This window comes from Arsenicitalea aurantiaca (assembly GCF_003994485.1).
Classification (GTDB): Bacteria; Pseudomonadota; Alphaproteobacteria; order Rhizobiales; family Devosiaceae; genus Arsenicitalea; species Arsenicitalea aurantiaca.
This window is the reverse complement of the sequence record NZ_RZNJ01000002.1, coordinates 677,478-731,550: the sequence shown is the minus strand read 5'-3', so window position 1 is coordinate 731,550 and position 54,073 is coordinate 677,478. Positions and strand designations below refer to the sequence as shown.

At 64.7% G+C, this 54,073-nt stretch carries 61 protein-coding genes and 4 tRNA genes (2 of these 65 only partly in view); 51 read left to right on the top strand and 14 right to left on the bottom strand.

The window, feature by feature from the left end; translation table 11 throughout:
- The 3 genes from EMQ25_RS07990 to EMQ25_RS07980 form a co-directional block, all read left to right on the top strand.
- Window positions 1–513, top strand: the 3' portion of a protein-coding gene (locus EMQ25_RS07990) for an alpha/beta fold hydrolase (protein ID WP_127188010.1). 243 nt of this gene lie to the left of the window's left edge; only the last 513 of its 756 coding nucleotides appear in the window; its start codon lies off the left edge, out of view; the stop codon is at window positions 511–513.
- Window positions 514–601: 88 nt separating this feature from the next.
- Window positions 602–1,429, top strand: coding sequence for a serine O-acetyltransferase (gene cysE / locus EMQ25_RS07985; RefSeq protein WP_192895642.1), 828 nt, complete (start codon window positions 602–604; stop codon window positions 1,427–1,429).
- A gap of 100 nt (window positions 1,430–1,529) precedes the next feature.
- Window positions 1,530–1,748 carry a DUF3126 family protein gene (locus EMQ25_RS07980; RefSeq protein WP_127188008.1) on the top strand — a complete coding sequence of 73 codons (219 nt, stop codon included), beginning with the start codon at window positions 1,530–1,532 and terminating at the stop codon, window positions 1,746–1,748.
- A 9-nt stretch (window positions 1,749–1,757) separates the two neighbouring features.
- Here EMQ25_RS07980 and EMQ25_RS07975 read toward each other — a convergent pair whose 3' ends face one another.
- On the bottom strand, window positions 1,758–2,426 hold the full coding sequence (locus tag EMQ25_RS07975) for a hypothetical protein (RefSeq protein WP_127188007.1): 669 nt from the start codon (window positions 2,424–2,426) through the stop codon (window positions 1,758–1,760).
- 95 nt (window positions 2,427–2,521) lie between these two features.
- On the opposite strand from EMQ25_RS07975, the gene EMQ25_RS07970 reads away from it, so the two are divergent.
- Window positions 2,522–2,845: a DUF6949 family protein gene (locus EMQ25_RS07970; RefSeq protein WP_127188006.1), complete on the top strand. Its 324-nt coding sequence runs from the start codon at window positions 2,522–2,524 to the stop codon at window positions 2,843–2,845.
- A gap of 27 nt (window positions 2,846–2,872) precedes the next feature.
- Here the strand turns inward: EMQ25_RS07970 and EMQ25_RS07965 are convergent, their stop codons facing one another.
- The 3 genes from EMQ25_RS07965 to EMQ25_RS07955 all read right to left on the bottom strand — a co-directional run bounded on the left by EMQ25_RS07965 (window position 2,873) and on the right by EMQ25_RS07955 (window position 5,038).
- On the bottom strand, window positions 2,873–3,493 hold the full coding sequence (locus tag EMQ25_RS07965; RefSeq protein WP_127188005.1) for a transglutaminase-like cysteine peptidase: 621 nt from the start codon (window positions 3,491–3,493) through the stop codon (window positions 2,873–2,875).
- Window positions 3,494–3,630: 137 nt separating this feature from the next.
- Window positions 3,631–4,263 (bottom strand): PilZ domain-containing protein, encoded by a 633-nt coding sequence (locus EMQ25_RS07960; protein ID WP_127188004.1) that lies wholly within the window; start codon window positions 4,261–4,263, stop codon window positions 3,631–3,633.
- A gap of 118 nt (window positions 4,264–4,381) precedes the next feature.
- A complete protein-coding gene (locus EMQ25_RS07955; protein ID WP_127188003.1) occupies window positions 4,382–5,038 on the bottom strand; it encodes a PAS domain-containing protein in 657 nt (218 codons plus the stop codon).
- 187 nt (window positions 5,039–5,225) lie between these two features.
- On the opposite strand from EMQ25_RS07955, the gene EMQ25_RS07950 reads away from it, so the two are divergent.
- Window positions 5,226–5,969: a rhomboid family intramembrane serine protease gene (locus EMQ25_RS07950; protein WP_127188002.1), complete on the top strand. Its 744-nt coding sequence runs from the start codon at window positions 5,226–5,228 to the stop codon at window positions 5,967–5,969.
- Between the two features lie 3 nt (window positions 5,970–5,972).
- Here EMQ25_RS07950 and hisI read toward each other — a convergent pair whose 3' ends face one another.
- Both hisI and folE read right to left on the bottom strand, forming a co-directional pair.
- Entirely contained in the window at window positions 5,973–6,428 is a 456-nt protein-coding gene (gene hisI, locus EMQ25_RS07945) for a phosphoribosyl-AMP cyclohydrolase (RefSeq protein WP_127188001.1), read from the bottom strand.
- A gap of 49 nt (window positions 6,429–6,477) precedes the next feature.
- Window positions 6,478–7,101, bottom strand: a complete 624-nt coding sequence (gene folE / locus EMQ25_RS07940; protein ID WP_127188000.1) for a GTP cyclohydrolase I FolE — start codon at window positions 7,099–7,101, stop codon at window positions 6,478–6,480.
- 148 nt (window positions 7,102–7,249) lie between these two features.
- On the opposite strand from folE, the gene EMQ25_RS18365 reads away from it, so the two are divergent.
- The 6 genes from EMQ25_RS18365 (at window position 7,250) to EMQ25_RS07915 (ending at window position 12,220) form a co-directional block, all read left to right on the top strand.
- Entirely contained in the window at window positions 7,250–7,696 is a 447-nt protein-coding gene (locus EMQ25_RS18365) for an iron-sulfur cluster assembly scaffold protein (protein WP_244606517.1), read from the top strand.
- A 2-nt stretch (window positions 7,697–7,698) separates the two neighbouring features.
- Window positions 7,699–7,998: a membrane protein insertion efficiency factor YidD gene (gene yidD, locus EMQ25_RS18360; RefSeq protein ID WP_425290229.1), complete on the top strand. Its 300-nt coding sequence runs from the start codon at window positions 7,699–7,701 to the stop codon at window positions 7,996–7,998.
- Between the two features lie 115 nt (window positions 7,999–8,113).
- Entirely contained in the window at window positions 8,114–10,084 is a 1,971-nt protein-coding gene (gene thrS / locus EMQ25_RS07930; RefSeq protein WP_127187998.1) for a threonine--tRNA ligase, read from the top strand.
- Between the two features lie 115 nt (window positions 10,085–10,199).
- The gene (locus EMQ25_RS18355) at window positions 10,200–10,571 is read left to right on the top strand and encodes a hypothetical protein (RefSeq protein WP_342210640.1); all 372 of its coding nucleotides are present in this window, start codon (window positions 10,200–10,202) and stop codon (window positions 10,569–10,571) included.
- Between the two features lie 21 nt (window positions 10,572–10,592).
- Complete coding sequence (arfB, locus tag EMQ25_RS07920; RefSeq protein WP_127187997.1) at window positions 10,593–11,024, top strand: alternative ribosome rescue aminoacyl-tRNA hydrolase ArfB; 432 nt, start codon at window positions 10,593–10,595, stop codon at window positions 11,022–11,024.
- 161 nt (window positions 11,025–11,185) lie between these two features.
- Window positions 11,186–12,220, top strand: a complete 1,035-nt coding sequence (locus tag EMQ25_RS07915) for a sensor histidine kinase (RefSeq protein ID WP_127187996.1) — start codon at window positions 11,186–11,188, stop codon at window positions 12,218–12,220.
- A 3-nt stretch (window positions 12,221–12,223) separates the two neighbouring features.
- Here EMQ25_RS07915 and EMQ25_RS07910 read toward each other — a convergent pair whose 3' ends face one another.
- Window positions 12,224–13,228 carry a hypothetical protein gene (locus EMQ25_RS07910; RefSeq protein WP_127187995.1) on the bottom strand — a complete coding sequence of 335 codons (1,005 nt, stop codon included), beginning with the start codon at window positions 13,226–13,228 and terminating at the stop codon, window positions 12,224–12,226.
- A 120-nt stretch (window positions 13,229–13,348) separates the two neighbouring features.
- On the opposite strand from EMQ25_RS07910, the gene EMQ25_RS07905 reads away from it, so the two are divergent.
- From EMQ25_RS07905 to EMQ25_RS07895, 3 genes are all read left to right on the top strand, one after another.
- Window positions 13,349–13,930: a nitroreductase family protein gene (locus EMQ25_RS07905; RefSeq protein WP_127187994.1), complete on the top strand. Its 582-nt coding sequence runs from the start codon at window positions 13,349–13,351 to the stop codon at window positions 13,928–13,930.
- Window positions 13,931–13,990: 60 nt separating this feature from the next.
- On the top strand, window positions 13,991–14,803 hold the full coding sequence (locus EMQ25_RS07900) for a transglycosylase SLT domain-containing protein (protein WP_127187993.1): 813 nt from the start codon (window positions 13,991–13,993) through the stop codon (window positions 14,801–14,803).
- 76 nt (window positions 14,804–14,879) lie between these two features.
- Window positions 14,880–16,082: a DUF2336 domain-containing protein gene (locus EMQ25_RS07895; RefSeq protein WP_158626002.1), complete on the top strand. Its 1,203-nt coding sequence runs from the start codon at window positions 14,880–14,882 to the stop codon at window positions 16,080–16,082.
- 6 nt (window positions 16,083–16,088) lie between these two features.
- Here the strand turns inward: EMQ25_RS07895 and EMQ25_RS07890 are convergent, their stop codons facing one another.
- Entirely contained in the window at window positions 16,089–16,865 is a 777-nt protein-coding gene (locus EMQ25_RS07890) for an NAD kinase (RefSeq protein ID WP_127187991.1), read from the bottom strand.
- 214 nt (window positions 16,866–17,079) lie between these two features.
- Here EMQ25_RS07890 and EMQ25_RS07885 point away from each other — a divergent pair, with 214 nt between their 5' ends.
- From EMQ25_RS07885 to EMQ25_RS07870, 4 genes are all read left to right on the top strand, one after another.
- Window positions 17,080–18,114 carry a sensor domain-containing diguanylate cyclase gene (locus EMQ25_RS07885; protein WP_127187990.1) on the top strand — a complete coding sequence of 345 codons (1,035 nt, stop codon included), beginning with the start codon at window positions 17,080–17,082 and terminating at the stop codon, window positions 18,112–18,114.
- Window positions 18,115–18,188: 74 nt separating this feature from the next.
- Window positions 18,189–18,264: transfer RNA gene (locus tag EMQ25_RS07880), tRNA-Thr, on the top strand.
- A 481-nt stretch (window positions 18,265–18,745) separates the two neighbouring features.
- Window positions 18,746–19,996, top strand: coding sequence for a DUF5996 family protein (locus EMQ25_RS07875; protein WP_127187989.1), 1,251 nt, complete (start codon window positions 18,746–18,748; stop codon window positions 19,994–19,996).
- Between the two features lie 144 nt (window positions 19,997–20,140).
- On the top strand, window positions 20,141–20,380 hold the full coding sequence (locus tag EMQ25_RS07870; RefSeq protein WP_127187988.1) for a helix-turn-helix domain-containing protein: 240 nt from the start codon (window positions 20,141–20,143) through the stop codon (window positions 20,378–20,380).
- Between the two features lie 25 nt (window positions 20,381–20,405).
- Here the strand turns inward: EMQ25_RS07870 and EMQ25_RS07865 are convergent, their stop codons facing one another.
- On the bottom strand, window positions 20,406–21,137 hold the full coding sequence (locus EMQ25_RS07865; protein ID WP_158626001.1) for a metallophosphoesterase: 732 nt from the start codon (window positions 21,135–21,137) through the stop codon (window positions 20,406–20,408).
- Window positions 21,138–21,243: 106 nt separating this feature from the next.
- Between EMQ25_RS07865 and EMQ25_RS07860 the strand changes: the two genes are divergently transcribed.
- The 4 genes from EMQ25_RS07860 to EMQ25_RS07845 all read left to right on the top strand — a co-directional run bounded on the left by EMQ25_RS07860 (window position 21,244) and on the right by EMQ25_RS07845 (window position 25,049).
- A complete protein-coding gene (locus EMQ25_RS07860) occupies window positions 21,244–21,708 on the top strand; it encodes a YaiI/YqxD family protein (RefSeq protein WP_127187986.1) in 465 nt (154 codons plus the stop codon).
- A gap of 106 nt (window positions 21,709–21,814) precedes the next feature.
- Window positions 21,815–22,867: a hypothetical protein gene (locus tag EMQ25_RS07855; RefSeq protein ID WP_127187985.1), complete on the top strand. Its 1,053-nt coding sequence runs from the start codon at window positions 21,815–21,817 to the stop codon at window positions 22,865–22,867.
- A 127-nt stretch (window positions 22,868–22,994) separates the two neighbouring features.
- Window positions 22,995–24,122: an S-(hydroxymethyl)glutathione dehydrogenase/class III alcohol dehydrogenase gene (locus EMQ25_RS07850; RefSeq protein ID WP_127187984.1), complete on the top strand. Its 1,128-nt coding sequence runs from the start codon at window positions 22,995–22,997 to the stop codon at window positions 24,120–24,122.
- A gap of 117 nt (window positions 24,123–24,239) precedes the next feature.
- A complete protein-coding gene (locus EMQ25_RS07845) occupies window positions 24,240–25,049 on the top strand; it encodes a polysaccharide deacetylase family protein (protein ID WP_127187983.1) in 810 nt (269 codons plus the stop codon).
- A gap of 1 nt (window position 25,050) precedes the next feature.
- Here the strand turns inward: EMQ25_RS07845 and rlmB are convergent, their stop codons facing one another.
- On the bottom strand, window positions 25,051–25,806 hold the full coding sequence (gene rlmB / locus EMQ25_RS07840) for a 23S rRNA (guanosine(2251)-2'-O)-methyltransferase RlmB (RefSeq protein ID WP_127187982.1): 756 nt from the start codon (window positions 25,804–25,806) through the stop codon (window positions 25,051–25,053).
- 176 nt (window positions 25,807–25,982) lie between these two features.
- On the opposite strand from rlmB, the gene EMQ25_RS07835 reads away from it, so the two are divergent.
- A tRNA-Tyr gene (locus EMQ25_RS07835) sits at window positions 25,983–26,067 on the top strand.
- A gap of 125 nt (window positions 26,068–26,192) precedes the next feature.
- Here the strand turns inward: EMQ25_RS07835 and EMQ25_RS07830 are convergent.
- Window positions 26,193–26,969: a hypothetical protein gene (locus tag EMQ25_RS07830; RefSeq protein ID WP_127187981.1), complete on the bottom strand. Its 777-nt coding sequence runs from the start codon at window positions 26,967–26,969 to the stop codon at window positions 26,193–26,195.
- A 519-nt stretch (window positions 26,970–27,488) separates the two neighbouring features.
- Between EMQ25_RS07830 and EMQ25_RS07825 the strand changes: the two genes are divergently transcribed.
- The 3 genes from EMQ25_RS07825 to EMQ25_RS07815 are packed head-to-tail and all read left to right on the top strand — an operon-like array spanning window position 27,489 to window position 28,241.
- Window positions 27,489–27,695: a cold-shock protein gene (locus tag EMQ25_RS07825; RefSeq protein ID WP_127187980.1), complete on the top strand. Its 207-nt coding sequence runs from the start codon at window positions 27,489–27,491 to the stop codon at window positions 27,693–27,695.
- 50 nt (window positions 27,696–27,745) lie between these two features.
- A complete protein-coding gene (locus tag EMQ25_RS07820) occupies window positions 27,746–27,970 on the top strand; it encodes a hypothetical protein (protein WP_127187979.1) in 225 nt (74 codons plus the stop codon).
- A 19-nt stretch (window positions 27,971–27,989) separates the two neighbouring features.
- Window positions 27,990–28,241 carry a hypothetical protein gene (locus EMQ25_RS07815; RefSeq protein ID WP_127187978.1) on the top strand — a complete coding sequence of 84 codons (252 nt, stop codon included), beginning with the start codon at window positions 27,990–27,992 and terminating at the stop codon, window positions 28,239–28,241.
- A gap of 10 nt (window positions 28,242–28,251) precedes the next feature.
- On the opposite strand, the gene EMQ25_RS07810 is transcribed toward EMQ25_RS07815, so the two are convergent.
- Window positions 28,252–28,506, bottom strand: coding sequence for a hypothetical protein (locus EMQ25_RS07810; protein WP_127187977.1), 255 nt, complete (start codon window positions 28,504–28,506; stop codon window positions 28,252–28,254).
- A gap of 116 nt (window positions 28,507–28,622) precedes the next feature.
- On the opposite strand from EMQ25_RS07810, the gene EMQ25_RS07805 reads away from it, so the two are divergent.
- From EMQ25_RS07805 to EMQ25_RS07790, 4 genes are all read left to right on the top strand, one after another.
- Complete coding sequence (locus tag EMQ25_RS07805; protein WP_127187976.1) at window positions 28,623–29,129, top strand: hypothetical protein; 507 nt, start codon at window positions 28,623–28,625, stop codon at window positions 29,127–29,129.
- 71 nt (window positions 29,130–29,200) lie between these two features.
- Window positions 29,201–29,274, top strand: a tRNA-Gly gene (locus EMQ25_RS07800).
- 94 nt (window positions 29,275–29,368) lie between these two features.
- Window positions 29,369–30,652, top strand: coding sequence for an amino acid deaminase (locus EMQ25_RS07795; RefSeq protein ID WP_158626000.1), 1,284 nt, complete (start codon window positions 29,369–29,371; stop codon window positions 30,650–30,652).
- Between the two features lie 88 nt (window positions 30,653–30,740).
- A complete protein-coding gene (locus tag EMQ25_RS07790; RefSeq protein WP_127187974.1) occupies window positions 30,741–31,136 on the top strand; it encodes a VOC family protein in 396 nt (131 codons plus the stop codon).
- 12 nt (window positions 31,137–31,148) lie between these two features.
- Here the strand turns inward: EMQ25_RS07790 and EMQ25_RS07785 are convergent, their stop codons facing one another.
- Window positions 31,149–32,651, bottom strand: a complete 1,503-nt coding sequence (locus EMQ25_RS07785; protein ID WP_127187973.1) for a helicase HerA domain-containing protein — start codon at window positions 32,649–32,651, stop codon at window positions 31,149–31,151.
- A 154-nt stretch (window positions 32,652–32,805) separates the two neighbouring features.
- Between EMQ25_RS07785 and EMQ25_RS07780 the strand changes: the two genes are divergently transcribed.
- Together EMQ25_RS07780 and EMQ25_RS07775 are read left to right on the top strand one after the other, a co-directional pair.
- Window positions 32,806–33,198, top strand: a complete 393-nt coding sequence (locus tag EMQ25_RS07780; protein WP_158625999.1) for an MAPEG family protein — start codon at window positions 32,806–32,808, stop codon at window positions 33,196–33,198.
- A gap of 53 nt (window positions 33,199–33,251) precedes the next feature.
- Window positions 33,252–33,327 (top strand) — tRNA-Trp (locus EMQ25_RS07775).
- Between the two features lie 101 nt (window positions 33,328–33,428).
- Here EMQ25_RS07775 and EMQ25_RS07770 read toward each other — a convergent pair.
- Window positions 33,429–33,908, bottom strand: coding sequence for a c-type cytochrome (locus EMQ25_RS07770; protein WP_127187971.1), 480 nt, complete (start codon window positions 33,906–33,908; stop codon window positions 33,429–33,431).
- Window positions 33,909–34,146: 238 nt separating this feature from the next.
- Here EMQ25_RS07770 and secE point away from each other — a divergent pair, with 238 nt between their 5' ends.
- The 19 genes from secE to rplV form a co-directional block, all read left to right on the top strand.
- Window positions 34,147–34,341, top strand: a complete 195-nt coding sequence (gene secE, locus EMQ25_RS07765) for a preprotein translocase subunit SecE (protein WP_127187970.1) — start codon at window positions 34,147–34,149, stop codon at window positions 34,339–34,341.
- A gap of 45 nt (window positions 34,342–34,386) precedes the next feature.
- Window positions 34,387–34,917, top strand: a complete 531-nt coding sequence (gene nusG / locus EMQ25_RS07760; RefSeq protein WP_127187969.1) for a transcription termination/antitermination protein NusG — start codon at window positions 34,387–34,389, stop codon at window positions 34,915–34,917.
- A gap of 168 nt (window positions 34,918–35,085) precedes the next feature.
- Window positions 35,086–35,514 carry a 50S ribosomal protein L11 gene (gene rplK / locus EMQ25_RS07755; RefSeq protein WP_127187968.1) on the top strand — a complete coding sequence of 143 codons (429 nt, stop codon included), beginning with the start codon at window positions 35,086–35,088 and terminating at the stop codon, window positions 35,512–35,514.
- Window positions 35,515–35,520: 6 nt separating this feature from the next.
- Window positions 35,521–36,213: a 50S ribosomal protein L1 gene (gene rplA, locus EMQ25_RS07750; RefSeq protein ID WP_127187967.1), complete on the top strand. Its 693-nt coding sequence runs from the start codon at window positions 35,521–35,523 to the stop codon at window positions 36,211–36,213.
- Between the two features lie 328 nt (window positions 36,214–36,541).
- A complete protein-coding gene (gene rplJ, locus EMQ25_RS07745) occupies window positions 36,542–37,066 on the top strand; it encodes a 50S ribosomal protein L10 (protein ID WP_127187966.1) in 525 nt (174 codons plus the stop codon).
- Window positions 37,067–37,134: 68 nt separating this feature from the next.
- Window positions 37,135–37,509, top strand: coding sequence for a 50S ribosomal protein L7/L12 (gene rplL, locus EMQ25_RS07740; protein ID WP_127187965.1), 375 nt, complete (start codon window positions 37,135–37,137; stop codon window positions 37,507–37,509).
- 198 nt (window positions 37,510–37,707) lie between these two features.
- Window positions 37,708–41,850, top strand: a complete 4,143-nt coding sequence (gene rpoB / locus EMQ25_RS07735; RefSeq protein ID WP_127187964.1) for a DNA-directed RNA polymerase subunit beta — start codon at window positions 37,708–37,710, stop codon at window positions 41,848–41,850.
- Between the two features lie 85 nt (window positions 41,851–41,935).
- A complete protein-coding gene (gene rpoC, locus EMQ25_RS07730; RefSeq protein WP_127187963.1) occupies window positions 41,936–46,141 on the top strand; it encodes a DNA-directed RNA polymerase subunit beta' in 4,206 nt (1,401 codons plus the stop codon).
- A 442-nt stretch (window positions 46,142–46,583) separates the two neighbouring features.
- Window positions 46,584–46,955: a 30S ribosomal protein S12 gene (gene rpsL / locus EMQ25_RS07725; protein WP_035080811.1), complete on the top strand. Its 372-nt coding sequence runs from the start codon at window positions 46,584–46,586 to the stop codon at window positions 46,953–46,955.
- A gap of 12 nt (window positions 46,956–46,967) precedes the next feature.
- Entirely contained in the window at window positions 46,968–47,438 is a 471-nt protein-coding gene (gene rpsG, locus EMQ25_RS07720; RefSeq protein ID WP_127187962.1) for a 30S ribosomal protein S7, read from the top strand.
- 12 nt (window positions 47,439–47,450) lie between these two features.
- On the top strand, window positions 47,451–49,541 hold the full coding sequence (fusA, locus tag EMQ25_RS07715; protein ID WP_127187961.1) for an elongation factor G: 2,091 nt from the start codon (window positions 47,451–47,453) through the stop codon (window positions 49,539–49,541).
- 62 nt (window positions 49,542–49,603) lie between these two features.
- The gene (gene tuf / locus EMQ25_RS07710; protein ID WP_127187960.1) at window positions 49,604–50,794 is read left to right on the top strand and encodes an elongation factor Tu; all 1,191 of its coding nucleotides are present in this window, start codon (window positions 49,604–49,606) and stop codon (window positions 50,792–50,794) included.
- A 68-nt stretch (window positions 50,795–50,862) separates the two neighbouring features.
- On the top strand, window positions 50,863–51,171 hold the full coding sequence (gene rpsJ / locus EMQ25_RS07705) for a 30S ribosomal protein S10 (RefSeq protein WP_035038345.1): 309 nt from the start codon (window positions 50,863–50,865) through the stop codon (window positions 51,169–51,171).
- 21 nt (window positions 51,172–51,192) lie between these two features.
- Entirely contained in the window at window positions 51,193–51,885 is a 693-nt protein-coding gene (gene rplC / locus EMQ25_RS07700; RefSeq protein WP_127187959.1) for a 50S ribosomal protein L3, read from the top strand.
- Window positions 51,885–52,505 carry a 50S ribosomal protein L4 gene (gene rplD, locus EMQ25_RS07695; protein ID WP_127187958.1) on the top strand — a complete coding sequence of 207 codons (621 nt, stop codon included), beginning with the start codon at window positions 51,885–51,887 and terminating at the stop codon, window positions 52,503–52,505. The genes rplC and rplD overlap by 1 nt, the downstream gene beginning before the upstream one ends.
- Window positions 52,502–52,795, top strand: a complete 294-nt coding sequence (locus EMQ25_RS07690) for a 50S ribosomal protein L23 (RefSeq protein ID WP_127187957.1) — start codon at window positions 52,502–52,504, stop codon at window positions 52,793–52,795. Before rplD ends, EMQ25_RS07690 begins: the two co-directional genes overlap by 4 nt.
- A 12-nt stretch (window positions 52,796–52,807) precedes the next feature.
- On the top strand, window positions 52,808–53,647 hold the full coding sequence (gene rplB, locus EMQ25_RS07685; RefSeq protein ID WP_127187956.1) for a 50S ribosomal protein L2: 840 nt from the start codon (window positions 52,808–52,810) through the stop codon (window positions 53,645–53,647).
- Between the two features lie 3 nt (window positions 53,648–53,650).
- Window positions 53,651–53,929, top strand: a complete 279-nt coding sequence (gene rpsS / locus EMQ25_RS07680; protein ID WP_127187955.1) for a 30S ribosomal protein S19 — start codon at window positions 53,651–53,653, stop codon at window positions 53,927–53,929.
- 1 nt (window position 53,930) lies between these two features.
- On the top strand, window positions 53,931–54,073 hold the start of the coding sequence (gene rplV / locus EMQ25_RS07675; RefSeq protein ID WP_127187954.1) for a 50S ribosomal protein L22. 238 nt of this gene lie beyond the right edge of the window; the window shows 143 of its 381 coding nt (coding positions 1–143); its start codon is at window positions 53,931–53,933; its stop codon lies beyond the right edge, outside the window.

Below are 54,073 nucleotides of genomic sequence, written 5' to 3'. Positions count from 1 at the left end.
GTGGCGCTGCTCGATCATCTGGGGATCGAGACGCTGCCGGTGATGGGCTATTCGATGGGCGCGCGGATCGCGGCGTTTCTCGCGCACCGGCACGCGGGCCGCGCCTCGGCGATGGTCTGGGGCGGCATGGGGATGAACCTCGTCACGGGGCTCGGTGATTCCGAGACCATCATCGCGGCGCTGCTCGCCCCGACGCTTTCGGAGGTGACGGACCCCATCGGGCGGCAGTTCCGGATCTTTGCAGAGCACACGGGTTCGGACCGGGAGGCACTCGCGGCGTGCATGGCGACATCGCGGGCGCCGCTCGCCGAGAGCGCGGTGCGCGAGATAGAGGTGCCGGTGCTGGTGGCGATCGGGGCCGACGACGTGATGGCGGGCGACCCGCAGAAGCTGGCGGACCTGCTGCCGCGCGGGGAGGCCTTCGTCATTCCGCGGCGCGACCACATGCGCGCGACGGGCGATCCGGCCTTCCGGCAGGCGGCGCTGGATTTCCTTGCACGGAACGACCAGTAATCGCGCAGATGTCGAACCATTTTTGCAGTCAGGCTTTGTTTTGTAGCAACCGATATCCTATATCGATAGGCCACCGTGGAGGCCCATCATGACCAGCAATCTTCGCCGCAGCTTGCCGCTGGAAGCCGTTGATCCGGTATGGGGAGCGATCCTTGCGGGCGCTCGCGACATCGCGGCCAAGGAGCCGGCGCTCGCCAATCTCGTCTATTCGAGCATTCTCAACCACGAGACCTTCGAGAGCGCGCTGGCGCACAGGCTTTCCGAACGGCTCGGGCATGAGGACGTGTCGGCGGACCTGATCCGCCAGGCGATGGCAGAGGCGCTCGGGGTGGATGCCGAGATCGGCGCTCAGGCGCGGGCGGACCTCGCCGCGACGCTCGAGCGCGACCCGGCCTGCCACAGGGCGATCGAGCCCTTTCTCTATTTCAAGGGGTTCCAGGCGATCCAGACCCACAGGTTTGCCCACGCGCTCTGGGGCGCGGGCCGGCGCGACATGGCGCTCTACCTGCAAAGCCGGGCAAGCCAGGTGTTCCAGGTGGACATCAACCCAGCCGCGAAATTCGGCCAGGGCATCATGCTCGACCACGGGACGGGGTTCGTCGTGGGCGAGACGGCGGTCGTCGGGGATCACTGCTCGATCATGCAGGGCGTAACGCTGGGTGGTACCGGCAAGGCCGACCAGGACCGGCATCCCAAGATCGGCAATGGCGTGCTGATCGGTGCGGGCGCGATCGTGCTCGGCAACATCGAGGTGGGTGACTGCGCGCGGGTTGCGGCCGGATCGGTCGTCGTCAAGCCCGTACCACCGCGCGTGACCGTGGCGGGCGTGCCGGCCAAGGTGATCGGCGAGGCCGGCTGCGCGGTGCCGGCCAACGTCATGGACCATGTGGTGATGGTACACGAGCCGGGCGCCTGATTTTCGCCCCATGCAGCGGGGAAAAGCGCCGCCCGCACTTGTCGGCGCCGCCCGGGTGCCTATGGTGGCGCTCCCCGAACACACAAGAAGGATCGGCCTCGTGAATCATCCGGAAATCATCAAGCTCCAGAAATTTCTGCAACAGAAATTCGGCAACAGGGGCATTGATGTCCGCCCGCGGCCCAAGAAGGACGACTCCGTGGAAGTCTATATCGGCGAGGAATTCCTCGGCCTGATCTATGTGGACGACGAGGACGGGGACCGCTCCTACAACTTCCAGATGGCGATCCTCGACATCGATCTGGACGAAGTCCAGTAAGCGGAAGGCTCAGAACGCCCCGATGCGCGAAAGCCACGGGGTGATCTCGGCGTCGAACCGGCGCCATGCCGGCAAGACCGACGCATCGAAACTGTAGAGCGCGGCAATGCCCGGGCTCAGCACCACGGTCCGCAGGCAGCGCGATGGCGCGCCATCGGTGACCGGCTCCATGCATTTGGCGACGAAGGGCTCGGGCGAGAGGGCGTCATACCAGACGGTCTCCCCCGAAAAGCCTTCGCGGGCCCGCAAGGGCTTGCCGACGAGGCCTGGCGGGCCCGAAATCTCCACCGGCTCGAAATTGTGCAGATAGACCCCGTCGAGCAGGCCGGCGCTGGGGCGGGCGCGGCTGCGCGGCATCAGCGTGACGTCGATGGTCGCGATCCTCCCGCCATCGGCGAGCGGCATGGGCACGGAGAGGTCGATCTGATCGGCAAAGCCTTCGACGCGCTGCTCACCGAAGCGGAACCAGGACAGCGGGATCTCGAGATTGCGCCCGCCGAGCGCCCGGGTGAGGGTGGGCTCGGTGGTGGTGAGCGCCGGAAGCGGTTCCATCGGTCGGGCGATGCTGTCGAGCGCATAGGCGGCACCGACCCCAACGAGCGCCATGGTCATGGCGATCAGCCCGAGATTGTATCCGACCCCGGAAGCGGCAGGCCTCGGTTCTGAGCGACTCGTCATGGCCGTTAACCAGCACTGCTTGGACATGGTGACAGCAGATCAAGCCCGCATTATGTTTAATGAACAGTTAATGCGATGGTCAGAGGGGGCACGTTATGTCGACGGAGTTCTTGCTGGCGCTGTTCGTTATTGCGGTGGGACTGTCGGCCGCCGCAGTCGTCACCTATCTCTATCAGGGACTGAGCGGACAGCCGGCGATGCTGCGCTATGATGGTCCGACCTTCGCCCACACGCTGGGGCACCTCTTTTTGAGCTTCATCTGCGGCCCCTACATCATGCTCAAGCTCGGGTGGCGGCCGGAGGCAAACGGGCGGGTCGAGATGGGCTCGGCGGTGCTCGCGGCCCTCGTCGCGTTCGGCTGGAGCTTCGTAACCGGACTTTTCCTGCTCGGGACGTGGTTTGCGATGGTGCGCTTCTAGGAGGGGCCTCCCGCCTCTGCGCCCCGCTCAGCGCGCTGCCACGATGGTGGTGCGCTCGTCGAGCAGGTCGACCCACTGGCCGGCATGCGCCTGGGACTGGCGCTTGAGGAACTGATAGGGGGTCTCGTTCCAGACGCGGATCATGCCGTCCTGATTGTCGAGGACGAGGTCACCGCGATCGGTGCGCACGGTGAGGACCGCGTGCCCGGCGCCGTTGGTTTCGCGAACGACGGTGATCAGAAGGGCGCTGGCGGGCCAGCCGGCCTCGATCAGGGCCCGGCGCTTGGCAAGGGCGAAATCCTCGCAATCGCCATAGATTTCGGGGTAGGCCCACATCTCGGCGACGCCATAGATCTCCTCATCGGTCATGGCGATGATCGTCTCGTTGAAATAGCTGTTGACGGCAAGGAGCTCCATCCAGCGCGTCTCGGTCAGTTCGACCGCGGCGACGGGATTGGCATGGGCCGCGCAATCGCGCGGATGCTGCCTGCAGAAATCGAGGTGACCGACCGGGATGGAGGTGGCGCCCGAAACCTTGATGAAGACCGGATGGCCCGCGACGGCGGAATTCGCGAGGGCAGGGGCCACGAGCCCGCCGAGGGCGATGACTGCGATGGCGAGGGCCTTGGCGAAATCTGCGAACTGCATCGTCGGTCTCCTTGAACGAGACCACGATGCCCGTGCCGGATTGCGGCGATCGGAAAACTAAGAAGCAGTTTTTAGACGTGTTTTAGCCGTTGTCGGAAGGTCCGGTTAACCGTGTCGGTGGACGGCGGTACGGGCGCTCAGTTGACGCGCAGATTCTGCTGCACGACCGTCAGCATCTCCTGGGCGGAGGCGAACTCGACAGCGACCCCATCGGGGAAGTGGCGCACGACCCGCGCGCGCATGCGCCCGAGCGTGACCGGGGTGCCCATTGCGGGGCGCACGGCGATCTCGATGGCCGCGCCCGAAAGCGAGATGTCGATGATCTTGCAATTGTAGCGCCGGCCATCGTCGAGCACGACGGTGGAGTGCCGGATGTCGGGGACGACGCGCTCGTGCCGGCGATCCTCGGGCAGGTTGAGGATATCCTTGTTGGCGAGCCAGGTGAGCTGGGCCGACATGCGGTCCCGCTTGCGGGCGGAGGCGGCGAGGCTGAGATTGAAGCCGCCATCGATGATCTCGGTGATGGTGCCCTCGATCCGGCCGATATGGTCGAGATAGGCGATGACGCGCTCGCCCGCTGCACCCTGCACGGGGGCGATGACGAGGGCGTCGCCGGGCGACATTTCGAGCACCTGGCATGGATATTCGCTGCGATCGGCGAGCATGTAGCGGCCGAGCACGGACACCTTCACGCGCTGGAAGCGCGGCATCTCGGCATAGGCGCGGGGGGAGCGTGCCAGCCCGCGGGGCGAGACATCATCGGTGAGCATGCGAGCAACCAGTCCCCGGCCGTGTCACAGGAGTGAGCCAAACCTAACCAAACTTGGTTAATCGAAAATGGAATTCGTCGCGCAAAGCGCTACCAGGCTGCGTATTTCTACGGCGTGGTCAGGACCGACCGCCGTCGATGACAGCAAGGTGAGAATAACGCCGCGCGGACCGGCCGTAAACGGTGGTCGTGAGGGGGGCGGTTTCCCCGCCGCCGGTGGCGAAGACGACTTCCTGGGGCACGCGGGCCGAGACGTCGCGGGCGGCATCGGCGTGGGAGGCGTCATCGGGCCAGATCAGCCGGAGACCGGTGATGCGCTGCTCCATGACGGGCTGGACGCCGAGCCAGTAGGGCTCCTCGAGCGCGGTCATGGCGCCAAGCAGGCGCGATTCGGTCGACCCATTGTGGCGGATGGGCAGCAGAATGGTCTCGAATGCGAGGCGGGTATGGATGGAGGTGGTGCCCTGGAAGGTGATGAGGGCGACCGCGTGATCTTCGGTGACGGCGCGAATCAGCGTGTCCATCGCGTCCCGGTCGCGCTCGTGCCAGAGGCGGCTGAAGGAGCGACCCTTGAGCTCGCGGCTATAGGCGGTGCAGAGTTGGGAGCCGGCGAGGCGGAAATCATAGCCGCCATCGACATTGGATTCGAGGATGAAGGTGTTGGCGAGCGCCCCGCGGATGCGGGTGGGATCGATATCACGACGATCGGGCGCGCTGCGGGCACCGCGTAGCGCGTTCCAATAGTCGTAGAGCGTCCTGGTGCTCTGTTTCTGCATCGTCTTTTTCTGCCCCGTGAACGCAGTATGGAATCGTCCCCCGCAGGAGGCGTACTGGCGCAAGCCGGACACTGGCAAAACGGCACGCCGAAATCGCCCTTAAACATTGGTTAAGGTTAACCGCGCGGGGGTGGTGTGGATAAGTGGGTGAATAAGGCGTACAACGGCGCCGATCCGCGGAGCTGTCATGTCGCATACCGAACGTCCCCCCGAATCCGAGCAGAATCAAGACGATAGAGCGCGGGAGCCGATCTTCCTGCTGCCCGGGGTGGTGACGGTGCTCGGCGGGCTGATTCTGGCTGTGCATGCCGCTTCCGCCTTTGTTTTCAACGCCGAGACGCGGCTGCTGTTTACCGTCTGGTTCGGGTTCATCCCATTGCGGGCGCTCTCTGTGGATGGATTGCCGGGCGGGGTGCTGCCGCTTTTGTGGACGCCCTTCACCCATGCGCTGCTGCATGCGAGCTGGGAGCATCTGCTGCTCAATCTCGCCTGGTTCGCGATCTTCGCGACGCCGGTGGCGCGGCGCTATGGCAGCGTGCGTACGGTGGTGATCTTTTTTGTTTCGGCGGCCGTGGGTGCGCTCGCCTTCGCGGCGACGACGCTGCCGGAACTGCAGATCCTCGTCGGCGCGTCGGGCGGTGTCGCGGGGCTGACCGGGGCGGCCACGCGGTTCATGTTCCAGCCCGTGCTCTTTATCCGAGATCCCGAAACGGGCGAGCCACGGGTGGCGGGGCGGCGGCTGGCGAGCTTCGGCGAACTGATGGCGAACCCCAAGTCACGCTATTTCACGCTGATCTGGGTGGTGCTGAACGCGGCGGTGCCGCTGCTGCCGGCGGTGACGGGCGCGGACGTCAACATCGCCTGGCAGGCGCATCTGGGCGGGTTCTTTGCGGGGCTGCTGCTTGCGGGGCTGCTCGAACGGCGAGGCTGAAATTCAGCCCTTCGCGTAGATTTCGGCCGGGTCGAAGAGGCGCGGCAGGCCGGTGTCCTCGAGGACGGGCCCGGTTTCGGTCCTGACAACGCGGCGGTAGAAGCAGGTCTTGCGCCCGGTATGGCAGGCGGCGCCGACGCCGGTCTGCTCAACGAGCACGAGCATGGCGTCCTGGTCGCAATCGGTGCGGATCTCGACGAGCTTCTGGATTTCGCCTGAGCTTTCGCCCTTTTTCCAGATCTTGCCGCGCGAGCGGGAATAATAATGGACGGCGCCGGTCTCGAGCGTGAGCGCGAGCGCCTCGGCATTCATGTGGGCGAGCATCAGCACGGTGCCGGTCGCCGCCTCGACGGTGATGGCGGTAACGAGGCCATTGGCATCGAAGCGGGGGGCGAGGGCGGTGCCTTCCTCGAGTGCTGCGTGGTCGAGATCGGCGGGGTTTTCAAAGATCGTGCTCATGGGCGGGTTCTAGTCCCGCCCATGGCCAGGCGCCAGAGGTAATCGAGGATCAGCGCTTGCCCACGAGGGCGTAGAAGCGATCCTGCTCATTGCGGTCCTCAGCGAAGACGCCGGTGAAGCGGTGGGTGAGGGTGGAGACGCCATGGGCGTGTACTCCGCGCATGGACATGCACATGTGCTCGGCCTCGATCATCACGGCGGCGCCACGGGGGTTCAGCGCCTCGTTGATGGCGTCGATGATCTGGGCCGTGAGATTCTCCTGGGTCTGCAGGCGGCGCGCGAAGATCTCGACGACGCGGGCGAGCTTGGAGAGGCCGACGACCCCGTCATGGGGCAGGTAGGCGATGTGCGCCTTGCCAGTGAAGGGCACCATGTGGTGCTCGCAATGGGAGGCAAAGGGGATGTCGCGGACGAGGACGATATCGTCATATCCCCCGACCTCCTTGAAGGTGCGGGCGAGCACTTCGCGCGCATCGAGGTCATAGCCCGAATAAAGCTCACGATAGGCGCGCGCGACGCGGCGGGGCGTGTCGAGAAGGCCTTCCCGATCCGGATCGTCGCCGGCCCAGGCGATGAGGGTGCGGACGGCAGCCTCGGCTTCCTCCTGGGTGGGGCGCACGAGATCGGCATAGCTGATTTCGGTTACGCGATCGGTCTTGACGCTGGCATCCATCTATCGGGGTTCCTTGCTTGGCCGCATGGACACCATACGCACCTGGGGCATCGGCGGATCGGCAGGGCGCACAAGATTGCCACGCCCGCTGACAGGCTGCTTCCGCGCTCCTATATAGGCGGGCAGCGTATCCCCAACAAGCAACAGAATGGCGTCGATCATGGAACTGAGCGATCTCTATTCCGAAAAGATCCTCGAGATCGTGGCGAACGCACCCAAGGGCGAAAGGCTCGATATGCCCGACGCCACCGCGCGCAAGACGAGCCGGGTCTGCGGCTCGGTGGTGGAGGTCGACCTCAAGCTCGAGGACGGGATGATTGCGGACTTCGGGCACAGCGTGAGCGCATGCGCGCTCGGGCAGACGACGACGGCCATCGTCGCGCGCAACATTCTCGGTGCGCCGGGCGCCGAAATGCGCCGGGTGCGGGCCGAGATGGAAGCGATGCTGAAGGCGGACGGCGCGCCGCCCACCGGGGAGCGCTGGACGGACCTGCGCTATCTCGAACCGGTGCGGGACTTCCCCAACCGGCATGCGTCGACGCTCCTCGTCTTCGAGGCGGTGGTGGCGGCGCTCGATACGATCGAAAGCCGGTAGCGGTGGACAGGATCTGGCGGGTGATCGACCTGCCGTTCAAGCTGCTCGCCTATGGGCTGATCACGATCTACCGGTACACGCTTTCGGCGTTTGTCGGGCGGACGTGCCGGCACGCGCCCTCGTGCTCGGAATTCACGCGCGACGCGATCTGGCGGCACGGGTTCTGGCCCGGAGGGTGGATGGGGCTCGCGCGGCTCACGCGCTGCCGCCCCGGGGGCACGCACGGGTTCGACCCGGTGCCCGAGACGCTGCCCGCGACGGGTCGCTGGTACAGGCCCTGGGCCTATGGGCGCTGGCGCTGAGGCGTGTCGCGCCGTCGATCGGGAAGCGGCGATCCGCGCAGGGCATGACAGGGCAAGGTGAGCCGTGTTAGACCGCCCGGCCGACTTTTCTCAATTTCTGGATCTGGAGATCAAAATGATCAAGGTGACGTTCCCCGACGGTGCTGTTCGCGAATTTGCGCGGGGCACCACCGGGACCACCGTGGTCGAGGCGATCTCCAAGAGCCTCGCCAAGAAGACCGTGGCCATGAAGTGGAACGGCGTGCTTGCGGATCTGTCGGACCCGATCGAGGAGGATGGGGCGATCGAGTTCGTCATGCGCGACAGCGCGGACGGGCTCGGGCTCATCCGCCATGATGCCGCGCACGTGCTGGCCGAGGCGGTGCAGGAGCTCTGGCCTTCGACGCAGGTGACGATCGGGCCGGTGATCGAGAACGGATTCTTCTACGATTTCCATCGCGAAGTGCCGTTTTCCGAGGACGATCTGCGCGCCATCGAAAAGAAGATGGGCGAGATCATCGAGCGGGGCGCGGCGTTCACCAAGGAAGTGTGGAGCCGCGAGGAGGCCAAGCGCGTCTTCGAAGCCAAGGGCGAGCACTTCAAGGTGGAGCTGGTCGACGCGATCCCCGAAGACCAGTCGATCAAGATCTACAAGCAGGGGCAGTGGTTCGACCTCTGCCGGGGGCCGCACATGCGCTCGACGCGCGATGTGGGGCAGGCGTTCAAGCTGACCAAGGTGGCCGGCGCCTATTGGCGCGGCGACAGCCGCAACCCGGTCTTGAGCCGCATCTACGGCACGGCCTTTGCGAGCAAGGCGGAGCTCGATGCCTATCTCGTCATGGTCGAGGAGGCCGAAAAGCGCGACCACAGGAAGCTGGGGCGCGAGATGGATCTCTTCCATCTGCAGGAAGAGGCGCAGGGCTCGGTCTTCTGGCACCCCAAGGGCTTTGTCATCTACAACCAGATGGAGCAGTACATCCGCCGGCGCCTGACGGCGGCCGACTATGTGGAAGTCAAGACCCCGCAGCTGATGGCGGCGAAATTCTGGGAGCAGTCCGGGCACTGGGGCAAGTATCGCGAAAACATGTTCGTCGTGCCCGACGAGGTGCCAAACACCGAGGAAGACGGGCCGATCCTTTCGGGGAAAGCGGAGTTCATGGCGCTGAAGCCGATGAACTGTCCGGCGCACATCCAGATCTTCAAGCAGGGCATCAAATCCTATCGCGACCTGCCGATCCGCATGGCCGAGTTCGGGTGCTGCCACCGCAACGAGGCGCATGGCGCGCTGCACGGGCTGATGCGCGTGCGCCAGATGACGCAGGACGACGCACACATCTTCTGCCGGCTCGACCAGGTGCAGGAGGAAACCGAGAAGTTCTGCACGCTGCTCGACCAGGTCTATACCGACATGGGCTTTACGGACGTCAGCATCCGGCTCGCCACGCGCCCAGAGCAGCGCGGCGGCACCGAGGAGATGTGGGATTTCGTCGAGAAGGCGCTGGGGGACGCGCTACGGGCAACCGGCCGCGATTTCGAGATCGCGCCGGGCGATGGGGCGTTCTACGGGCCCAAGCTCGAATTCCATCTCAAGGACGCCATCGGGCGCTCCTGGCAGCTCGGGACGCTGCAGCTCGATGCGCTGCTGCCCGAGCGGCTCGATGCGGCCTATATCGCCGAGGACGGATCGCGGCACCGCCCGATCATGCTGCACAGGGCGATCCTCGGTTCGCTCGAGCGGTTCATCGGCATGATGCTGGAGAGCTATGCCGGACGCATGCCGATCTGGCTGGCGCCGGTGCAGGTCGTGGTGGCGACGATCGTTTCGGAAGCCGATCCGGCGGCCGAGGTGCTGGTCGCGCGGCTCAAGGGCCTCGGCATCCGCGCCGAGCTCGACACCCGCAACGAGAAGATCAACTACAAGGTGCGCGAGCACTCGGTGCAGAAGGTGCCGCTGATCTACGTGATCGGCCGTCGCGAGGCGGAGGAGGGCAGCGTTTCGGTCCGCCGGCTCGGGGCCGAAGGCCAGAAGGTGATGAGCATCGAGGATGCGATCGGCGATCTTGTCGCGGAGGCCACGCCCCCCGATATGAAGCGGGATGCGGCCTGAGGCGCCATTTGCCCGCGCCGCTGCCGCCGCGGCCCCGCGGCGGATATGGAGCAGGGGGTGAGATGGTGAGCTTGAGCCGACTGCACTGGCCATTCGGGCCGGGGCGCCTTTGCCGATGAGCAACAAATACGAGCGCCGGCTGCAGCGCCAGTTCGACAGCATGGTGCGCCGCTGGCCGGCGACCGGCCGGGTGATCGGCTTTCTCCGCCGCCCGGTGGCCCGGCTCGTGCGCATCCCGCTCGGCATCGTGCTGGTGCTCGGGGGCATATTGAGCTTTTTGCCGGTGCTCGGGGTCTGGATGCTGCCGCTTGGGCTTTTGCTGCTGGCGATCGACCTGCCATTCCTGCAGCCGCCGGTGACCTGGAGCATCGTGCGCGGGAGACGGCGCTGGCAGAACTGGAGCCGCACGCGGCGTGCGCGCCGTCTGGCCGAGGCTGCAGCGCGCGAAGCGCGTGCCGATGCCACAAAGGCCGACCCGAGGCCTTAGGCCAGACCGAACGGAGGCTGCGTGGCAGACCGTATCGCCATTACCGGTTCGCTTTCGATCCACCCGGACGAGGTGGAGGAGAGTTTCGTCCGGGCGTCCGGTCCGGGCGGGCAGAACGTCAATAAGGTTTCGAGCGCGGTGCAGCTGCGGTTCCACCTCATGGGGTCGTCCTCGCTGCCGGGGCCGGTGAAGACGCGGGCGGCGCGTCTGGCAGGCGCACGGCTCACCAAGGAGGGGGTGATCCTGATCACAGCCGATCGGTTTCGTACCCAGCAGCTCAATCGCGACGATGCGCTGGGGCGGCTCGTGGGGCTGCTCGCGGAGGCTGCGGTGCCGCCCAAGCCGCGACGACCGACCCGGCCGACGCTCGCCTCCAAGCAGCGCAGGCTCAAGAGCAAGGCCGAGCGCGGCGCCGTCAAGAAGCTGCGGGCGAGCCGGCCGCAGATGGACTGACGGGCCGTAGGCGCGCCTTCTCGCCGCGGGCTGTTCCAAACGTTACAAAAGTCGCACGCCGCTGTGGCCGTTTCGCGAACGGTAATGATATACGGGCTGATGCGCGCCGGGCATTCGTGCCAGATCGTGCCAATCGACAAACAGGAACTCGACTGGACGACATGCGCAACTCGCCCCGCTGGCTTCAGCGACTGCCCTCCGTACAAGCCGAACACGCCCCACGCAGCCTCGCCCGGATCGTCGCGCTCTATGCGGCCGGGTTCGGGCTTTTCGTCATCTCGCTCGTGGTGCGCTTTTGGGCCGATCCCTATCTGCCCGCGGGCTTTCCCTACCTCACCTTCTTTCCGGCGGTAATCGCGACGGCGTTCCTCTTCGGGGTGGGGCCGGGGGCGATGGTGGCGCTGCTCTCGGGGCTTGCGTCCTGGTATTTCTTCATCGCGCCGGCCAACAGTTTCGTGCTCGATCTGGGAGCTTTCCTCGCGCTCAGCCTCTATGTCTTCGTCGTCGTGGTGGATATCGGGCTCGTGCACCTGATGCTGCGGGCCTATCGGGCCGAGACGGCGGCGCGTGGCGAGATGGAGCGGGTGGCCGAGCTCCAGCAGATGATGACCAACGAGCTCGATCATCGGATCAAGAACATCTTCGCAACGATGAACGCGATCATCTCGCTGAGCCAGAAGCATTCGGAGACGCCCGCGGACCTTGCCGACAAGCTGCGCGAGCGGCTGAACGCCATGGGGCGCTCGACCATGCTGCTGCGCGGGCTGACCGATGGCGATGCCGCGACGCTCGGGCTCGTGCTCAATCAGGCGCTAGAGCCCTTCGGGCTCGTCGAGGCGGGGCGGCTCGAGACGCGGGGGGCGCCCTTCGAGATCAGCGGGCAGGCGATGGTGGTGCTGAGCCTGATCTTCCACGAGCTCGGCACCAATTCGGCCAAGTATGGCGCGCTCTCCTCGCCGCGCGGCAGGATTGCGGTGGCATGGGACAGTCTCGTGGGGGATGAAGGCCAGCCCCTGCTGCGCATCCAGTGGGTGGAGCGGGGCGGGCCGAAGCCCGAGCCCAACAGCCACAAGGGTTTCGGCTCGGCGCTGATCCCGCGCGTGCTCGCAACGCTCGGGGGGAGCTGGGACGCGGTGTTTGCCGATGGCGGCGCGGAGTTCGAGATCCGCGTGGCGCCGGAGCGGATCGGGGTCTGAGGATCAGTAGACCTCGGTCAGGACCTCGATCTCGCGGGCAGGACCCGGCGCGACCTCGAACTCGCGGTTGAAGACCGTATCGCCCTGCTTGGCGAGGACGATGTAGTCGCCCTCGGCGAGCACGGTTGCAGGGAAGGCGCTGATCTCGCTGAAAATGGTCTGGCCGCTCTCGTTCTGGACGGTCCATTCGACGTCGGCGATGGCTTCGCCGCCGGTCTCGGTGACGAGGCGAAAAGAGATCTGCGCCGCGCGGTGGTAAAGGGTGGCCTCGGTCATCTGGCCGGGCTCGACGCGGAGGTCGGCGCGCACGACCGCGTTGATGTCTCCGAAGCGTGAGACGATGTGGTAGGTGCCGGCATTGAGCGTGACGATATCGCTCGAGCTCAGATTCTCGGCGACGAGCACGCGATCGATCTCGTTGCCTTGGGTGTAGACGTCGAAGCGCAGCTGGTTGATCGGGATCGGGACGTCGCCTGTGATCGCCGCGTTGAGCCTGAGGGCGCCGGCGTCGAGAATCACCGATTTGGTGCCGCCGCCGGGTTCGACCGAAAGCCGGTCGCTGGCCTGGGCACGGCCATAGGCGACGTGCACGACATATTCGCCGGGGGCGAGGCTGACGCGGGCCGTGGCGTCCTCGGACTTGGCGGCCAGCGCGAGCTGGCCCGAATTGTCCGTACGCGTATCGAAGATCCGCCAGACGAGACCTTCGGGAATGCTCGCGCCGCCTTCGGTGATGAGGGCGGTGAGCGTTACTGGCTGCACCTCGGCGGCAAACGCGTTCACCGCTTCGCTCGCGGTGGTCGCGGCATCGGCGGCAATGGGCGCCGGCGATTCGGCCGTGGCCGGCGCCTCGGGCGAATCAGCGGGCCCGGGAACCTCCGATGGGTCGGGCATGCGGTCGGCGGGCCGCGGCATGGGAACGGGCGCCTCGGACTGGGCGAAGGCAGCAGGCGTCGCAAGCGCCAGCATCAGCGCGGAAGCGACCGCAAAACATGTCCTAGAACTCAATACGTACCCCTCGGCGGTGGCTTTTGCAGGCCATTCATGCGAGCCCGCTTGCATTGCTATCCCCGGAATTGGGAAAAGCTGTGTCACAGGACCACAACCACTGCAAGCGAGCGCCCGCCCATGCCGATGAACACCGAGACCCTGAAGGACTATCTGCTGACGCGTCGCTCCGTCGGGATGGCGTTTCTCAAGGAGCCCGGGCCGGATGCCGACCAACTGCAGACGCTGCTCGAGATCGGTACCCGAGTGCCCGACCATGGAAAGCTCGCGCCCTGGCGGCTGGTGCTCATCGAAGGCGAGGCGCGGGCCGAGGCAGGTGAGGCGCTGGCGAGGATCGTCGCGGCGCGCAATCCCGATGCCGAGGAGGCGGCCCTGGATGTAGAGCGGCGGCAGTTCCTGCCCGCGCCGCTGACCATTGGCGTTCTCTTTTCACCCCGGCCTGCCGCCAAGGCCCCTGAACTCGAGCAATTGCTGTCGGCGGGCGCGGTCTGCCTCAATCTCGTCCATGGCGCCAATGCGCTGGGGTTCGCCGCCTGCTGGGTGACGCGCTGGTATACGTTCGATCCAGAGGCCCAAGGTGCGCTCGGGGCAAGGGGCGGCGAGCGCTTCGTCGGGTTCGTGCATATCGGAACGCCCACGATCAGCCCCGACGAGCGGGAGCGCCCGGCAATCGAGGACGTGGTGAGCCGCTGGCCGGGTTAACGCGGCGTTAACCACGACAGGCGATTGGTTAAGAGACCCTTTCCATGAGGAGCGGAGCCGTTGGGCGTCCAGTCGATCTCCATTCCGCCAGCCCTCGTTCAGGTGCTCAACAATGCCGGGCAGAAGAGCGGCGTCGATTTCGACTATCTGGTGCAGACCGCCATCCGGGAAAGCAGCCTCAACCCCAAGGCGAAAGCGCAGACGTCGACGGCGACCGGGCTCTTCCAGTTTCTCGAAAGCACCTGGCTCGAGGTGATGAAGACCGAAGGCCCGCGGCTCGGCTATCAGCGTTATGCTGATGCGATCGAGGTGAGGGGCGGGCAGTATTCCATTTCCGACAGAGGTTTGCGCGCCGAAGTTCTGAAGCTGCGTGAGGATCCGCAGATTGCCGCCGATCTTGCGGCGGCCTTCACACGCAACAATGGCGCCTATCTCCAGCAGAAGTTCGGGCGCATGCCGAGCCCGGGCGAACTCTATATCGCGCACTTCATGGGGGCGCGCGGCGCCGAGGAGATGTTCGCGGCGGGCCTGCGCAACCCCGACCAGATCGCGGCGGATCTGTTCCCCCGCCAGGCGGCGGCCAACAAGCCGATCTTCTATGCCGACGGCAAGCCGCGTACGATTCGCGAGGTCTATCGTGCGCTGGTGGCGCGGCACGATGCGCCATCGGGGGCAAGCCCGGCCTTCGTTGCCCAGCAGATGGCGAGCCAGCCCGGCGTGCCGACGGGGCAGGGCGAGGCGCTGCCCTCACGCTTCTCGCGAGAGGACATGTCGTTCACGAGCCTCTTCATCACCGAGCCTGCCAAAGCCGAGCCGGTGATCGAGCCATCGGCCGCCGAAGGGGCGCTCTTCAGCCGGATATACGGTCAATGACGGATGAACGGACATGGTGAACCGTTCCTTAAGCCTTCGCGCCTAGCCTTGCTGCCGGTGGATGCCGGAGAGCGTTATGGTTGCGTATCAGGATTTCGTCGCGCTTTGTCAGTCCAGCGACAGCGAGGCCCGCGGGCAGGCGGCGCACATGGCGGCGCGGGCCTATCTCTGCCATGAGGGGCCCGCGGACGAACATGCCGCGCTCTACGCGGCGCTGATCGGATTTCTCGACGATCCCTCGGTCAAGGTACGCGCCGCGCTCGCCTATGGGCTGCTGCATGCGACCAACGCGCCGCGGCCGGTCCTGCTGGCGCTGTTGCAGGACAGCGCGGTAATTGCGCGGGCGGTGGCCCAATACTCGCCCGCACTGGTGGATGCCGATTTGATCGGGCTGATCCGGTCGGGCGATGCCGCCATTCTCCTCGCCATTGCGCTGCGCGAAAGGGTGAGCCCGCGCGTCGCACTCGCGCTGATCGGGCGGGGCGAGCGCGGCGTGACGCTGAAGCTTCTCTCGCGCCGAGAGATCGGCATTGCGGAGGACGCGCTGACGCGGCTGGCAGAGGGGCCGGGGCTCGAGGATGCCGAACTGCGGGGGGCACTTCTGGCGCGAGGCGACCTGCCCGCGGGGGCGCGGCTGCTGCTGGTCGAACATGTCGCGGCGCTGCTTGGCGGGCTGCGGGTGGTTAAGGGCGCAATTGCGCCCCAGCGCCTCGAGCGGCTGATGCGCGACCTGACGGACAGCGCGGCAACCAGCATCGGGGAGGCGACGGCCGGTGAGGGCACCGCCTATGCGGACACGCTGATCGCCCGCCAGCGGATCAGCATCCGCGTGCTGCTGCACGCGGTGGTCAACGGGCATGTGATGTTCTTTGCCGACTGCATTGCCGCGCTCGGCGAAATGCCGAGGAGCAAGGTCTTCGGGCTCCTCGAGCGCGGCAGCCGTACGGCGATTGCCGCCATGCTCGGGCGATGCGGGCTCGAGCCTGAGGTGAGCGCACTGCTCGCCCGGCTTGTGCTGATGGCGCGCGAGGCGGATCTGGCCGACGATGTTGCGGCGCGCCATTTCGTCGTGACGGCGCTCACCGAGGAGATCCTGATCGAGCACTGCAACGCGGTGCCGGCGGCGCTCGAGGAGGCGTTCAGCTATCTGAGCGAACAGAATGTGGGGCTGGCCCTGAAGGCGGCGCGCGGCGTGATGGCGGGCTTTGCCGGTCATCGCGGCGGGGACGCGCTGCCGCTGCCATCGGGCGAGATGCGGCTGGCGCTGAGCGCGGCCTGAGCGCTCTCAGTAGCGGAACTGCTCGAGGAGCACCCGCTCCTCGAGGCTGGTGCCCGGATCGAAGAGCAGGGTGACCCGTTTGTCGCGGTCCTCGCGCACATGCACCTCGCGGATGTTGCGGAACTCGACATTGTCGGCGACGGCGCTGACCGGCCGCTTCTCACCTTCGCGGATGCGGAAGGTGACGGCGGCATGGTTGGAGAGGATCGCGCCGCGCCAGCGGCGGGGCCGGAAGGGTGAGATCGGGGTGAGGGCGAGGAGCGGCGAGTTGATCGGCAGGATCGGCCCGTGCGCGGAGAGATTGTAGGCGGTGGAGCCGGCTGGGGTGGCGACGAGCACGCCATCGCAGACGAGTTCGTCGAGCCGGGGCTCGCCATCGACGAGAATCTCGATCTTGGCGGCCTGATAGGACGACCGGAAAAGCGACACCTCGTTGAGCGCGAGAGCCTCGTGCGTTGCGCCGCGCGCATCGAGCACGCTCATCGCAAGGGGGTAGATATGGGTGGGCTTGGCGGACGCGATGCGCTGGCGAAGCGTATCGGGCTCGTAGCCATTCATCATGAAACCGACCGAGCCGAAATTCATGCCGTAGACGGGTGTGTCGCGCGCCATCGCCGAATGCAGGGTCTGCAGCATCAGCCCATCCCCCCCGAGCGCGACGATGACGTCGGCATGCTCGGACGCCGTGTCACCATAGCGCGCGCGCAGGGCATCGGCGGCGGCGTTGGCCTGGGGGGTGCCGCTCGTGACGAAGCTGAGGCGAAGTCTGTCGGGATCGTGCACGGGCGGGCTCCATCGGGGCGGACCTGATTACCATGCGCTCCGGACCGAGGCCATCCCGCCAAAGTCGGGTGCAGGCGGTGGCTCATTAACGGAATCGCACCGGTTTCGAGACAATCTGGATAAAGTTTTACCGGTCCGCGAAAGCCGGCCCTAGCGCGGCGCAGGGCAGGATCGGGGTCAGATAGCGTCACCGCCGCGGGGAATAGCAACACCAATGGACAAGCTCAGCGACGAAGAAGGTCGGCTCGCCGCACTGGCGCGCTACAATCTGACCGAGACCGGCGAGGAACCGGCCTTCAAGCGGATTACCGAAGTGGTCCGGCTGACGCTGGGCGTGCCGATGGCCGCCGTGACAATCATCGATCGCAACCGGCAGATCTTCAAGGCGGCGGAGGGCCTTGCGGCAACGCCCACACCGCGCAACGAGGCGTTCTGCGACCATACGATCCGGGCGAGCCGGCCGATGGTGGTGGCCGATGCGACGCGCGATCCGCGCTTTGCAGAGAACCCGAACGTAACCGCAGGGGCGCAGATCCGCAGCTATCTCGGCATCCCGCTCCATACCCCGGACGGGTACAATCTGGGCTCGCTCTGCGCGCTCGATTCGCATGTGCGCAGCTTCACCCCGCGCGAGATCGAGATCATGCAGGCGCTCGCACGGCTCGTCGCCGAGCAGATCGAGCTGCGCCAGATTGCCGAGCAGGATTCGATGACCGGCGCGCTCACGCGGCGCGGGTTCATCGCCGAGATGGAGAAGGATTTTGCCCGCGCGCGGCGCTATGACCGGCCGTCGGCGCTGCTCGTGCTCGACATCGACAATTTCAAGGCGATCAATGACGCGCATGGCCATCCGGCCGGGGATGCCGTGGTGATCGCAGTGGCGCGGGCGTGCATGCAGAGCATGCGGGCGAGCGATGCGTTCGGGCGGATCGGCGGCGAGGAATTCGCCATGCTGCTGCCAGAGACGGATGCAGGCGACGCGCTCGCCTGCGCCGAGCGCATCCGGCAGCTGATCGCGGAGCTGACGGTGGATACCAGCGCCGGGCCGCTGAGCGTCACCGCAAGCTTCGGGGTCGCGGCGATGGGGCCGGCCATCACGGGGCCCGAGCAATGGTTCTCCGAAGCCGATATCGCGCTTTATGAAGCCAAGCGCTATGGCCGCAACCGCTGCATCCTCGCCAAGCCGCGCAGGCCCGCCGTGACGGCAGATGGGACCGAGACCTTGCCGGGCGACGGCAAACTTCACTGAGCCGAGCCAACAAGCGCTTGGCAGACGCCCCCGGCGCCGCTAGATAGAGCCTGCCCGGCCAAATCGCCGCGGCCGCCGGTATAGCTCAGTTGGTAGAGCACCTGATTTGTAATCAGGGGGTCGCGGGTTCGAACCCTGCTGCCGGCACCATGACTTGCAGCCCTTTTTTGCGGTTTGCTGCCGGCGCGGGGGTCGATGCCACCCTCACGGAACATGATGTTGTTCATATTTATTGGGCCTATAGCGACGCTTCGTCGACCTGGTCGCGGAGGGTTTCGACTGCGCGATCCGGGAGGGTGTGCTGCAGGAATCCCATCTCGTTGCCAATCGCGTCGGCACGATTCATGGGAAGTTGCTGGCCAGCCTTTTGCCATATCGATGGCCATGGGGCGCCCGTGGTTCCTGCAAAGATCGTGCACCATGATGCGCTGATGCAGGGCGTTCCACTTTTCGCGACACAGTTGGGCCGACCGCAGGACTAGCGCCGCACGAGGCGCCCCGATACGACTCGAACAAGGCCACACCGCGCTGGCCCGGGGCGCTGATTGGATGGTGGCCGGGCGCGGCGTCACGCATTCGGAGCGCACCACCGAACACATCCCATGACCCGCTCTCGGCGAAAGGATCCGCAATGACGAAGTGGCCGCAACTGGACTATCTGGGCTGGCGCGAAACGTGCTCGGCCCTTCACCTCTATCTGCAGATCGTCGGCAAGTACCGGCTGGCCCATACGCCATGGCTGAACCACTCCTGGAATGCGACCTTCTACGTCACGCCACGGGGCCTCTCCACCTCGCCGATACCAGACGGGCCGGGCATCGAAATCCTGTTCGATCTTCTCGAGCACAGGGTGGTCGGGGCGTGCGGTGCAGGTCGCACGCTGTCGTTTCCGCTCGGTCCCACGACCGTTGCCGACTTTCACGCACGGTTCGTGCAACTGGTCTCCGACCTCGGCGGTACCCCGACCTTCAATGGCAGTCCGAACGAGGTGCCGTTCCCGGTGCCATTTGCCGAGGACGATCGCGACAGGCCCTATGACGGCGACGCCGTGCAAAGTTTTCATCAGGCGCTTATTGCAACGGACAGGGTGTTCAACCGCTTCCGCACTGCCTTTCTGGGCAAGTCCAGCCCCGTTCACCTCTTCTGGGGTGCCCTCGACCTCGCGGTAACCCGGTTTTCGGGGCGCCGGGCGCCGCTTCACCCCGGTGGTATCCCGGCCTTGCCGGATGATGTGGCACAGGAGGCCTATGACCGAGAGGTGTCTTCGGCAGGCTTTTGGCCGGGCGGAGGCGGCATCGAGTATCCGGCATTCTACGCCTATGCCTATCCGGCACCCGGGAGCTATCGCGCAGCCTCGGTGAAGCCTGAGGGCGCGTTCTGGCATGAGACCCTTTCGGAATTCGTGCTGCCCTACGAGGCCGTGCAGTCTGCCGCCGATCCCGACGAAGCGCTGATGGCGTTTCTCGTGTCCACCTACGAGGCGGCGGCCGATCTGGGGGGCTGGGACCGTGACCTTCTTGAATGCTCACCCGGAAAGCCGCGGCAGGTTCGCCCGCCCGATGCCGTGCAGGCGGTCGCGGCGCCCATGCACGGTAAGGAAGCCGTGGAGCGCGAAGATGGGCCGACCAAAGGCCGCTACCGGCTCGTTATCGACGGCGCCGAGGCGGAGATGACCTATAGCCGCGCCGGCGAGGGGCTCATCATCATCGACCATACCGAGGTGCCTGCAGCATTGCGCGGCCGGAAGATCGGCGAGCGGCTGGTGCGCCAGGCGATTGAGGATGCCCGGCGCGACGGCGTCATCATCATGCCTTTGTGCCCCTTCGCGAAAGCGCAGATCAGCCGCCATCCGGATTGGCAGGATGTGGTGCGGATGGCGTGAACGGCGAGGATCGCTTCGCTGCGGTGTTCGCGCAATCGGTCGGGTAGAGCGGGGAAGGCGTGGTGCGGGTGCTCGTCGAGGCGTGGGGCGTGAACCAATCGGGCTCGTGCGACTTCCTTGTTCAGCCAAGGATGGAGAAGCACGATGACTTTCCCGCTCAATCCCGCCGATCGCGAGCCCAAGGGCGATCATAATCGCCGGATCGGGCTCGGCCTCAGTCTCGAGCAGATGGCCGCGGAGGCCGGCGTCACGGTCGAGGCGCTGCGGGAGTACGAGATGACGAGCCCGGATCACAAATTCGACCTGCTGGTCGCAGAACGGGTCGGTGCCGCGCTCGATCGCCTGGAGGCGCATCCGCCCGCGAGCCAGCAGGTGCAATCCTAGCTGCGCTGCACCGAGGCGTGCGGGATCAGCTCCGAACCTGAAGCAGCCGCGTCTCGCCCGTTGGCAGGACGCGGAGGGCGGTCAGTGTGCCGGAGGCAAAGCAGCGCGTGTCGATGCCGTAGCGTATCTGGGTAATGACGGGCTCCGGCGTCGGCGTGTGGCCGTGGACGACGCGTAAACCTCCGAGATCGGTCGCGTCGAGGAACGGGCGCCGGATCCAGATGAGATCGTGATCCTCCTGCTGTTCGAGCGCCGTGCCGGGCCGGATGCCCGCATGGACGAAGACGAAGCCGGGCAGCGCGAGGAGGATGGGCAGGCTTTCGAGGAATTCGACATGAGCCGGCGGAATGCCCGAGGCCATGGCCTCCGCGATGGCGTCCGGATCGTCAGCGGCAGGGACGGCGGAAATGCCATAGGAGGCAAGCGTGCGATCGCCACCTTCAGGCACCCAGTCCCCATGCGCGACAGGATCTGCGAGGCAGTCGAGCAACATCTGCTCGTGATTGCCCAGAAGCGAAAGACGGCGAAAGCCGGCGGGCGGCGGGCCGAGGAGGTGATCGATGACGCCCCTGGTGTCTGGGCCGCGATCGACCTGGTCGCCGAGGGTAACGATCCACTTCTCGCCTGGAATGTCGGCCGCGTCGGCGACGATCTCGGCTTCCATGGCCTGAAGCTGGGCACCGCACCCATGGATGTCGCCGATGGCATAGAGGGCTGCAACGGGCCAGTGGTCGAGGATGAGGCGATCGCGGGGCATGTCTGTCCTTCTCTTAAGTCTATCGGGAGGGTGGCGATGGCGCTGCATGTGGTCAAGCGGGCGATTGCGGTGGGCAGACGGGACGGGCAAGGCTAGACTTGCGGGCATGCAGAAGAACCCCTGGATCTATATCGACGCCGATGCCTGCCCGGTGAAGGACGAGGCGGTCCGCGTGGCCTATCGCCATGGCTTAGGCGTTACGCTCGTAGCCAATGGTGGGCTCAGACCTTCCCGAGACCCGATGGTTCGAACGGTCGTCGTGCCGCAAGGCGCCGATGCGGCGGATGACTGGATCGTGGAGGCGGTCGCGGGCAACGACATCGTGGTCACCGCTGACATTCCGCTTGCGCGGCGCGCGCTCGAGAAGGGCGCGCATGTGCTCGGGCCGACGGGGCGACCGTTCACGCCGGAATCGATCGGCATGGCGCTTGCGATGCGCGAGCTCAACCAGCACCTGCGCGAAACCGGCGAGAGCAAGGGCTACAACAAGGCGTTCGGGCCCAAGGACCGCTCGGCCTTTCTCGCGCGTCTCGACGAGACGGTGCAGCGGGCAATGGCGGCGCTGAAATAATCGGCCGGGCCGCGCACAACCCCGTGAGTTCTGTTATAGGAAGGGTGCGGGGCAGGGCCAGGCCCGCCATTGAATCCGTGCGTCTGACGAAAGAGGATTTGCCCATATGAGCTTGAAAGTGCACTTCGGCCTGCCGGTCATGGTTTCGCTCGGCCTTCTGGTCGCAGCCTGCGACAACAGCCCGCCCGCACCGGCCCAGACCAGTGCGCCGGTGGAAGAGCCCGCCGCGCCCGCGCCCGTCGCCGAAACGCCTGAGCCAGAGGCTGCCGTAGCAGAACCCGAGGCGGCGCCTGCAGAACCCGAGGCGGCGCCTGCCGAGACCGCAGTCGCCGATGCCGAGGCGGCGCCTGCTGCCGATGTACCCGCTGAGGCGGTGGCCGATCCCGAGACCGACGTCACCGCAGCAATAGCAGCGGATGAGGACGTGGACATCGAGGCCGAGGCGCAGGCGCTGGCTGAAGCCCGGCTGGCCGAGGACGCAGCCGAGGCCGAGGCGGCCGCGGCCGAAATGCGCCGCGCCGAGGAAGAGCGCCTCAACGCCGAAAACGCCGAGGCCGAGAGGCTGGCAGCTGAAGTCCGCGCCGCGGAGGGAGCACGGCTGGCCGAGGAGAATGCCCGGGCCGACGAGGCGATGGAGCAGCTGAGGGCCGAGGAAGAAGCGCGCCTTGCCGCCGAGGCCGCGCTCTCCGAGCAGGCCACTGCGACGATCGAAGCCGAGGAAGCCCGGCTGGCGGCGGAGGCAGCGGCCGCTGCGACGCCCCAGGAGACTGCGGTGACCGAGGTGGACGTGCCCGAAGCGCCGGCGGCCGAACCCGCCGTGGACGTGGCCGGGGCCGATGCCGGTGAGAAGGGCGCTGCCGACGTCGCCCAGGCGCTTGCCAACCCCGTCGCGCCGCGTGCCGCAACGCAGCAGGCGGTGCCCGAGACCGGTGAGGTGCAGGTCGAACTTGCGCCTGAAACGACGGCGGACGCTGCAGCCAAGGGCGTCGCCGATGCCGAGGCCGCGATTGCCGGCGCGAGCGCGCCCGAGGCTGAGGCAGAGGCAACTGCGGATGCCGAACCGGAAGTCGTCGAGCCCGAGGGCGAAGCGGCCGGGGATGCTGGGGCCAAGGGGCGTGCCGACGCATTGGCCGCGATCCGGGCAAGGCTCGCGCAGTAGACGGCGCCACCGCCAAGAGCGATCACGAGCCCGCCATCCGCACCGGATCGGCGGGCTCTTTCATTGTGGGGCCGGCGGGGCTGTGGCATCGTCCGGTCAATCCGGAATCGATTGAGGAAACAGAGCCATGAAGACGCGCGCCGCAGTCGCCTTTGCCGCCGGCAAGCCGCTGGAGATCGTCGAAGTCGATCTCGAAGGCCCGAGGGCTGGCGAGGTGCTGGTGGAGATCAAGGCCACGGGCATCTGCCACACCGACGAGTTCACGCTTTCGGGCGCCGATCCGGAAGGCATCTTTCCGGCCATTCTCGGGCATGAGGGCGCGGGGATCGTCGTCGACGTGGGTGCCGGCGTCACGAGCGTGAAAAAGGGCGATCACGTGATCCCGCTCTACACGCCCGAATGCCGGGAGTGCCCCAGCTGCCTTAGCCGCAAGACCAATCTCTGCACGGCCATTCGCTCGACCCAGGGGCAGGGGCTGATGCCGGACGGGACATCGCGCTTTTCCTTCGAAGGCAAGCCCATCCACCACTATATGGGCTGCTCGACCTTCTCGAACTACACGGTGCTGCCCGAGATCGCGGTCGCCAAGATCGACCCCGAAGCCCCGTTCGACAAGGTCTGCTACATCGGTTGCGGGGTGACGACGGGCGTGGGGGCGGTGATCAACACCGCCAAGGTCGAGCAGGGGGCGACGGCGATCGTCTTCGGGCTCGGTGGCATCGGGCTCAACGTGATCCAGGGGCTGCGGCTCGCGGGCGCGGACATGATCATCGGCGTCGACCTGAACAATGACAAGAAGGCCTGGGGCGAGCGCTTCGGCATGACGCATTTCGTCAACCCCAAGGAGGTCGGGGGCGATCTCGTGCCCTATCTCGTCAACCTGACCAAGCGCGGCGCGGACCAGATCGGCGGGGCGGACTATACGTTCGACTGCACGGGCAACACGACGGTGATGCGCCAGGCGCTGGAGGCCAGCCATCGCGGATGGGGCAAGTCGATCATCATCGGGGTTGCCGGGGCCGGGCAGGAGATTTCGACCCGACCCTTCCAGCTGGTCACCGGGCGCTCCTGGTTGGGCACGGCGTTCGGCGGCGCGCGCGGACGCACCGATGTGCCGCGGATCGTCGACTGGTACATGTCGGGCAAGATCGAGATCGACCCGATGATCACCCATACGCTGAGGCTCGAGGACATCAACAAGGGGTTCGACCTGATGCATGCAGGGGAATCGATCCGCTCGGTCGTCCTCTACTAGGGACCGGCGCCACATTTATGCTTAACGCCGCTTTGCCAAAGGCGGCGGCGTTGAGCGGTTTGTTAACCACGTCAGGACAATCATCGACCCCGTTACGCAGTTTGACGGGGGTTGAGCGTGGTTCTGGCGCATGGGTTGCTTGTCGGTCTTGTCGTTCTGGCCATGGCCGGCTGCGCCAAGCCGCCCAGAGAGCAGGCTTTCGAGCCCTATCCACGCTTCACACAGACTGTCTCGGAGGCGCAGGCACCGCGCTTTGCGCAGCCCTCGGCCCTTGCCGGACGTACGCTGAAAATCGCTTCGAACGCCGATATCCGGCTTGCGCCGGGCGAAGTCGTGCTGACGTTCGATGATGGCCCGCGCCCGGACCGGACCGAGGCGATCCTCGATACGCTCGACCGGCACGGGGTCAAGGCGAGCTTCCTGATGGTGGGCCATCAGGCGCTGAACCATCCGCAGATCGTGCAGGAGGTGGCGAGACGGGGACACAGCGTCGGGCACCACACGTTCACCCACCGCAATCTGGCGGATGCCAGCCCCGCCGAGGCAGAGCGCGAGATCGCGGCCGGCGAGGCGGCAGTCGCCCATGCGCTTGCAGGCTCGGGGCTGAGTGCTGCGCCCTTCTTCCGCTTCCCCTATCTGGCGCAGACCAGCCTCCTGCGCGCGGGGCTTGGGGAGCAGGGCATGGTGATCCTCGACGTGGACGTCGATTCCAAGGATTACTATCCCGAAAGCCCGGGCGTCGTCACCAAGCGCACGCTCGATCGGCTCGAGGAGCGCGGGCGCGGGATCATCCTCTTCCACGACGTGCACCAGCGCACGGTGGACATGATGGACGGGTTCCTCGCTGAACTGACTGCGCGCGGTTACCGCGTGGTGCATCTGGTGCCGGGGCAGCCGGATCCTGAACTGGTGGTGGCCGGCCGCTAGCTCAGCCGACGCGACCGGCAGTTGCCGCAAAGAGCGCGATGGCGGCGGCATTCGAGACGTTGAGCGACTTGATGGGCCCGGGCATGTCGAGCTTCACCATCTCGTCGCAGAGCTCGCGGGTGCGCTGGCGGAGGCCCTTGCCTTCGGAGCCGAGGACGATGGCGAGCGCCTGGTCGCCGGAGCGCGGGCGAAGCGGGGCAGGGGCCTCGGAATCAAAGCCGAGGACGAGCAGCCCGCGCGACTTGAGGGTTTCGAGCGCGTCGCCGAGATTGCGCACTTCGATCAGAGGCACGAGATCAAGCGCGCCGGACGCCGATTTCGCCATGACACCGGTCTCGCGCGGGGCGTAGCGGGCGGTGGTGATGACGGCATCGGCCCCGAAGGCGCATGCGGTGCGCAGGATGGCGCCGACATTGTGCGGGTCGGTGACCTGGTCGAGGACGACGACGAGGGTGAGAGGCTCGATGTCATCGAGCCCGAAACGGCTTACCGGATCGACCTCGAGCGCAAGGCCCTGATGGACGGCCTCGGCGCCGAGCAGCCGGTCGAGCTCCCGCGGCGTGGTCTCGGTGATCTTGACCTTGCCGGTGCCCCCGCTTTCTCCGAGCCGGATGAGGGCATTCGGCGTTGCCAGCAGGCGGCGCTTGCTGCGGCGCGGATTGTCGAGCGCGGCGCGAACCGTGTGCAGGCCATAGAGAAAGACCGGCCCGTCATCGGGATTGTAGCGCGGCTTGGGCGGGAATTTGTTGGTGCTCATGGCGCTTGGGTACCGCCTTTGCGGGCTGCCAGCAAGCGGCTGTGGATGGGGTGACAAAAGCGTCACAGGCAGAGGTGATTAGGTGTTGACAGGGGGCGGTGGGTTCACCATAAACCGCCCCGACGACGCGTTCACCACTCGGGCGCCCGTCGCATCGCCGAGGCGATGCCCGGCATGGAGGGGTGGGAGAGTGGTTAAATCCGGCAGACTGTAAATCTGCTCGCTTAGCGTACACTGGTTCGAATCCAGTCCCCTCCACCACCGGCCTTAGAGACCTCAACATCATTAGACGAGACATTTCGCGCCGCAGGCGTTGTCTAATGCTTCAACTGCAGCTGTGAATTAGCATGAGCAGCTTCGGGTGAGCTCGGTGACCCCAATCTGGGTTATACCCCATATTGCAATAACAAGCTTCCAATCGCAGAGCCGGTAGCCGGCCGGCGATTCCGCATCTCGGGCATGTTGCTGTTCCACAAATGAACGGCGTGGGTATCTGTATCGATAAACTGTTCGATGGAGGTACCGACGCGAAAGGGCTCCGAGCGCTTCTCAAGCGAAATGGGGTAAAATGCAGAGATCGGACGGGCTCGACTCAGTTTGCCGTACTTCCTTGCGAGCCAGGTAATCGCATGGGGGCCAAAGGCCGCCCAATGCTGCTGTTGAGGTCCAAACTTAATGCCGACGGCCTTCTTCATCCAAAGCTGCCTTCGCCGGTTCCAGTGAAACCATTTCGGGACTGCGCCGGGTCTGAATGCTGCGATCGCTTCGCTAACGATGGGACTTGTGGCAGGGAGCCGCAGGACGGCGTTGTTAATAGATATGTCCGATTCCCAGCCGAACAGGTATTCATCGCGGGGAAGCGGCCGAAGGCAAACCATATCGGCGTCGACCCAAGCACCTTTGCCTTGCTTCTGAAGTTCGAGACGGAAATAGTCGCCGGCGAGGGCCAAGCTGTCGCGGAATTTGTACCGCAAAGTCATGAGGTACTCGCGTGGCACCGTCTCGTTGCCGTCAACTACCCTTACCCCCGATGGAAGATCGGGCACATCGTCGTATAAATGCAGGTGAACTGGATGTCCTGCAGCGATGAAAGAGTGTATCGATAGACGTTCGATGTAGCCCAGCGGGCCTCCGATCCAGAGCATGTTGACTGGCTCAGTCATATGTCCCTCTAACAATCTAGGCGCCACCCCCCAGAGGTGCCCATACGAGCAGGGCGGGTCGACAGGATCAGCCTTGTGCACATCCTAACTGCTTCCGATCGTCCTGCAATGCCCGCTGCTGTACAGGAAGTCTCAGTCAACTCAGTCAACTTATTAGAGCGAGGGTCCACGCTCGGTGGCTGGCATAGATGCGAGCGTTCCTGTGGCCGTGGTCGCCTATTCCGGCCTGTAATGTGCGCCACTGCGATCGCGCGGCGGTCCATTGTGCGGGACTGAAAATTGTCTCCGTCGGCACGCAAATATTACGAAAAGACGAATGCGGGTTGATTTCGGCGGTCGGAAGCCTTACGTTGGGTTTACGCGTTTTCAGCCGTCATCGGCTAACTGATCATCCGGCTTTCCGGTCTGCTTGGCTATCCTTGATTTTGCGAACGTCTATACCGTGTCAGCATGCTGCTGGCGCGGAAACTGTGTTCGTTTGTCCAAAAGGGACGCGAGCCAAATGAAAAGGGTATTGTCATGATCAATGGCACCGTAAAGTTCTTCAATTCGACCAAGGGCTTCGGCTTTATCGCTCCTTCGGATGGCGGCAAGGATGCCTTCGTCCACATTTCCGCTGTCGAGCGTGCCGGCCTGTCGAGCCTCGATGAAGGTCAGAACGTGACCTATGACATCGAAACCGGCCGTGATGGCCGTGCGTCGGCTGTGAACCTGCAGCTGGCCTAAGTTTAAGGGGTCGCCTTCGGGCGGCCCTTTTTCCTGCCGGAGGGCAAGAGATGAGCACGACGCCCCGCATGCGCGCCGACGCGCAGTTCGCGAAGCTGGAAAAGCGCCCCGCACGGGCGCTCAGCGAATATGAAGAAGCCGCCCGGGCGGTGGACGACAACATGACCCGCCTGCGCAATCTTCGCCTCGCCCGGGAAGCCCAGGCGATCGCAGACGAAGAGGCGCGCAAGCTCTCCGGCGCAAAGAAGCTCATGGCGCACCGCCGCGCGCGCTGAGACAAGCGAGGAGCGAACGATGACCGATTTCGACTATTCGGCTACGGCCGAGCTCTATCCCAGCCGCAGCCATTTCCGCTCGCGCCAGGTGCAGTACCGGCGGTTCAACAGCGCCGCCGAGGCGCTGCGTTATGCGATGGAAGAAATGCCGCCCGAACTCTTCCGCGGCGCATTGCTCGAGATCGACGAAGAACGCTATGAGGGCGATGCGATCCGCGCGCTCTATGAGGCTGCCGACTATCCACTCCCGCGGGCCGGTCGGGCGAGCTGAGCCCGAGAGGCTAGAAGCCGCTCAGGCGGCGCTGCATTTCCATCTGCTGAACCGAAGCGTTGATCTGGCTCTGGATACGGGCCAGATCCTGCAGGCGCTGAGTGCCGTCCGACAGTTCGCGCTGGAGGCAAAGGCTGCGCTGGACGTTGTTGGCGACATAGCCTGAGCGCGCCGTTTCCGGCTCGGAAGGGCAGCGAGACTGCCCGTATGCCGGGCCTAGGCCGGCGAGCAGGGCCAGCGCGATGATCGCGGATATCCGCATCATGTTCGGTTCTCCTTCCACGCCCTTGGTGCTCTCGATATGGTGGCCAGGCTGCGTGGACGCAACTCCTGCCCGCCGCCCCCGTTCCCCCCGGTAGTGAAGGACCAGAGGAGGACGGTATGATCGGCAGGATAGTGGCGACGGGTGTTGTGCTCGCAGGGCTCGGCGCAACGCCGGTGCTGGCGCAGTCGGACGGCTGGGAGGCGTACCAGAATGCCGAGCTCGGCTACCGGATTGAGCTTCCCACCGGCGTGCTCGACGGCGTCGAGGTCATCGAAACGGATGCGGGCGTTACGCTGACGGCGATCGGGCCGGTACAGATCGACGTTCTGGGCAGTGCGAATATGCAAGGGTTTACGCCCGACGAGTTCTCGGCAACCATCGAAGCGGCTGACGGGCTGCGCGAAGTGACGTACCGGGCCTCGGGCAATAGCTGGTTCGTGCTCTCGGGGTTCCTGCGCGACGATGCCGGAACGGGCGAAGAGCTGATCTTCTACACCAAATATCTCTTCAACGCGGATCGCAGCGCGGTTTCGGCCTTCGAGGTGAGCTATCCGGCGTCGGAAAAGGCCCGGCTCGATCCGGTGGTCACGCGCATCGAGAAGTCTCTGCGCTCGCCTGCCTAGGCATGAGCACTTTGGGCTTGCCATCGCCCCGGCTTCGCCCCTAAACACGGGCTGCGCCGCAAGCGGCGCATGCGGGTATAGCTCAATGGTAGAGCAGCAGCCTTCCAAGCTGAATACGCGGGTTCGATTCCCGCTACCCGCTCCAGCTTGCTTCCCCAATCCATGATCTTCCGAGGCCGTCTTATTTGGCGTAGTGGGGCGACTCGGGGATAAGTCTTCGGGTCTGGATGGAGGATTGCATGTTCGAGGCGCTGGATGATGTGCTGCTGGACGGGCGGACCAAGGGGTTGCCCGGAACCGAAGGCGCACTTGCGCTCGGCGCGGTGGGGGCGCAGGGCTGGAACCTGCTCGCGGGGGATGTTCCGCTGCCGGCTGCCGTGCTCAAGGCCTCGGCGATCGCCAACAATCAGGCCTGGATGGGGCGCATTATCAGCCATTATGGCGTTTCGCTCGCCCCTCACGGCAAGACGACGATGGCGCCTCAGCTCTTTCGGCACCAGATCGCGTCAGGGTGCTGGGGCATCACGCTATCGACCCTGCATCAGGTGCGGGTGGCCCGACATTACGGGATTTCCCGGATCATCATCGCCAACCAGGTGCTGGATCCCGGGTTTCTCGCCTATCTCGTCGCCGAGCGGCGGCGGGATCCGGACTTCGAGTGCGTGCATCTGATCGATTCGCCGGAAGGCATTGCGGCGATCCTCGCAGCGCGGCCCGACGCCGAGCGACCCCTCGACGTGTTGATCGAAGTGGGCCCGATGGGTGGGCGGACCGGCTGCCGCACGATCGAGGAGGCGCTGTCGCTGGCGCGGGAGATCGCAAATCATCCCGACGCGATGCGGCTGCGCGGGATCGAGGGCTATGAAGGCAACATGTCCGGTTCGGGGCAGGCCGACATCGAGGCGCGCATCGCGGCTTTTCTCGATTATATGGTCGAGACCGCCGAGGCGGTGGGGGAGGCGGGGCTCTTTGCGCCGGGCGAGGTGCTGCTGACCGCCGGCGGGTCTGCCTATTTCGACATGGTCGCCAAGACGCTTGGCGCAGCAAAACTCGAAGCGCCGAGCCGGGTCGTGCTGCGAAGCGGCTGCTATATCAGCCATGACAGCGGCATGTATGCCCGCCTCATCGACCGCTCGGAGGCGCGGAGCCCAGAGCTTGTGCCGGCGGGCCATCCACGTGCGGCGCTCGAAGTCTGGGCGACCGTGCAGTCGCGCCCGGAACCCGGGCTGGTGCTGCTCAATGTCGGCAAGCGCGATCTCTCCTATGATTCTCATCTGCCGCGCGTCACGGGTCACGTCCCGCGCGGTGAAGCACGGGTGAACCCGGTCGGCGCGGACCACGAGATCTTCGCGCTCAACGACCAGCATGCCTATCTGCGGTGCCCCGAGGACGGGCCGATGCGGCCGGGAGATCGCGTGACGCTCGGTATTTCCCACCCCTGCACGACCTTCGACAAATGGGATGTGCTGCTCGTCTGCGATGACGATTACCGGGTGACGGGGGCGGTCAAGACGTTCTTCTAGGCTCGAGCAGGGGCAATAATTTCAATCTCGATGTCGGAAGCGTGTCCGGAGCACCGTCCTTTGGCAAAGCCTCAGAAGGAGTGTTCGGATGCGCATGATCTTCGTCAACCTGCCCGTAAAGTCGGTCGCGGCCTCGCGGGCGTTCTTCGGGGCGCTCGGGTTCAGCTTCAACGAGACGTACTGCTCGGAAGACACGCTGTGCGTCGTCATCGAGGAGAACATCTTCGCCATGCTGATCACCCATGACCGCTTCCTGACGTTCTCGAATCAGCCGATCAGCGATGCGACGCAGCAGACCGAGGTGCTGACGTGCCTCTCCTGCGCCAGCCGGGATGAAGTCGATGCCCTGCTCGCCAAGGCTTTGGCTAATGGCGGGCGGGCGTGGAAGCCGACCTTCGAGATGGGGCCAATGTACGGGGCAAGCTTCCAGGATCCAGACGGCCACGTCTGGGAGCTGATGGCAATGGATGGGGCGCCGGCCTGAGGCGGCCGGAGATCATTCCGCGGCGCTGCGCTCGGTGTGGTCGGGCGCGTTGGGATCGCCCGGGGCCGTCTCGCAGCCGAGATCGGGGAAGGCCACGACCCGCTTGCCATGGAAATCGACGCGCAGGACGACAAGTCCGCGCTCCTCGAAATAGGTGAGGAGCCGCCGGGCGCGGCCCAGCGAATGCGTGCCATAGGCGCGGGCGAGGGCGGCGTCGGACGGGCAGGGCGCACGATCGACTGCTGCGCGGGCAACGACGAGGAAGACGCCCTGAACTTCGTCGGCGAGGCTTGCCGAGAGGGCAAGAGCCTGCGCCCATGCGCCGTCGTCCGGCTCGCCGGTCTCGACGCCAGCGCGTGCCACGGCGAGAAGGCGGCGGAAAGCTGCGAGCGGAACAGGTTCACCCCCGACGCGCCTGATGCGGCAGCGCACGAGAAAATCCTGGTAAAGTACTGCGACCGTTCGGAAAGACGCTTCTGGGTCCTCGAGAATTTCGGCGAGGATCGCGTCGATCGCTGCCTGACGTTCGGCATCCTCGAGCTCGGGAAAGAGCGGCTGTGCCGGCGGTTCCTCGGCAGGGCGGGGGCGGCTGAGCTGGGCGATGATGTCGGCCGTTGGAACGGGCGCGGGTGGAGCGGCGCGGCGCACCGGCGCGACCGGCTCGTCGGGACCGGGCGTGAAGATCAGATCGCGCGGATCGGCCTGCTGGTCGGGCAGGGGCGTGAGGCGCGGGCTCGTGGAGCGGGCAGACGTCTCGACGGTGCCGATCTTGATGGGCAGGGGGCGGCGCGAGAGCGCGGGGCCAAGCGCAACGAAATGGCCGCGCTGCAGATCGCGGAACATCTCGGCCTGGCGCCGTTCCATGCCGAGCAGATCGGCGGCCCGGGCCATGTCGATATCGAGGAAGGTGCGGCCCATCAGGAAGTTGGAGGCTTCTGCGGCCACGTTCTTGGCGAGCTTGGCGAGACGCTGCGTGGCGATGACGCCGGCGAGCCCGCGCTTGCGGCCGCGGCACATGAGATTGGTCATCGCGCCGAGGGAGACTTTGCGCGCATCGTCCGCGACCTCGCCGCCGACAGCGGGTGCGAAGAGCTGGGCTTCATCGACGATGACGAGCATGGGATACCAGAAATCGCGCTCGGCATCGAAAAGGCCGCCAAGGAAGGCTGCGGCGCACCGCATCTGCTGCTCGACATCGAGCCCCTCGAGATCGAGGACCACGGAGACGCGGTGCTGGCGGATCCGGCCGGCAATGCGGGTCAGTTCGGCCTCGGTACGGGCGCCATCGACAACCACATGCCCGAAGGCATCGGCGAGGGTGACGAAATCGCCCTCCGGATCGATGACGCATTGCTGCACCCAGGGCGCGCTCTGCTCGAGGAGGCGGCGCAGGAGATGGGATTTGCCCGAGCCCGAATTGCCCTGGACGAGAAGGCGGGTGGCCAGAAGCTCCTCGAGGTCGAGCATGGCCGCCGTCCCGCCGGACGTCATCCCCATGTCGATCTCAACCTTCATCTTCGCTCCCAGATTCGCATGCGCGCGCCTCTCTAGCATCTGAACGCGCCTTATGCGCCCCGGCAATGGGCTAAACCCACAGCCGATCCGTAGGAGGGCTGTTGACCGCACGGCGCCAAGGTGGTCGCTTCGTCAGATTGCCCCGGAGGCCCCAATGCTGCTCATCATATTCATCGTCCTGTTGCTGGTGTTCATCCAGAACGTGATTCCCGGCTACCTTCTGACCCAGCAGGTGGGGCCGGAAATGCAGATGGGGGCCCGGGACAATCTTCCCGAGCCGACACCGGCGCTTGGGCGTGCCCGCCGCGCGCTCGCCAATCTGCACGAGACGCTGCCGATCTTCCTGACGCTGGCGATTCTGGTGCTCGTGCTGGGCGAGGATGGCTGGCTGCCGGTGCTGGGCGGGGTGGTCTACATCGCGGGGCGCATCGGGCATTTCTACTGCTACATGAAGGCGCTCTCGCCATGGCGCTCGATCGCGTTCACGATATCGCTTGTCGGCATGGGCCTCGTGGCGCTGCCGCTCATGCCTCATCTCTGGTCGTGAGCGGTTTGGTCTTGCGTGGCTGACGCTTTGCGATTAGAGACATCGCCACCTGCAGGGGTGTAGCTCAGTTGGTAGAGCATCGGTCTCCAAAACCGAGGGCCGTGGGTTCGAGTCCCTCCGCCCCTGCCAGTTCGCCGGAAGCCAAGCGCCCGGCCGAACGCATGATTTTCATGACATAGATCGATGGTAGGCAGGCCGCGCCGGCATGGCCTTTGCGCGGCCCGTCTGCATTACGGCATCTGCGGCGGGGCGAAGACGATGAACGGGGTCTGCGGGGCTTCGCCGGGCGGCACGTAGGCCGGGGCAGGCTCGCCGACTTCGCCGAGCGAGACGATATACTGGTGCAATGAGCGCAATTCGTTGTCGGTGAAATAGTGCAGGTTGAACCAGGGCATGGGCGGCATGGCCTGGAGGTTGCGCAGATAGTCGGCGAACTCTTCCTCGCCCATACCGGCCGCCACGATCCTGAGGTTCGAGGCATAGGTGGTGCCCCACGGGCCCTGGTAGCCGACGGGGCTGCCGACAAGGGCCTGTGCGGGGTCGAGCTCGCCATTGGCTTCGGCAAAGCCGGGCGTATGACAGTCATGGCAGCCGCCGATCCGGGCGATGCGATCGCCGTTCTCGACGGAAATGCCGGTGTCCTGGGCCAGCACGCCGCCAGAGGCGAAGAGCGTCCCGGACAACGCGAGCGCAGTCAGAAAGTGTTTCATCATGTCCCTCCTGTTGCGCCGCAAGACGGCAGCAGTCGCCGGCGGCGCCGAGGAGAGCTTACGCCTTATCCAGGCCATGATGAAGGTGGATCGGGAAGGGGCGGAGACGGTCTCGCCCACTGGGAAATGCAGGTGTTGCAATCCTGCCCGATACGGACTAGATAAGCCGCTCACGCCGTGCGTCGACTCGCGCGGCTATTGGTTATGACCGAAATCACAGAAGAAGTAGCGTTTGCTGATGGCCCGGACCAATCCGATCACGTTTATCAACCAGGTTCGCCAGGAAGTCAGCAAGGTCACCTGGCCGGGGCGCCAGGAACTGATCGTCTCTACGATCATGGTGCTGATCTTCGTGGCGCTGGCGAGCGTGTTCTTCCTCGTGGCCGATCAGGTGATCTCCTGGCTCGTCCAGCTGATGCTGTCGATCCGCTAGGCACCGGACCCGGTCAAAGACAAGATTCAGGAGCGACGACGCGGCATGGCCAAGCGCTGGTATATCGTTCAGGCTTACTCGAACTTCGAGCGCAAGGTGGCAGAGGCCATCCGCGAGAAAGTTGCGCAGACCAAGCTTGAGCACCTTTTCGACGACGTGCTGGTGCCGACCGAGAAGGTCGTCGAAATGCGGCGCGGCCGCAAGGTTGACGCCGAGCGCAAGTTCTTCCCCGGCTACGTGCTGGTGAAGATGGAGATGACCGACCAGGCGTTCCACCTGATCAAGAACACGCCCAAGGTTACCGGTTTCCTCGGCTCTGGCGACAAGCCGATGCCGATCTCCGAGCGGGAGGCGATGAGCATCCTGCAGCAGGTTCAGGAAGGCGTCGAGCATCCCAAGCCTTCGGTCAGCTTCGAGATCGGCGAGCAGGTCCGCGTCGCGGACGGCCCGTTCGCGAGCTTCAACGGCGTCGTCGAGGAAGTCGACGAGGAGCGCGCGCGGCTCAAGGTCGAAGTGTCGATCTTCGGTCGCCCGACGCCCGTCGAGCTCGAATACGGCCAGGTCGAGAAGGTCTAGCAGAGTTTCCGGCGCGAGCCGGATGCGCCGGCCGAAAGGCGGGCGCCAATCCGTGGGAGAGGCGCGCGGCAGCCAGCCGCGACAAAGGTCTCGGACCACGGCGTCACGACCCGGTTTTGCCGGGTACATGCAGAAGAAGCGGTGAGGTTCACCGCGTGAGAGGACGAAATGGCAAAAAAGATTACGGGCTACCTCAAGCTCCAGGTGCCGGCCGGCTCGGCGACTCCGTCGCCCCCGATCGGCCCGGCGCTCGGTCAGCGCGGCCTCAACATCATGGAGTTCTGCAAGGCGTTCAACGCGCAGACCCAGGAGATGGAAAAGGGCGCTCCGACCCCTGTCGTGATCACCATCTTTGCGGACAAGAGCTTCACTTTCGAGATGAAGATGCCGCCGGTGACCTACTTCATCAAGAAGGCGGCGAACCTGAAGTCCGGCTCCAAGCTCCCCGGCAAGGAGAGCGCCGGCACGATCACGCAGGCACAGCTGCGTGAGATCGCCGAAAAGAAGATGAAGGATCTCAACGCGGACGACGTCGAGTCCGCCATGTCCATGATCCAGGGCTCGGCCCGGTCGATGGGCATCCAGGTCGCGGAGTAAGAGCAGATGGCAAAGATCGGCAAGAGAACCGCAGCAGCCCGCGAGGGTATCGATCGCAAGAAGCTCTATGAGCTCGGCGAAGCGCTGAAGATGGTCAAGGCCCGCGCGAGCGCCAAGTTCGACGAGACCGTCGAAGTGGCGTTCAACCTGGGCGTCGACCCCCGCCACGCAGACCAGATGGTCCGCGGCGTCGTCAGCCTCCCGAACGGGACCGGCAAGACCGTGCGCGTCGCCGTGTTCGCCAAGGACGCGAAGGCAGAAGAGGCCCGCAAGGCCGGTGCCGACATCGTTGGCGCAGAGGACCTGATGGAAGAGATCCAGAAGGGCAACATCAATTTCGACCGTTGCATTGCAACGCCGGACATGATGCCGCTCGTCGGTCGCCTCGGCAAGATCCTCGGCCCGCGCAACCTGATGCCGAACCCCAAGGTCGGCACCGTCACCCCGGACGTCGCGGGTGCGGTGAAGGCTGCCAAGGGCGGTGCGGTCGAGTTCCGCGTCGAGAAGGCAGGCATCCTGCATGCCGGCGTGGGCAAGGCATCGTTCTCGGACGAAGCGCTGCTCGAGAACATTAAGGCGTTCGCCGATGCGGTGACCCGGGCCAAGCCCTCGGGCGCCAAGGGCACCTATATCCGCCGCGTGGCCGTGACCTCGACGATGGGTCCGGGCGTGCATGTGGATCCCCAGAGCGTCCACTAGGGCACTCTGCACGATTTCGGGCGGCTTCGGCCGCCCGGGAGCCGGTTCGGTCGCGATCGAGCCGGCAAAGTCCTGTCCGAGACTGCCGGTGCGCGCGAGCGCCTAAACCCGATCAAGGGGCCAGCAATAGACGGGGTGAGAAGCGAGATTCCGCATCGGAAGATGCTGCGTTTCGGTTCGAACCAGGCCAGTTGCCGCCAGGGGCGAAAGCCCGCCGCGGGAGCTCGGTTGACAGGCGTTAACCCGCTGATCCTCGGCCGCTCGCGGCGCGGAGGCAGCAATTGGCAATGGTCCGGCAGCAATGCCGGGCTCAATGTGGAGACTAGCAGTGGAAAGAGCGGAAAAGGTTGAGCTCGTCTCGACGCTCCAGTCTGCCTTCGGCAGCGCTGGGTCGATCGTGGTGGCTCAGAACGCCGGTCTTACCGTCGCCGACATGGAAAATCTGCGCGTGCAGATGAAACAGGCCGGCGGTCAGGTGAAGGTCGCAAAGAACCGCCTTGCCAAGCTCGCTCTGAAAGACACCGACACGGCTGACATCTCGGCCCTCTTCGTAGGGCCGACCGTCATTGCCTATGCGGAAGATCCCATGGTCGCGCCGAAAATCGCGGCCGGCTTCGCCGACAAGAATCAGAAGTTCGTGATTCTCGGCGGTGCGATGGGAGCGACCGAGCTGGACGCGTCGGGCGTCAAGGCGATGGCCACCATGCCCTCGCTCGACGAACTGCGTGCGACCCTCGCCGGCATGCTCAAGCAGCCCGCGACCCGCATCGCCGTTCTCGCGCAGGCGCCGGGTGCCCAGATCGCTCGTGTCCTCGCCGCCTACGCGGACAAGGACCAGAGCGCTGCAGCATAGGCGAACCGGGCCCTGTGGCCCATCCACGGTTCGAACTGAAAACGAAACAAAACTGAGAGTGAATGAAAATGGCTGATCTTGCCAAACTCGTAGACGACCTGTCGGCCCTTACGGTTCTCGAGGCTTCCGAGCTTTCGAAGATGCTCGAAGAGAAGTGGGGCGTTTCGGCTGCGGCTCCCGTCGCCGTCGCTGCCGCTGCTGGCGGCGCTGCTGCCCCGGCTGCCGAAGAAAAGACCGAATTCGATGTGATCCTCGCCTCCTTCGGCGACAACAAGATCAACGTCATCAAGGAAGTCCGCGCACTGACCGGTCTGGGCCTCGGCGAAGCCAAGGCTCTGGTCGAGAGCGCTCCGAAGGCCATCAAGGAAGGCGCGTCGAAGGCCGAAGCCGACGACATCAAGGCAAAGCTCGAAGCTGCCGGCGCCAAGGTCGAACTCAAGTAGTTCGCTGTTTTTGCCTCTGCGGGGTGGCGCAAGCGCCGCTCCGCATCCGTCGTCTCCATTCGAGACGTCGCCGCGGCCCATAGGGCAGGGCGGCACACGACCAGACCCAGCAGGGCAGATTTCCTGAGCGCCGACGGCTGATTGTCGGATCTTTGGACATTTGCCTCCGAGACACATCGCAGAGATACAGGAGCTTTTATGGCTACCACGTTCAACGGCCGCCGCAAGGTCCGCAAATCCTTCGGTTCCATTCGCGAAGTCACGGAGATGCCAAACCTGATCGAGGTCCAGAAGGCCTCCTACGATCAGTTCCTTCTCGTCGACGAGCCCGAGGGCGGGCGCGGCGATGAGGGGCTTCAGTCCGTCTTCCGTTCGGTCTTCCCGATCACCGACTTCTCGAACACCGCTTCGCTGGAGTTCGTGAAGTACGAGTTCGAACAGCCCAAATACGACGTCGACGAATGCCGGCAGCGCGACATGACGTTCGCAGCGCCGCTGAAGGTGACGCTGCGGCTGATCGTGTTCGAAGTGGACGAGGACACCGGCGCCCGCTCAGTCAAGGACATCAAGGAGCAGGACGTCTACATGGGCGACATGCCCTTCATGACGTCCAATGGTACGTTCATCGTGAACGGCACCGAGCGCGTGATCGTCTCGCAGATGCACCGCTCGCCGGGCGTGTTCTTCGACCACGACAAGGGCAAAACCCATTCCTCGGGCAAGCTGCTGTTCGCCGGCCGGATCATTCCCTATCGCGGTTCCTGGCTCGACATCGAGTTCGACGCCAAGGACATCGTCTATGCGCGCATCGACCGTCGCCGCAAAATCCCGGTCACGAGCCTTCTGAAGGCGCTGGGCATGGATGCCGAGGAAATCCTCGACACCTATTACACCAAACTCGTCTACGAAAAGACCGAAGACGGGTGGCAGAAGCCCTACGATCCCGAGAAGATGAAGGGCGCAAAGCCCACCCAGGACCTGATCGACGCCAAGACCGGCGACGTCGTCCACGAGGCCGGCAAGAAGCTTTCGGCCCGTCAGGCCAAGAAGCTCGCCGAGAACGGGCTCACCCATCTGCGCGCGGAAGATGCGGATCTCTACGGCATGTATGTCGCCGAGGACCTGATCAACATGCAGACCGGCGAGGTCTATGTCGAAGCCGGTGACGAGCTCGACGAGAAGACCCTGACCAAGCTGATCGAGCTCGGCTTCGACGAGCTGCCGATCCTCGACATCGACCACATCACCGTGGGCGCGTACCTCCGCAACACGCTGGCGGTCGACAAGAACGAGTCCCGCGAGGACGCGCTGTTCGACATCTATCGCGTGATGCGCCCGGGGGAGCCGCCGACCGTCGAGACGGCCGAGGCGATGTTCAAATCGCTGTTCTTCGATTCCGAGCGCTACGATCTTTCCGCTGTCGGCCGCGTGAAGATGAACATGCGTCTCGAGCTCGATGCGCCCGACACCATGCGCATCCTGCGCAAGGAAGACATCGTCGAAGTCGTTCGCACGCTCGTGAACCTGCGTGACGGCCGTGGCGAGATCGACGACATCGACAATCTGGGCAACCGGCGCGTGCGCTCTGTCGGCGAGCTGATGGAGAACCATTACCGGCTCGGCCTGCTGCGCATGGAACGCGCGATCAAGGAGCGCATGAGCTCGGTCGAGATCGACACGGTGATGCCGCAGGACCTGATCAACGCCAAGCCGGCAGCGGCGGCGGTGCGCGAGTTCTTCGGCTCGAGCCAGCTCAGCCAGTTCATGGACCAGACCAATCCGCTTTCGGAGATCACGCACAAGCGTCGCCTCTCCGCACTCGGACCGGGCGGTCTGACCCGCGAACGCGCAGGCTTCGAAGTGCGCGACGTGCACCCGACCCATTACGGCCGCATCTGCCCGATCGAGACGCCCGAAGGCCCGAACATCGGTCTCATCAACTCGCTGGCGACGTTTGCGCGCGTCAACAAGTATGGCTTCATCGAGACCCCGTACCGCAAGGTCGTGGACGGGAAGATCACCGATGACGTGGTGTATCTGTCGGCGATGGAAGAGGCCAAGCACCACGTGGCGCAGGCCAACGCGACCATCAACTCGGACGGCCAGTTCGCCGACGACCTGATCGTTGCGCGCCATTCGGGCGACGTGCAGCTGACGCCGCGCGAACTCGTCGACCTGATGGATGTGAGCCCCAAGCAGCTCGTATCGGTTGCGGCATCGCTCATTCCGTTCCTCGAGAACGACGACGCCAACCGCGCGCTGATGGGCTCGAACATGCAGCGCCAGGCAGTGCCGCTGCTGCGTGCCGAAGCCCCGTTCGTGGGTACCGGCATGGAGCCGGTGGTCGCCCGTGATTCGGGCGCGGCCATCGTCGCCAAGCGCAAGGGTATCGTGGACCAGGTGGATGCGACCCGTATCGTCATCCGCGCCACCGAGGAGACGGATGCGTCCAAGTCGGGCGTGGACATCTACAACCTCATGAAGTTCCAGCGCTCGAACCAGTCGACCTGCATCAACCAGCGTCCGCTGGTGGTGGTGGGCGACCATGTCGAGGCCGGCGATATCGTGGCGGACGGGCCGTCGACGGAGCTGGGCGATCTCGCGCTTGGCCGGAACGTGCTCGTCGCGTTCATGCCCTGGAACGGCTACAACTTCGAGGACTCCATCCTGCTGTCCGAGAAGATCGCGATGCAGGACGTCTTCACCTCGATCCACATCGAGGAATATGAGGTGATGGCCCGCGACACCAAGCTCGGTCCCGAGGAAATCACGCGCGACATTCCGAACGTCTCGGAAGAAGCGCTGAAGAACCTCGACGAGGCGGGTATCGTCCACATCGGCGCCGAAGTCGCGGCCGGCGACATCCTCGTGGGCAAGATCACGCCCAAGGGCGAGAGCCCGATGACGCCGGAAGAGAAGCTCCTCCGCGCCATTTTCGGCGAGAAGGCCTCGGACGTCCGTGACACCTCGCTGCGCGTGCCCCCCGGGGACGCCGGCACGGTGGTGGAGGTGCGCGTGTTCAACCGGCACGGCATCGACAAGGACGAGCGCGCGATGGCCATCGAGCGCGAGGAAATCGAGCGGCTTGCCAAGGACCGTGACGACGAGCAGTCGATCCTCGACCGCAACGTCTATGCGCGTCTCAAGGAGATGCTGTTCGGCAAGGCTGCGACTGCGGGCCCGAAGGGCTATGTGGTCGGCACCAAGCTCAACGACCAGATGTTCGACGCCCAGCCGCGCTCGAAGTGGTGGCAGTTCGCGGTCGATGACGACAAGGTCATGGCCGAGATGGAAGCCCTTCACGCGCAATACGAGGAAAGCCGGCGCCTGCTCGAGCAGCGGTTCATCGACAAGGTGGACAAGCTGCAGCGCGGTGACGAGCTGCCCCCGGGCGTGATGAAGATGGTCAAGGTGTTCGTCGCGACCAAGCGCAAGATCCAGCCCGGCGACAAGATGGCCGGCCGCCACGGCAACAAGGGCGTGGTCAGCCGCATCGTCCCGATCGAGGACATGCCCTATCTCGAAGACGGCACCCATGTGGACATCGTGCTCAACCCCCTGGGTGTGCCGAGCCGCATGAATGTCGGGCAGATCCTCGAGACCCATCTGGGTTGGGCCTGTGCGGGCATGGGCAAGAAGATCGACCAGATGCTGCGTATCTATCAGCAGAAGGGCGATCTGACGCCGCTCCGCACCGAGATCGGCGAGCTGTTCAGCAATGACCAGCAGATGAGCCAGCTCGATGATGACGGGCTCGTTCGCCTCGGCGAGCACCTGTCGAAGGGCGTCTCGATCGCGACGCCGGTCTTCGACGGCGCCAAGGAAGCGGACATTGTCACCATGCTCGAAAGGGCAGGGCTGAAGGCATCGGGCCAGTCGACCGTCTATGACGGGCGGACCGGCGAGCAGTTCGACCGCCAGGTGACGGTGGGCTACATCTACATGCTCAAGTTGCACCACCTGGTGGACGACAAGATCCACGCCCGTTCGATCGGACCCTACAGCCTCGTTACCCAGCAGCCGCTGGGCGGCAAGGCGCAGTTCGGCGGCCAGCGCTTCGGCGAGATGGAGGTGTGGGCACTCGAGGCGTATGGCGCGGCCTACACTCTTCAGGAGATGCTCACCATCAAGTCGGACGACGTGGCGGGCCGGACCAAGGTCTACGAGGCCATCGTGCGGGGTGACGACACGTTCGAAGCTGGCATTCCCGAAAGCTTCAACGTGCTGGTCAAGGAAATCCGCTCGCTCGGTCTCAATGTCGAGCTCGACATGAGCGACAACGACAATGAGCAGAGCGAAGTCGACGGGGAACTCGAACCTCCTCAGAGCGCGGCGGAATAATCTGCCGAGCCCTATTTTCCAGAAACGCTTTCGTGAGGGGCCGGGCCAAGGCCGGTCCGGACCCCGCGAAACGAGGAGATACTAGATGAATCATCATCACCACGTCATGGACCCCTTCAATCCGCAGGTCCCGGCGCAGCAGTTCGATCAGATGAAGATCAACATTGCGAGCCCCGAGAAGATCCTCAGCTGGTCCTATGGCGAGATCAAGAAGCCCGAGACCATCAACTACCGCACGTTCAAGCCCGAGCGTGACGGCCTGTTCTGCGCGCGCATCTTCGGCCCCGTGAAGGACTATGAGTGCTTGTGCGGCAAGTACAAGCGCATGAAGTTCAAGGGCGTCATCTGCGAGAAGTGCGGCGTCGAGGTGACGCTGAGCCGCGTGCGCCGCGAGCGCATGGGCCACATCGAGCTTGCCGCGCCGGTCGCGCACATCTGGTTCCTGAAGTCGCTGCCCTCGCGCATCGCGCTGCTGCTCGACATGACGCTCAAGGATATCGAGCGCATTCTCTATTTCGAGAACTATGTGGTGCTCGAGCCGGGCCTGACCCCGTTCAGCCAGCACGAGCTGCTGACCGAAGAGCAGTACCTGGACGCCCAGGACGAGTATGGGGCCGACAGCTTCACCGCCAAGATCGGCGCCGAGGCGATCCGCGACATCCTGCTTGCGCTCGATCTCGAGAAGATTGCGGCGGACCTGCGCGTAGAGATCGCCGAAGCGACCACTGAGCTCAAGCCCAAGAAGCTGGCCAAGCGCCTCAAGATCGTCGAGCAGTTCATCGTTTCGGGCAACAAGCCCGAATGGATGATCATGACGATCATTCCGGTGATCCCGCCCGAGCTGCGCCCGCTGGTGCCGCTGGATGGCGGCCGCTTCGCGACCTCCGACCTCAACGATCTCTATCGTCGCGTCATCAACCGCAACAACCGGCTGAAGCGCCTCATCGAGCTGCGTGCGCCCGACATCATCATCCGCAACGAGAAGCGCATGCTTCAGGAAGCGGTCGATGCGCTGTTCGACAACGGCCGTCGCGGCCGGACCATCACCGGCGCCAACAAGCGTCCGCTGAAGTCGCTCTCGGACATGCTCAAGGGCAAGCAGGGCCGGTTCCGCCAGAACCTGCTCGGCAAGCGCGTCGACTATTCGGGCCGGTCGGTGATCACCGTGGGTCCGGAGCTGAAGCTGCACCAGTGCGGCCTGCCCAAGAAGATGGCGCTCGAACTCTTCAAGCCGTTCATCTATTCGCGGCTCGAAGCCAAGGGCTTCTCCTCGACGGTGAAGCAAGCCAAGAAGCTGGTCGAGAAGGAAAAGCCGGAAGTCTGGGATATCCTCGACGAGGTTATCCGCGAGCACCCGGTGCTGCTCAACCGCGCGCCGACGCTGCACAGGCTGGGCATCCAGGCCTTCGAACCGACGCTGATCGAGGGCAAGGCCATCCAGCTGCACCCGCTGGTCTGCGCCGCGTTCAACGCCGACTTCGACGGCGACCAGATGGCCGTGCACGTTCCGCTGAGCCTCGAGGCCCAGCTGGAAGCGCGCGTGCTGATGATGTCGACCAACAACATCCTGCACCCTGCGAACGGCCAGCCGATCATCGTGCCGAGCCAGGACATCGTGCTGGGGCTCTACCATCTCTCGCTGATGAATGACGGCGAGCCGGGCGAGGGCATGGCTTTCGCCAGCATGGGCGAGCTCGAGCATGCCCTGCAGACCGGCACGGTCACCATGCACACCAAGATCAAGGGGCGCGTGCGGACCGTCGGCGAGAATGGCGAGATCGGCACGGCCGTGGTCGAGACGACCCCGGGCCGCATGCTGATGGGCCAGCTCCTGCCCAAGCACGTTGCCGTCCCTTACGAGACGTGCAACCAGCTGATGACCAAGAAGATGATCTCCAAGATGATCGACACGGTCTATCGCGCCTGCGGGCAGAAAGAGACGGTCATCTTCTGCGACCGGATCATGGACATGGGCTTCAAGCATGCCTGCCGCGCCGGCATCTCGTTCGGCAAGGACGACATGGTGATCCCCGCCTCCAAGGCCGGGATCGTCGAGGCCGCCCGCAAGCAGGTCGAGGAGTTCGAGCAGCAGTACAATGACGGCCTGATCACTCAGGGCGAGAAGTACAACAAGGTTGTCGACGCCTGGGCCAAGTGTGGCGACAAGGTTGCCGAGGAGATGATGAAGGGCATTGCCGCCGTTCAGATCGACGAGGAAACCGGACGCCAGAAGCCGATCAACTCGGTCTACATGATGAGCCATTCGGGGGCCCGCGGCTCCCCGGCCCAGATGAAGCAGCTTGCCGGTATGCGCGGCCTGATGGCGCGTCCGGACGGCTCGATCATCGAGACCCCGATCACGGCCAACTTCAAGGAAGGCCTGAACGTTCTCGAGTACTTCAACTCCACCCATGGCGCCCGCAAGGGTCTCGCGGATACGGCGCTGAAGACCGCGAACTCGGGGTACCTGACGCGTCGTCTCGTCGACGTGGCGCAGGATTCGATCATCACCGAGCTCGATTGCGGCACCGAGAACGGCCTCACGATGGAAGCCATCGTGGATGCCGGGCAGGTGGTTGCGAGCCTTGGCCAGCGCATCCTGGGCCGTACGACGGCGCAGGACATCATCGACCCAAATTCGGGCGAGACGCTTGCCGAGCGCAACACGCTGCTGACCGAGAAGCACATCGAGGCGATCGAGACGGCGAAGGTCCAGTCGGTCCTGATCCGCTCGCCGCTGACCTGCGAACTCCGCCAGGGCTGCTGTGCGGCGTGCTATGGTCGCGACCTGGCACGCGGTACTCCGGTCAATATCGGCGAAGCGGTCGGCGTCATCGCGGCGCAGTCGATCGGCGAGCCGGGCACCCAGCTCACGATGCGCACGTTCCACATCGGCGGGACGGCACAGGTGGTCGACAGCTCGTTCCTCGAAGCCGGGGCCGAGGGCAAGATCGAGATCCGCAACCGCAATGTCGCCAAGGTGTCCGGTGGACAGCTGGTGGCAATGGGCCGGAACGTCGTGCTCGCCATCGTCGACAATGAGGGCAAGGACCGGGCCACGCACCGCGTGACCTATGGCGCCAAGCTTCGTGTCGATGACGGCACCGAGGTCAAGCGCGGCCAGCGTATCGCCGAGTGGGATCCCTATACCCGCCCGATCCTCGCCGAAGTCGAGGGCGAGGTGGCGTTCGAGGACCTGGTCGACGGTGCATCCGTTGCGGAAACCACCGACGAGACGACGGGCTTCACCAAGCGCGTCGTGATGGACTGGCGGACCAACCAGCGCGGTGACGGGCTGCGGCCGGCTCTGGCCATCACCCGTGGCGGCACCGTCGCCAAGGTGGAACGCGGCGGCGATGCCCGCTACCTGCTCTCAGTAGACGCGGTCATCGCGGTCGAGCCGGGCGAGAAGGTGGCACCGGGCGACGTGCTGGCGCGTATCCCGCTCGAAAGCGCCAAGACCAAGGACATCACCGGTGGTCTGCCGCGCGTCGCGGAACTGTTCGAAGCCCGTCGTCCGAAGGACCACGCGATCATTGCCGAAATCGATGGCACGATCCGTTTCGGGCGCGACTACAAGAACAAGCGCCGCATCATCATCGAGCCCGATGACGCATCGGCCGAGCCGGTCGAGTACCTCATCCCGAAGGGCAAGCCTTTCCATCTTCAGGAAGGCGATGCCATCGAGAAGGGCGAGTACATCCTCGACGGCAACCCGGCACCGCACGACATCCTGGCGATCAAGGGCGTGGAAGAGCTTGCGCGCTACCTCGTCAACGAGATCCAGGAGGTTTATCGACTTCAGGGCGTGCTGATCAACGACAAGCACATCGAGGTGATCGTTCGCCAGATGCTGCAGAAGGTCGAGATCACCGATCCGGGCGACAGCGGCATGCTCAAGGACGAGCAGATCGACAGGCTCGACTTCGAAGAGCTCAACGATCGGCTCGAGGCCGAGGGCAAGAAGCGCGCCGAGGCTGTCCCGGTCCTCCTGGGTATCACCAAGGCCTCGCTGCAGACCCGGTCGTTCGTGTCCGCGGCCTCCTTCCAGGAGACCACCCGCGTGCTGACCGAGGCGGCAGTCTCGGGCAAGGCCGACCTGCTCGAGGGGCTCAAGGAGAACGTCATCGTGGGCCGCCTGATTCCGGCGGGTACGGGCGCCGGCATCAGCAAGGCCAAGCTGATCGCCACCAAGCGTGACGATCTGATCCTCGACGAGCGTCGCCGCCAGGCGGAGACGGCCGCGATTCCCGCGCCGACTCCCGCAGAGCCCGCGACGCCTGCGGAATAGGCACCGCGCAATGAGCTGAGGGAAGGGGGGCATCGGCCCCCCTTTTTTCGTCTGAAGACCCCTCAATCGGGGCCGGATCGCCACCGAAACGGTGGACAGAGCGCGTCGGGCGAGGGCGGGTAGCTGCCATGCGCCTGCCAAAAGGGTTTCTGTGAAAGAATCCTTGACGGGGCGAGTCAGGCGTCTTAGAGAGAGCCCACCTTAGCGGTCGGTCGTGAGTTTCAGCCGGGTATCTGCCACCAAGCGCGGGCATCCAGGAAACTCAAACACACTGGTTCGGTAAACAGACGTAAGACATCCTTGTTCGCATGAACGCTCTCCGGGTTGGAGAGTGGTCCGCTGCATTCAAAGGCGCCGCTGTCCCGGTCGGGACCGAGCGGGCGTCGTTTTGGTTTGTTTACGGACTGATCGAGATGAATTCTGGACGGATGGAAAGAGCGCAATGCCGACCATTAATCAGTTGATCCGCAAGCCACGGGCATCCAAGCCCAAGCGGAACAAAGTCCCGGCGATGGAAGCGAACCCGCAAAAGCGCGGCGTCTGCTCACGCGTCTATACCACGACCCCCAAGAAGCCGAACTCGGCTCTGCGCAAGGTTGCCAAGGTTCGCCTGACCAACCAGCGTGAAGTGATCTCGTACATTCCCGGTGAAGGCCACAACCTTCAGGAGCACTCCGTGGTCCTGATCCGTGGCGGCCGTGTGCGTGACCTTCCCGGTGTGCGTTACCACGTGCTGCGCGGCGTCCTCGACACCCAGAGCGTCAAGGATCGCAAGCAGCGTCGTTCGAAGTACGGCGCGAAGCGGCCGAAGTAAGGAGAGCGTTCCATGTCCCGTCGTCACCGCGCAGAAAAACGCGAAATCATTCCTGATCCCAAGTTCGGCGACATCATTGTCTCGAAGTTCATGAACTCGCTCATGAAGGACGGCAAGAAGTCGGCTGCCGAAGGCATCGTCTACGGCGCATTCGACATCGTGCAGCAGAAGACCAAGCAGGATCCGATCGCCGTGTTCCACACTGCGCTCGACAACATCCGCCCCGCCGTCGAAGTGCGTTCGCGCCGCGTCGGTGGTGCCACCTACCAGGTCCCGGTGGAAGTGCGGACCGAGCGTCAGCAGGCCCTGGCCATTCGCTGGCTCATCGACTCGGCCCGCAAGCGCGGCGAGAACACCATGCGTGAGCGCCTCTCGGGCGAACTCATGGATGCTCTCAACGGGCGCGGCCAGGCCGTCAAGAAGCGCGAAGATACGCACCGTATGGCTGACGCCAACCGTGCCTTCTCGCACTACCGCTGGTAACCGGAGGCTACGATGGCACGCGAACACGCAATCGAAGACTACCGCAATTTCGGCATCATGGCCCACATCGATGCCGGCAAGACCACGACCACCGAGCGTGTGCTCTACTATACCGGTAAGAGCCACAAGATCGGCGAAGTCCATGACGGCGCTGCCACCATGGACTGGATGGAGCAGGAGCAGGAGCGCGGCATCACCATCACGTCGGCCGCGACGACCACGTTCTGGAAGGGCCGTAGCGGCCATCTGCACCGTTTCAACATCATCGATACCCCGGGTCACGTGGACTTCACCATCGAGGTGGAACGTTCGCTGCGTGTGCTCGACGGCGCCATTGCGCTGCTCGATGCCAATGCCGGTGTGGAGCCGCAGACCGAGACGGTCTGGCGCCAGGCCGACAAGTACAACGTGCCGCGCATGATCTTCGTCAACAAGATGGACAAGATCGGTGCCGACTTCTACCGCTGCGTGGAGATGATCGGTTCGCGTCTCGGCGCGAAGGCCGTAGTCGTGCAGCTGCCGATCGGCGCCGAGAACGAGTTCAAGGGCGTCGTCGACCTCATCGAGATGAATGCGCTCGTCTGGCGCAATGAGGAGCTCGGTGCGCAGTGGGATGTCGTCGAGATCCCCGAGGATCTCAAGGAACGTGCCGTCAAGTACCGCGAGGCGATGATCGAAGCCGCCGTCGAGATCGACGACGCTGCGATGGAAGCCTATCTCGAAGGCGAAGTGCCCAACAACGACACCATCCGTCGGCTCATCCGCCGCGGCACCGTCGATGTGAAGTTCTTCCCGGTCTTCTGCGGTTCGGCATTCAAGAACAAGGGCGTCCAGCCCCTGCTCGACGGCGTCATCGACTTCCTGCCGTCCCCGATCGACATTCCGGCCATCCGCGGCATCGACGCGGCGACCGAAGAGCCGATCGAGCGTCATGCCGATGACAGCGAGCCGCTCTCGATGCTGGCTTTCAAGATCGCCAACGACCCGCACATGGGCTCGCTGACCTTCTGCCGCATCTATTCGGGCAAGCTCGAGCAGGGCATGATGCTGGAGAACACGGTCAAGGAGAAGCGCGAGCGCGTCGGCCGCATGTTCCAGATGCACGCCAACAGCCGCGAGCAGATCTCGGAAGCCTTCGCCGGCGACATCGTTGCGATCGTCGGGCTCAAGGACACCACCACGGGCGACACGCTCTGCGTGCCGAACGCCAAGGTGATCCTCGAGCGCATGATCTTCCCGGATCCGGTTATCGACATCGCCGTCGAGCCGAAGTCCAAGGCCGACCAGGAGAAGATGGGTCTCGCCCTTGCGCGCCTCGCCGCCGAGGATCCGAGCTTCCGCGTCAAGACCGACGAAGAGAGCGGCCAGACGATCATCTCGGGCATGGGCGAACTGCATCTCGACATTCTCGTCGACCGCATGAAGCGCGAGTTCAAGGTTGAGGCCAATATCGGTGCGCCGCAGGTGGCGTATCGCGAGACCATCACCAAGACGACCGACATCGACTACACCCACAAGAAGCAGTCCGGCGGTTCGGGCCAGTTCGCCCGCGTCAAGCTCACCATCGAGCCGAACGAGACCGGTGCAGGCTTCGAGTTCGTCAACAAGATCGTTGGCGGCGCGGTGCCCAAGGAATACATCCCGGGCGTCGAAAAGGGCGTGAAGTCGGTGATGAATTCGGGTGTGCTGATCGGCTTCCCGGTCGTGGACGTCAAGGTCACTCTGACCGACGGCGCCTATCACGACGTGGACTCCTCGGTGCTGGCCTTCGAAATCGCTGGTCGTGCCGGCTTCAACGAAGGCCTGCGCAAGGCCTCCCCGAAGCTGCTCGAGCCGATCATGAAGGTTGAAGTCACGACGCCGGAAGACTACATGGGCGACGTCATCGGCGACCTCAACTCGCGGCGCGGCCAGATCCACGGCACGGAAAACCGCGGCGTCGTACAGGTCGTCAATGCCTATGTGCCGCTCGCCAACATGTTCGGTTACGTGAATTCGCTGCGCTCGATGAGCCAGGGTCGTGCGCAGTACACGATGCAGTTCGATCACTACGAGCAGGTACCGCAGGCGGTAGCCGATGAAGTTCAGGCCAAGTACGCCTGAGTTTCGAGACTTTAAAAACTCAAGATCCAGCCTGCGGGCTGATTTGAATACGGAGAGAAGCGATGGCTAAGGAAAAGTTTTCCCGCACTAAGCCGCACTGCAACATCGGGACCATCGGTCACGTCGACCACGGCAAGACGTCGCTGACGGCTGCCATCACCAAAGTCCTCGCCGAGACCGGCGGCGCGACCTTCAAGGCTTATGATCAGATCGACGCGGCCCCCGAAGAGAAGGCACGCGGCATCACGATCAACACCGCACACGTCGAGTACGAGACGGCCAACCGTCACTACGCTCACGTCGATTGCCCGGGCCACGCCGACTATGTGAAGAACATGATCACCGGTGCTGCCCAGATGGACGGCGCGATCCTGGTCGTGTCGGCTGCCGACGGCCCGATGCCGCAGACTCGTGAGCACATCCTGCTCGCCCGTCAGGTCGGTGTGCCGGCGCTTGTCGTCTTCCTCAACAAGTGCGACATGGTCGACGATCCGGAACTGCTCGAGCTCGTCGAGCTCGAAGTCCGCGAGCTTCTCTCGTCGTACGACTTCCCGGGCGACGACATTCCGATCATCAAGGGCTCGGCCCTCGTTGCACTCGAGAATGGCGATCCGAAGCTCGGCCACGACGCCGTGCTCGAGCTGATGCGCAATGTCGACGAGTACATCCCGCAGCCGGAGCGTCCGGTCGACCAGCCGTTCCTGATGCCGATCGAAGACGTGTTCTCGATCTCGGGCCGCGGCACCGTCGTGACCGGCCGTGTCGAGCGTGGCATCGTGAAGGTTGGCGAGGAAGTCGAGATCGTCGGCATCAAGGCCACCCAGAAGACCACGGTCACGGGTGTCGAGATGTTCCGCAAGCTGCTGGACAGCGGCCAGGCCGGTGACAACATCGGTGCGCTGATCCGCGGTATCGATCGCACCCAGGTCGAGCGCGGCCAGGTTCTCTGCAAGCCCGGTTCGGTTACCCCGCACACGGACTTCGTGGCAGAAGCCTACATCCTGACCAAGGAAGAGGGCGGCCGTCACACTCCGTTCTTCGGCAACTACCGTCCGCAGTTCTACTTCCGGACCACGGACGTGACCGGCGTGGTCACGCTCCCCGAAGGCACCGAGATGGTGATGCCAGGCGACAACGTGAACATGAACGTTCAGCTGATCGTTCCGATCGCGATGGAAGAGAAGCTCCGCTTCGCCATCCGTGAGGGCGGCCGTACGGTTGGCGCCGGCGTCGTCGCAAAGATCCTCAAGTAAGTTCGACAAATGAATGCGCGGCGCGCCGCCATAGCGCGCCGCGTTCCATTTTGCTCAGGAATGACAACATGAACGGTCAAAATATTCGCATACGGCTCAAGGCGTTTGACCACCGTGTTCTGGACACTTCCACGCGTGAGATCGTCAATACGGCGAAGCGTACGGGTGCCCAGGTGCGCGGGCCGATCCCGCTGCCGACGCGAATTGAGAAGTTTACCGTCAACCGTTCGCCGCACATCGACAAGAAGAGCCGCGAACAGTTCGAGATCAGGACCCACAAGCGTCTTCTGGACATCGTGGACCCGACCCCGCAAACGGTTGACGCACTGATGAAGCTCGATCTCGCCGCCGGCGTAGACGTTGAGATCAAGCTCTAGCAGAAGAGAAGGTTTGGACCGATGCGTTCTGGTTTGATCGCACAGAAGCTGGGCATGACCCGCATTTTCACCGAGGACGGCGCACACGTGCCCGTTACGGTGCTCGGGCTGCAGAACTGCCAGGTGGTGGGCCAGCGGACGGCAGAAAAGGACGGCTATACCGCGCTCCAGTTGGGCGCCGGTCTGGCCAAGGCTAACAATACGCCCAAGGCGCAGCGCGGCCAGTTCGCCGTCGCCAAGGTCGAGCCGAAGCGCCGTGTCAGCGAATTCCGCGTGGACCCCGACAACCTCATCGAGGTCGGCGCGACCATGCAGGCGGATCACTTCGTGGAAGGGCAGCTGGTCGACGTGACCGGCACCTCGATCGGTAAGGGTTTCGCCGGCGCCATGAAGCGCCACAATTTCGGCGGCCTGCGTGCCACGCACGGTGTGTCCGTGTCGCACCGCTCGCACGGCTCGACCGGTCAGCGCCAGGACCCCGGCAAGGTGTTCAAGGGCAAGAAGATGGCCGGCCACATGGGCGACCGTCGCGTGACCACGCAGAACGTGAAGGTCGTCAAGACCGATGTCGAGCGCGGGCTCATCATGGTGCAGGGCTCGGTGCCCGGCTCCAAGGGTGGCTGGATCATGATCCGCGACGCGGTCAAGAAGGCGGCCCCGAAGGATATCGCGCTGCCCGGCTCGTTCAAGGCAGCTGCGGGGGAGACTGAATAATGGAACTCCAGGTCACGACCCTCGACGGCCAGTCGGCCGGCTCGGTGACGCTCAAGGACGACGTGTTCGGCCTTGAAGTCCGCCAGGACATCCTGCACCGCATGGTGCGCTACCAGCAGCTCAAGGCGATGAGCGGCACCCATCAGGTCAAGCACCGTTCCGACGTTGCTCTGACCGGGCGCAAGTTCGTCAAGCAGAAGGGCTCGGGCGGCGCACGTCACGGCGATCGCAAGGCTCCGCAGTTCCGTGGTGGCGGCCGTGCATTCGGTCCCGAGACCCGCAGCCACGCCATCGACCTGCCCAAGAAGGTCCGCGCGCTCGCTCTCAAGCATGCGCTGTCGGCCAAGGCCAAGGCCGGTGAGCTGGTGATCGTGGACACGGTCTCGACCGCCGCGCCCAAGACTGCAGCGCTCCGCGGCCAGTTCGGCAAGCTCGAATGGGCAAACGCGCTCATCATCGACGGCGCCGAGCTCGACACCAATTTCGCGCTCGCCGCGCGCAACATTCCGCAGATCGACGTTCTGCCGGTTCAGGGGATCAATGTCGTCGACATCCTCCGCCGTCAGAAGCTCGTTCTGACCAAGGCGGCGCTCGAAGCGCTGGAGGCACGGTTCGCATGAGCAAGTACAGCCATTATGACGTGATCCGGAATCCCGTGATCACCGAGAAGTCGACCATGGCGTCCGAGAACAACCAGGTCGTCTTCGATGTCGCGATGAGCGCCACCAAGCCCGAGATCAAGGAAGCCGTCGAGGCGCTCTTCTCGGTCAAGGTCAAGGCGATCAACACCCTCGTCCGCAAGGGCAAGGTGAAGCGGTTCCGTGGCCGGATCGGCGTCCGTAACGACGTCAAGAAGGCAATCGTCACCCTCGCCGACGGCCAGTCGATCGACGTGGCAACCGGCCTGTAGGGAGAGAGCACAATGGGTCTCAAGCAATATAATCCGACCTCTCCCGGTCGCCGCCAGCTGATCACGACCGACCGGTCGGATCTTTGGAAGGGCGCCCCGGTCAAGACGCTGACCGAGGGGCTGACCTCCAAGGGCGGTCGTAACAATCGCGGTCGCATCACGGCTTTCCACCGTGGCGGCGGGCACAAGCGGACGTATCGTCTGGTCGACTTCAAGCGCGTCAAGTTCGACGTAGTCGGCACTGTCGAGCGTCTTGAATACGATCCCAACCGGACCGCATTCATCGCCCTCGTCAACTACGAGGACGGCGAGCAGGCCTACATCCTTGCGCCGCAGCGCCTCGCGGCCGGCGACAAGGTGATCTCGTCCATGGGTACCGTGGACGTGAAGCCGGGCAACGCCATGCCGCTCGAGCGGATGCCCGTCGGCACGCTCGTGCACAACGTCGAGATGAAGCCCCGCAAGGGTGGCCAGATCGCACGTTCGGCCGGCGCTTACGCCCAGTATGTGGGCCGTGACCAAGGCTGGGCGGTTCTCCGCCTCAACTCGGGCGAGCAGCGCCGCGTGCATGGCACGTGCCTTGCGACGGTCGGGGCCGTGTCCAACCAGGACCACTCGAACACTTCGCTCGGCAAGGCCGGTCGTTCCCGCTGGCTCGGGCGCAAGCCCGTCACCCGCGGTGTCGCGATGAACCCGATCGATCACCCGCATGGCGGTGGCGAGGGTCGCACCTCCGGTGGCCGTCACCCGGTCACGCCGTGGGGCAAGCCGACCAAGGGCAAGAAGACACGCAGCAACAAGGCCACGGACAAGTTCATCGTCCGCAGCCGCCACGTCAAGAAGGGCAGGTAAACCATGACCCGTTCTATTTGGAAGGGCCCGTTCGTCGACGGCTACCTGCTCAAGAAGGCTGAGAAGTCCCGCGAGTCCGGCCGTAACGAAGTGATCAAGATCTGGAGCCGCCGCTCGACGATCCTGCCGCAATTCGTGGGTCTCACCTTCGGTGTCCACAACGGCCAGAAGCACGTGCCGGTGAGCGTCAACGAAGACATGATCGGCCACAAGTTCGGCGAGTTCGCCCCGACCCGTACCTATTACGGGCATGCGGCCGACAAGAAGGCCAAGAGGAAGTAAGATGAGCAAGCCAAAAAGCCAGCGCGCGCTCAAGGACACTGAAGCCAAGGCGGTTCTGCGGATGCTCCGCACGAGCCCCCAGAAGCTGAACCTCGTGGCGCAGCTGATCCGCGGCAAGAAGGTCGAGAAGGCTCTGGCCGATCT

Coding starts and splice junctions, on each gene's coding strand:
- cysE (WP_192895642.1), top strand. CDS start 602: ATGACCAGCAATCTTCGCCGCAGCTTGCCGCTGGAAGCCGTTGATCCG.
- EMQ25_RS07975 (WP_127188007.1), bottom strand. CDS start 2,426: ATGACGAGTCGCTCAGAACCGAGGCCTGCCGCTTCCGGGGTCGGATAC.
- EMQ25_RS07970 (WP_127188006.1), top strand. CDS start 2,522: ATGTCGACGGAGTTCTTGCTGGCGCTGTTCGTTATTGCGGTGGGACTG.
- EMQ25_RS07965 (WP_127188005.1), bottom strand. CDS start 3,493: ATGCAGTTCGCAGATTTCGCCAAGGCCCTCGCCATCGCAGTCATCGCC.
- EMQ25_RS07960 (WP_127188004.1), bottom strand. CDS start 4,263: ATGCTCACCGATGATGTCTCGCCCCGCGGGCTGGCACGCTCCCCCCGC.
- EMQ25_RS07955 (WP_127188003.1), bottom strand. CDS start 5,038: ATGCAGAAACAGAGCACCAGGACGCTCTACGACTATTGGAACGCGCTA.
- EMQ25_RS07950 (WP_127188002.1), top strand. CDS start 5,226: ATGTCGCATACCGAACGTCCCCCCGAATCCGAGCAGAATCAAGACGAT.
- hisI (WP_127188001.1), bottom strand. CDS start 6,428: ATGAGCACGATCTTTGAAAACCCCGCCGATCTCGACCACGCAGCACTC.
- folE (WP_127188000.1), bottom strand. CDS start 7,101: ATGGATGCCAGCGTCAAGACCGATCGCGTAACCGAAATCAGCTATGCC.
- EMQ25_RS18365 (WP_244606517.1), top strand. CDS start 7,250: ATGGCGTCGATCATGGAACTGAGCGATCTCTATTCCGAAAAGATCCTC.
- thrS (WP_127187998.1), top strand. CDS start 8,114: ATGATCAAGGTGACGTTCCCCGACGGTGCTGTTCGCGAATTTGCGCGG.
- EMQ25_RS18355 (WP_342210640.1), top strand. CDS start 10,200: ATGAGCAACAAATACGAGCGCCGGCTGCAGCGCCAGTTCGACAGCATG.
- EMQ25_RS07915 (WP_127187996.1), top strand. CDS start 11,186: ATGCGCAACTCGCCCCGCTGGCTTCAGCGACTGCCCTCCGTACAAGCC.
- EMQ25_RS07905 (WP_127187994.1), top strand. CDS start 13,349: ATGCCGATGAACACCGAGACCCTGAAGGACTATCTGCTGACGCGTCGC.
- EMQ25_RS07895 (WP_158626002.1), top strand. CDS start 14,880: ATGGTTGCGTATCAGGATTTCGTCGCGCTTTGTCAGTCCAGCGACAGC.
- EMQ25_RS07885 (WP_127187990.1), top strand. CDS start 17,080: ATGGACAAGCTCAGCGACGAAGAAGGTCGGCTCGCCGCACTGGCGCGC.
- EMQ25_RS07875 (WP_127187989.1), top strand. CDS start 18,746: ATGACGAAGTGGCCGCAACTGGACTATCTGGGCTGGCGCGAAACGTGC.
- EMQ25_RS07870 (WP_127187988.1), top strand. CDS start 20,141: ATGACTTTCCCGCTCAATCCCGCCGATCGCGAGCCCAAGGGCGATCAT.
- EMQ25_RS07865 (WP_158626001.1), bottom strand. CDS start 21,137: ATGCCCCGCGATCGCCTCATCCTCGACCACTGGCCCGTTGCAGCCCTC.
- EMQ25_RS07860 (WP_127187986.1), top strand. CDS start 21,244: ATGCAGAAGAACCCCTGGATCTATATCGACGCCGATGCCTGCCCGGTG.
- EMQ25_RS07855 (WP_127187985.1), top strand. CDS start 21,815: ATGAGCTTGAAAGTGCACTTCGGCCTGCCGGTCATGGTTTCGCTCGGC.
- EMQ25_RS07850 (WP_127187984.1), top strand. CDS start 22,995: ATGAAGACGCGCGCCGCAGTCGCCTTTGCCGCCGGCAAGCCGCTGGAG.
- rlmB (WP_127187982.1), bottom strand. CDS start 25,806: ATGAGCACCAACAAATTCCCGCCCAAGCCGCGCTACAATCCCGATGAC.
- EMQ25_RS07830 (WP_127187981.1), bottom strand. CDS start 26,969: ATGACTGAGCCAGTCAACATGCTCTGGATCGGAGGCCCGCTGGGCTAC.
- EMQ25_RS07825 (WP_127187980.1), top strand. CDS start 27,489: ATGATCAATGGCACCGTAAAGTTCTTCAATTCGACCAAGGGCTTCGGC.
- EMQ25_RS07820 (WP_127187979.1), top strand. CDS start 27,746: ATGAGCACGACGCCCCGCATGCGCGCCGACGCGCAGTTCGCGAAGCTG.
- EMQ25_RS07815 (WP_127187978.1), top strand. CDS start 27,990: ATGACCGATTTCGACTATTCGGCTACGGCCGAGCTCTATCCCAGCCGC.
- EMQ25_RS07810 (WP_127187977.1), bottom strand. CDS start 28,506: ATGATGCGGATATCCGCGATCATCGCGCTGGCCCTGCTCGCCGGCCTA.
- EMQ25_RS07805 (WP_127187976.1), top strand. CDS start 28,623: ATGATCGGCAGGATAGTGGCGACGGGTGTTGTGCTCGCAGGGCTCGGC.
- EMQ25_RS07795 (WP_158626000.1), top strand. CDS start 29,369: ATGTTCGAGGCGCTGGATGATGTGCTGCTGGACGGGCGGACCAAGGGG.
- EMQ25_RS07790 (WP_127187974.1), top strand. CDS start 30,741: ATGCGCATGATCTTCGTCAACCTGCCCGTAAAGTCGGTCGCGGCCTCG.
- EMQ25_RS07785 (WP_127187973.1), bottom strand. CDS start 32,651: ATGAAGGTTGAGATCGACATGGGGATGACGTCCGGCGGGACGGCGGCC.
- EMQ25_RS07780 (WP_158625999.1), top strand. CDS start 32,806: ATGCTGCTCATCATATTCATCGTCCTGTTGCTGGTGTTCATCCAGAAC.
- EMQ25_RS07770 (WP_127187971.1), bottom strand. CDS start 33,908: ATGAAACACTTTCTGACTGCGCTCGCGTTGTCCGGGACGCTCTTCGCC.
- secE (WP_127187970.1), top strand. CDS start 34,147: ATGGCCCGGACCAATCCGATCACGTTTATCAACCAGGTTCGCCAGGAA.
- nusG (WP_127187969.1), top strand. CDS start 34,387: ATGGCCAAGCGCTGGTATATCGTTCAGGCTTACTCGAACTTCGAGCGC.
- rplK (WP_127187968.1), top strand. CDS start 35,086: ATGGCAAAAAAGATTACGGGCTACCTCAAGCTCCAGGTGCCGGCCGGC.
- rplA (WP_127187967.1), top strand. CDS start 35,521: ATGGCAAAGATCGGCAAGAGAACCGCAGCAGCCCGCGAGGGTATCGAT.
- rplL (WP_127187965.1), top strand. CDS start 37,135: ATGGCTGATCTTGCCAAACTCGTAGACGACCTGTCGGCCCTTACGGTT.
- rpoB (WP_127187964.1), top strand. CDS start 37,708: ATGGCTACCACGTTCAACGGCCGCCGCAAGGTCCGCAAATCCTTCGGT.
- rpoC (WP_127187963.1), top strand. CDS start 41,936: ATGAATCATCATCACCACGTCATGGACCCCTTCAATCCGCAGGTCCCG.
- rpsL (WP_035080811.1), top strand. CDS start 46,584: ATGCCGACCATTAATCAGTTGATCCGCAAGCCACGGGCATCCAAGCCC.
- rpsG (WP_127187962.1), top strand. CDS start 46,968: ATGTCCCGTCGTCACCGCGCAGAAAAACGCGAAATCATTCCTGATCCC.
- fusA (WP_127187961.1), top strand. CDS start 47,451: ATGGCACGCGAACACGCAATCGAAGACTACCGCAATTTCGGCATCATG.
- tuf (WP_127187960.1), top strand. CDS start 49,604: ATGGCTAAGGAAAAGTTTTCCCGCACTAAGCCGCACTGCAACATCGGG.
- rpsJ (WP_035038345.1), top strand. CDS start 50,863: ATGAACGGTCAAAATATTCGCATACGGCTCAAGGCGTTTGACCACCGT.
- rplC (WP_127187959.1), top strand. CDS start 51,193: ATGCGTTCTGGTTTGATCGCACAGAAGCTGGGCATGACCCGCATTTTC.
- rplD (WP_127187958.1), top strand. CDS start 51,885: ATGGAACTCCAGGTCACGACCCTCGACGGCCAGTCGGCCGGCTCGGTG.
- EMQ25_RS07690 (WP_127187957.1), top strand. CDS start 52,502: ATGAGCAAGTACAGCCATTATGACGTGATCCGGAATCCCGTGATCACC.
- rplB (WP_127187956.1), top strand. CDS start 52,808: ATGGGTCTCAAGCAATATAATCCGACCTCTCCCGGTCGCCGCCAGCTG.
- rpsS (WP_127187955.1), top strand. CDS start 53,651: ATGACCCGTTCTATTTGGAAGGGCCCGTTCGTCGACGGCTACCTGCTC.